Annotated in this window: 48 protein-coding genes, 1 tRNA gene and 5 pseudogenes (1 of these 54 only partly in view); 33 read left to right on the top strand and 21 right to left on the bottom strand. The window is 72.1% G+C overall.

The features are described from left to right. The 3 genes in view from pcaH to ACFXAE_RS18080 are tightly spaced (each overlapping or abutting the next) and all read right to left on the bottom strand, a layout consistent with a single transcriptional unit that may run on beyond the window. A protein-coding gene (gene pcaH / locus ACFXAE_RS18090; RefSeq protein WP_384715260.1) for a protocatechuate 3,4-dioxygenase subunit beta crosses the window boundary here: on the bottom strand, positions 1-122 show its 5' portion. The gene continues 658 nt to the left of window position 1, outside the view; the window shows 122 of its 780 coding nt (coding positions 1-122); the start codon lies at positions 120-122; its stop codon lies off the left edge, out of view. Next, positions 119-763 carry a CoA transferase subunit B gene (locus ACFXAE_RS18085; RefSeq protein WP_384715257.1) on the bottom strand — a complete coding sequence of 215 codons (645 nt, stop codon included), beginning with the start codon at positions 761-763 and terminating at the stop codon, positions 119-121. Before ACFXAE_RS18085 ends, pcaH begins: the two co-directional genes overlap by 4 nt. After that, positions 763-1518, bottom strand: coding sequence for a CoA transferase subunit A (locus ACFXAE_RS18080; protein WP_384715254.1), 756 nt, complete (start codon positions 1516-1518; stop codon positions 763-765). The genes ACFXAE_RS18085 and ACFXAE_RS18080 overlap by 1 nt, the downstream gene beginning before the upstream one ends. Positions 1519-1725: 207 nt before the next feature. Here ACFXAE_RS18080 and ACFXAE_RS18075 point away from each other — a divergent pair, with 207 nt between their 5' ends. Next, a complete protein-coding gene (locus ACFXAE_RS18075) occupies positions 1726-2190 on the top strand; it encodes a MarR family winged helix-turn-helix transcriptional regulator (RefSeq protein ID WP_384715251.1) in 465 nt (154 codons plus the stop codon). Between the two features lie 18 nt (positions 2191-2208). On the opposite strand, the gene ACFXAE_RS18070 is transcribed toward ACFXAE_RS18075, so the two are convergent. Continuing rightward, positions 2209-3210 carry a DUF3048 domain-containing protein gene (locus ACFXAE_RS18070; protein WP_384715248.1) on the bottom strand — a complete coding sequence of 334 codons (1002 nt, stop codon included), beginning with the start codon at positions 3208-3210 and terminating at the stop codon, positions 2209-2211. A gap of 207 nt (positions 3211-3417) precedes the next feature. Here ACFXAE_RS18070 and ACFXAE_RS18065 point away from each other — a divergent pair, with 207 nt between their 5' ends. After that, positions 3418-4608: a zinc-dependent alcohol dehydrogenase gene (locus ACFXAE_RS18065; RefSeq protein ID WP_384715245.1), complete on the top strand. Its 1191-nt coding sequence runs from the start codon at positions 3418-3420 to the stop codon at positions 4606-4608. Between the two features lie 49 nt (positions 4609-4657). Here the strand turns inward: ACFXAE_RS18065 and ACFXAE_RS18060 are convergent, their stop codons facing one another. Further along, positions 4658-6850, bottom strand: a complete 2193-nt coding sequence (locus ACFXAE_RS18060) for an OmpL47-type beta-barrel domain-containing protein (RefSeq protein WP_384715242.1) — start codon at positions 6848-6850, stop codon at positions 4658-4660. A 14-nt stretch (positions 6851-6864) separates the two neighbouring features. Then, positions 6865-9375 (bottom strand): ThuA domain-containing protein, encoded by a 2511-nt coding sequence (locus ACFXAE_RS18055; RefSeq protein ID WP_384715239.1) that lies wholly within the window; start codon positions 9373-9375, stop codon positions 6865-6867. Positions 9376-9576: 201 nt separating this feature from the next. Here ACFXAE_RS18055 and ACFXAE_RS18050 point away from each other — a divergent pair, with 201 nt between their 5' ends. From ACFXAE_RS18050 to ACFXAE_RS18030, 5 genes are all read left to right on the top strand, one after another. After that, complete coding sequence (locus ACFXAE_RS18050; protein ID WP_384715236.1) at positions 9577-10563, top strand: multicopper oxidase domain-containing protein; 987 nt, start codon at positions 9577-9579, stop codon at positions 10561-10563. Between the two features lie 85 nt (positions 10564-10648). Further along, positions 10649-11689: a LacI family DNA-binding transcriptional regulator gene (locus tag ACFXAE_RS18045; RefSeq protein ID WP_384715234.1), complete on the top strand. Its 1041-nt coding sequence runs from the start codon at positions 10649-10651 to the stop codon at positions 11687-11689. A 336-nt stretch (positions 11690-12025) separates the two neighbouring features. Beyond that, a complete protein-coding gene (locus ACFXAE_RS18040; protein ID WP_384715231.1) occupies positions 12026-12820 on the top strand; it encodes a VOC family protein in 795 nt (264 codons plus the stop codon). 130 nt (positions 12821-12950) lie between these two features. Continuing rightward, complete coding sequence (locus tag ACFXAE_RS18035; protein WP_384715228.1) at positions 12951-13196, top strand: WhiB family transcriptional regulator; 246 nt, start codon at positions 12951-12953, stop codon at positions 13194-13196. A gap of 79 nt (positions 13197-13275) precedes the next feature. Continuing rightward, positions 13276-13347, top strand: a tRNA-Gly gene (locus ACFXAE_RS18030). A gap of 262 nt (positions 13348-13609) precedes the next feature. Here ACFXAE_RS18030 and ACFXAE_RS18025 read toward each other — a convergent pair. From ACFXAE_RS18025 to ACFXAE_RS18010, 4 genes and pseudogenes are all read right to left on the bottom strand, one after another. Beyond that, positions 13610-14584, bottom strand: a complete 975-nt coding sequence (locus tag ACFXAE_RS18025; protein ID WP_384715225.1) for an acyl-ACP desaturase — start codon at positions 14582-14584, stop codon at positions 13610-13612. Positions 14585-14783: 199 nt separating this feature from the next. Continuing rightward, positions 14784-15590, bottom strand: a pseudogene (locus ACFXAE_RS18020) (N(G),N(G)-dimethylarginine dimethylaminohydrolase). Positions 15591-15806: 216 nt separating this feature from the next. After that, positions 15807-18071, bottom strand: coding sequence for an ATP-binding cassette domain-containing protein (locus ACFXAE_RS18015; protein ID WP_384715222.1), 2265 nt, complete (start codon positions 18069-18071; stop codon positions 15807-15809). Positions 18072-18081: 10 nt separating this feature from the next. Further along, complete coding sequence (locus tag ACFXAE_RS18010) at positions 18082-19707, bottom strand: ABC-F family ATP-binding cassette domain-containing protein (protein ID WP_384715219.1); 1626 nt, start codon at positions 19705-19707, stop codon at positions 18082-18084. A gap of 243 nt (positions 19708-19950) precedes the next feature. On the opposite strand from ACFXAE_RS18010, the gene ACFXAE_RS18005 reads away from it, so the two are divergent. Further along, the gene (locus ACFXAE_RS18005; protein ID WP_384715216.1) at positions 19951-20658 is read left to right on the top strand and encodes a GPP34 family phosphoprotein; all 708 of its coding nucleotides are present in this window, start codon (positions 19951-19953) and stop codon (positions 20656-20658) included. 339 nt (positions 20659-20997) lie between these two features. Here the strand turns inward: ACFXAE_RS18005 and ACFXAE_RS18000 are convergent, their stop codons facing one another. Next, complete coding sequence (locus ACFXAE_RS18000) at positions 20998-21411, bottom strand: SsgA family sporulation/cell division regulator (RefSeq protein WP_384715213.1); 414 nt, start codon at positions 21409-21411, stop codon at positions 20998-21000. A 465-nt stretch (positions 21412-21876) separates the two neighbouring features. Here ACFXAE_RS18000 and ACFXAE_RS17995 point away from each other — a divergent pair. From ACFXAE_RS17995 to mmpA, 4 genes and pseudogenes are all read left to right on the top strand, one after another. Further along, positions 21877-22062 (top strand): annotated as a pseudogene (locus ACFXAE_RS17995) (oxidoreductase); the annotation flags it as partial. Between the two features lie 71 nt (positions 22063-22133). After that, positions 22134-22457: a plasmid stabilization protein gene (locus tag ACFXAE_RS17990; protein WP_384715210.1), complete on the top strand. Its 324-nt coding sequence runs from the start codon at positions 22134-22136 to the stop codon at positions 22455-22457. A gap of 78 nt (positions 22458-22535) precedes the next feature. Continuing rightward, complete coding sequence (locus ACFXAE_RS17985; RefSeq protein ID WP_384715207.1) at positions 22536-23279, top strand: endonuclease V; 744 nt, start codon at positions 22536-22538, stop codon at positions 23277-23279. Positions 23280-23416: 137 nt separating this feature from the next. After that, a complete protein-coding gene (mmpA, locus tag ACFXAE_RS17980) occupies positions 23417-23563 on the top strand; it encodes a morphogenic membrane protein MmpA (RefSeq protein WP_384715204.1) in 147 nt (48 codons plus the stop codon). A gap of 18 nt (positions 23564-23581) precedes the next feature. Here mmpA and ACFXAE_RS17975 read toward each other — a convergent pair whose 3' ends face one another. After that, entirely contained in the window at positions 23582-24760 is a 1179-nt protein-coding gene (locus ACFXAE_RS17975; protein WP_384715201.1) for a saccharopine dehydrogenase family protein, read from the bottom strand. A 90-nt stretch (positions 24761-24850) separates the two neighbouring features. Here ACFXAE_RS17975 and ACFXAE_RS17970 point away from each other — a divergent pair. From ACFXAE_RS17970 to ACFXAE_RS17955, 4 genes and pseudogenes are all read left to right on the top strand, one after another. Further along, positions 24851-25230, top strand: a pseudogene (locus tag ACFXAE_RS17970) (MmcQ/YjbR family DNA-binding protein). A gap of 139 nt (positions 25231-25369) precedes the next feature. After that, positions 25370-26533 (top strand): CaiB/BaiF CoA transferase family protein, encoded by a 1164-nt coding sequence (locus ACFXAE_RS17965; RefSeq protein ID WP_384715198.1) that lies wholly within the window; start codon positions 25370-25372, stop codon positions 26531-26533. Between the two features lie 11 nt (positions 26534-26544). After that, entirely contained in the window at positions 26545-27759 is a 1215-nt protein-coding gene (locus tag ACFXAE_RS17960; protein ID WP_384715195.1) for an acetyl-CoA C-acetyltransferase, read from the top strand. Positions 27760-27793: 34 nt separating this feature from the next. Then, positions 27794-29974, top strand: a complete 2181-nt coding sequence (locus ACFXAE_RS17955; RefSeq protein ID WP_384715192.1) for a 3-hydroxyacyl-CoA dehydrogenase NAD-binding domain-containing protein — start codon at positions 27794-27796, stop codon at positions 29972-29974. Between the two features lie 31 nt (positions 29975-30005). On the opposite strand, the gene ACFXAE_RS17950 is transcribed toward ACFXAE_RS17955, so the two are convergent. Then, positions 30006-30701, bottom strand: a complete 696-nt coding sequence (locus ACFXAE_RS17950; protein WP_384715189.1) for a MerR family transcriptional regulator — start codon at positions 30699-30701, stop codon at positions 30006-30008. A 125-nt stretch (positions 30702-30826) separates the two neighbouring features. Between ACFXAE_RS17950 and ACFXAE_RS17945 the strand changes: the two genes are divergently transcribed. The 3 genes from ACFXAE_RS17945 (at position 30827) to ACFXAE_RS17935 (ending at position 35255) form a co-directional block, all read left to right on the top strand. After that, positions 30827-31306: a macro domain-containing protein gene (locus ACFXAE_RS17945; RefSeq protein WP_384715186.1), complete on the top strand. Its 480-nt coding sequence runs from the start codon at positions 30827-30829 to the stop codon at positions 31304-31306. A 128-nt stretch (positions 31307-31434) separates the two neighbouring features. After that, positions 31435-33393 carry a Xaa-Pro dipeptidyl-peptidase gene (locus ACFXAE_RS17940; RefSeq protein ID WP_384715184.1) on the top strand — a complete coding sequence of 653 codons (1959 nt, stop codon included), beginning with the start codon at positions 31435-31437 and terminating at the stop codon, positions 33391-33393. Between the two features lie 140 nt (positions 33394-33533). Next, a complete protein-coding gene (locus ACFXAE_RS17935; protein WP_384715181.1) occupies positions 33534-35255 on the top strand; it encodes a BCCT family transporter in 1722 nt (573 codons plus the stop codon). Positions 35256-35488: 233 nt separating this feature from the next. On the opposite strand, the pseudogene ACFXAE_RS17930 reads toward ACFXAE_RS17935, so the two are convergent. After that, positions 35489-35769 (bottom strand): annotated as a pseudogene (locus ACFXAE_RS17930) (FAD-dependent oxidoreductase); the annotation flags it as partial. Positions 35770-35814: 45 nt separating this feature from the next. On the opposite strand from ACFXAE_RS17930, the gene ACFXAE_RS17925 reads away from it, so the two are divergent. Then, positions 35815-36837: an oxidoreductase gene (locus tag ACFXAE_RS17925; protein WP_384715178.1), complete on the top strand. Its 1023-nt coding sequence runs from the start codon at positions 35815-35817 to the stop codon at positions 36835-36837. Positions 36838-36885: 48 nt separating this feature from the next. Then, the gene (locus ACFXAE_RS17920; RefSeq protein ID WP_384715175.1) at positions 36886-38532 is read left to right on the top strand and encodes an ABC-F family ATP-binding cassette domain-containing protein; all 1647 of its coding nucleotides are present in this window, start codon (positions 36886-36888) and stop codon (positions 38530-38532) included. A gap of 100 nt (positions 38533-38632) precedes the next feature. On the opposite strand, the gene ACFXAE_RS17915 is transcribed toward ACFXAE_RS17920, so the two are convergent. Further along, complete coding sequence (locus ACFXAE_RS17915; RefSeq protein WP_384715172.1) at positions 38633-40993, bottom strand: Tex family protein; 2361 nt, start codon at positions 40991-40993, stop codon at positions 38633-38635. 434 nt (positions 40994-41427) lie between these two features. Continuing rightward, on the bottom strand, positions 41428-41886 hold the full coding sequence (locus tag ACFXAE_RS17910) for a winged helix-turn-helix transcriptional regulator (RefSeq protein WP_384715169.1): 459 nt from the start codon (positions 41884-41886) through the stop codon (positions 41428-41430). Positions 41887-41972: 86 nt separating this feature from the next. On the opposite strand from ACFXAE_RS17910, the gene ACFXAE_RS17905 reads away from it, so the two are divergent. Together ACFXAE_RS17905 and ACFXAE_RS17900 are read left to right on the top strand one after the other, a co-directional pair. Then, positions 41973-43232, top strand: coding sequence for an MFS transporter (locus ACFXAE_RS17905; protein WP_384715166.1), 1260 nt, complete (start codon positions 41973-41975; stop codon positions 43230-43232). 104 nt (positions 43233-43336) lie between these two features. After that, entirely contained in the window at positions 43337-43519 is a 183-nt protein-coding gene (locus ACFXAE_RS17900; protein WP_384715163.1) for a hypothetical protein, read from the top strand. A 263-nt stretch (positions 43520-43782) separates the two neighbouring features. On the opposite strand, the gene ACFXAE_RS17895 is transcribed toward ACFXAE_RS17900, so the two are convergent. Beyond that, a complete protein-coding gene (locus tag ACFXAE_RS17895; protein WP_268253499.1) occupies positions 43783-43914 on the bottom strand; it encodes an LPFR motif small protein in 132 nt (43 codons plus the stop codon). 149 nt (positions 43915-44063) lie between these two features. Between ACFXAE_RS17895 and ACFXAE_RS17890 the strand changes: the two genes are divergently transcribed. Both ACFXAE_RS17890 and ACFXAE_RS17885 read left to right on the top strand, forming a co-directional pair. Next, positions 44064-45032, top strand: coding sequence for a GlxA family transcriptional regulator (locus tag ACFXAE_RS17890; RefSeq protein WP_384715160.1), 969 nt, complete (start codon positions 44064-44066; stop codon positions 45030-45032). A 10-nt stretch (positions 45033-45042) separates the two neighbouring features. Next, the gene (locus tag ACFXAE_RS17885) at positions 45043-45678 is read left to right on the top strand and encodes a DJ-1/PfpI family protein (RefSeq protein ID WP_384715157.1); all 636 of its coding nucleotides are present in this window, start codon (positions 45043-45045) and stop codon (positions 45676-45678) included. Here the strand turns inward: ACFXAE_RS17885 and ACFXAE_RS17880 are convergent. Then, entirely contained in the window at positions 45665-46420 is a 756-nt protein-coding gene (locus tag ACFXAE_RS17880; protein WP_384715154.1) for an enoyl-CoA hydratase/isomerase family protein, read from the bottom strand. The genes ACFXAE_RS17885 and ACFXAE_RS17880 overlap by 14 nt on opposite strands. Positions 46421-46536: 116 nt before the next feature. Here ACFXAE_RS17880 and ACFXAE_RS17875 point away from each other — a divergent pair, with 116 nt between their 5' ends. Next, positions 46537-47193, top strand: a complete 657-nt coding sequence (locus ACFXAE_RS17875) for an HdeD family acid-resistance protein (RefSeq protein WP_384715151.1) — start codon at positions 46537-46539, stop codon at positions 47191-47193. Positions 47194-47330: 137 nt separating this feature from the next. Beyond that, entirely contained in the window at positions 47331-47792 is a 462-nt protein-coding gene (locus tag ACFXAE_RS17870; RefSeq protein WP_384715148.1) for an ATP-binding protein, read from the top strand. 1 nt (position 47793) lies between these two features. Here the strand turns inward: ACFXAE_RS17870 and idi are convergent, their stop codons facing one another. The 3 genes from idi to galE all read right to left on the bottom strand — a co-directional run bounded on the left by idi (position 47794) and on the right by galE (position 50592). After that, positions 47794-48387 carry an isopentenyl-diphosphate Delta-isomerase gene (gene idi / locus ACFXAE_RS17865; protein ID WP_384715145.1) on the bottom strand — a complete coding sequence of 198 codons (594 nt, stop codon included), beginning with the start codon at positions 48385-48387 and terminating at the stop codon, positions 47794-47796. Between the two features lie 148 nt (positions 48388-48535). Further along, the gene (locus ACFXAE_RS17860) at positions 48536-49474 is read right to left on the bottom strand and encodes a cation diffusion facilitator family transporter (RefSeq protein ID WP_384715142.1); all 939 of its coding nucleotides are present in this window, start codon (positions 49472-49474) and stop codon (positions 48536-48538) included. 146 nt (positions 49475-49620) lie between these two features. Next, positions 49621-50592 carry a UDP-glucose 4-epimerase GalE gene (gene galE / locus ACFXAE_RS17855; protein ID WP_384715139.1) on the bottom strand — a complete coding sequence of 324 codons (972 nt, stop codon included), beginning with the start codon at positions 50590-50592 and terminating at the stop codon, positions 49621-49623. 286 nt (positions 50593-50878) lie between these two features. Here galE and ACFXAE_RS17850 point away from each other — a divergent pair, with 286 nt between their 5' ends. From ACFXAE_RS17850 to ACFXAE_RS17825, 6 genes and pseudogenes are all read left to right on the top strand, one after another. After that, positions 50879-52699, top strand: a complete 1821-nt coding sequence (locus ACFXAE_RS17850) for a DUF5941 domain-containing protein (RefSeq protein ID WP_384715136.1) — start codon at positions 50879-50881, stop codon at positions 52697-52699. Further along, positions 52696-53448: a sugar phosphate nucleotidyltransferase gene (locus ACFXAE_RS17845; RefSeq protein WP_384715133.1), complete on the top strand. Its 753-nt coding sequence runs from the start codon at positions 52696-52698 to the stop codon at positions 53446-53448. The genes ACFXAE_RS17850 and ACFXAE_RS17845 overlap by 4 nt, the downstream gene beginning before the upstream one ends. Beyond that, positions 53436-54497, top strand: a complete 1062-nt coding sequence (locus ACFXAE_RS17840) for an iron-containing alcohol dehydrogenase family protein (protein ID WP_384715130.1) — start codon at positions 53436-53438, stop codon at positions 54495-54497. The genes ACFXAE_RS17845 and ACFXAE_RS17840 overlap by 13 nt, the downstream gene beginning before the upstream one ends. Continuing rightward, positions 54475-55254: a CDP-alcohol phosphatidyltransferase family protein gene (locus tag ACFXAE_RS17835; RefSeq protein ID WP_384715127.1), complete on the top strand. Its 780-nt coding sequence runs from the start codon at positions 54475-54477 to the stop codon at positions 55252-55254. The genes ACFXAE_RS17840 and ACFXAE_RS17835 overlap by 23 nt, the downstream gene beginning before the upstream one ends. A gap of 8 nt (positions 55255-55262) precedes the next feature. Further along, positions 55263-56135, top strand: coding sequence for a glycosyltransferase family 2 protein (locus ACFXAE_RS17830; protein ID WP_384715356.1), 873 nt, complete (start codon positions 55263-55265; stop codon positions 56133-56135). Positions 56136-56235: 100 nt separating this feature from the next. After that, a pseudogene (locus ACFXAE_RS17825) lies at positions 56236-56469 on the top strand (ABC transporter permease); the annotation flags it as partial.

The following is a 56469-nucleotide window of genomic DNA, read 5'->3' as shown; positions in this document are numbered from 1 at the left end:
GGCGCGTAGTCGCGGCGCGGCTGGTGCTCGACGGGCGCGCCGTCGGCGACCCGCTTCTCGTACGCGGCGTGCTCGGCCGCGATCTCGGCGTCGATGTCGGCTTGAGTGAGTACGTCGGTCACGACAGTCCCTCCCCGAGGGCGAGTTCGGCTCCGGTCTTGGCGGTGATCTCCTCGGTGGTGACACCGGGAGCGGTCTCGACGAGGACGAGCCCGTCGTCGGTGACGTCGAGGACGCCGAGGTCGGTGATGATCCGGTCCACGCACGCCTTGCCGGTCAGCGGCAGCGCGCACTCCGCCACGATCTTCGGCGAGCCGTCCTTCGCGGTGTGGGTCATCACCACGATCACCGTGCGGGCGCCGTGGACCAGGTCCATCGCGCCGCCGATGCCGGTGACGAGTTTGCCGGGTATCGCCCAGTTGGCCAGGTCGCCGCGCCCGGACACCTGCATGGCGCCGAGGACGGCGACGTCGATGTGCCCGCCGCGGATCATCGAGAACGACAGCGCCGAGTCGAAGAAGGAGGCGCCGGGAAGGACGGTGACGGTCTCCTTCCCGGCGTTGATCAGGTCGGGATCGACGGCGTCCTCAGGGGGATAGGGGCCGGTGCCCAGGATGCCGTTCTCGCTCTCCAGCACCACCTCGACACCGGCCGGGAGGTGGTTGGGGATCAGCGTGGGCAGGCCGATGCCGAGATTGACGTACTGGCCGTCGCGCAGTTCCCGGGCCGCCCGCGCGGCCATCTCTTCCCGTGTCCAGGCCATCAGCCGCTCACCGTCCGCCGCTCGATCTTCTTGTCCGCCGCCTGCCCGGGCGTGAGGGCGACCACCCGCTGCACGAAGACGCCCGGCAGGTGCACGGCGTCCGGCTCGATCTCCCCGGGCTCGACCAGCTCCTCCACCTCGGCGACGGTGACCTTGCCCGCCATCGCCGCGAGGGGGTTGAAGTTGCGGGCGGACTTGCTGAACACGAGGTTCCCGTGCCGGTCGCCCTTCGCCGCCCGCACCAGCGCGTAGTCGGTGCGGATGCCGCGCTCCAGCACGTACTGGGTGCCGTCGAACTCCCGGACCTCCTTCGCGGGCGAGGCGAGGGCCACCCCGCCGGAGCCGTCGTAGCGCCAGGGCAGTCCGCCCTCGGCGACCTGCGTGCCCACCCCGGCCGGGGTGTAGAACGCCGGGATGCCGGCGCCCCCGGCGCGCAGCCTTTCGGCGAGCGTGCCCTGCGGGATCAGCTCCACCTCCAGCTCACCGGCCAGGTACTGCCGCGCGAACTCCTTGTTCGCGCCGATGTAGGAACCGGTCACCCGGGCGATCCGGCCCGCCGCCAGCAGCACCGCGAGCCCGCACTCCATCGCCCCGCAGTTGTTCGAGACGACCGACAGACCGTCGACCCCCCGCTCGTACAGCGCCTGGATCAGCACGTTCGGCACACCGCTGAGGCCGAAGCCGCCCACCGCCAGTGACGCGCCGTTCGGCACGTCAGCCACCGCCTCCGCAGCCGAGGCGACCACCTTGTCCATCCGAGGAATCCCGTCCTTTCCGGGCGACCCGACCGAGTTAGTCAGGGCACTGAGTATTTCCGCGAGATCGGCCTCACGCTGCCATCGAGGAGGCCGGGACGTCAATACCCTGCACATTCACGCGTCGAACGGCACATGAGGGCACGGCGAAGACGCGCCTGTGCGGGTATTGTTCAGTGCACCAACGAAAACGACTGGGGAGCGCACATGGCCGCGGTGGACCTCACCACCCATCCCGGGCACCTCGCCCGGCGGCTCCAGCAGGCGCACCACCTGCTGTGGAACACGATGGTCTCCGAGGAGATCACCTCGCCGCAGTTCGCGGTCCTCAACGCGCTCGTCGCCGAGCCGGGCCTGGACCAGCGCACCGTGGGGGAGCGGGTCGGCCTCGACCGGTCCACCATCGCCGAGGTGATCGGCCGGCTCATCCGGCGCGGGCTGCTGGACAAGGTCCGCGATCCGCAGGACGGCCGCCGCTTCCTGCTGCGCCTCACCGACGACGGCGTGCGCACCCACCGCAGACTGACGGTGCGCACCGCGCGGATGAACCAGGTCTTCCTGGCCCCGCTCGACGCCGACGAGCAGGCGCTCTTCATCGGCCTGATCCGGCGGGTGGCGGACGCGGCCGAAGGACTGCGTGACCCGTCCCCCTCCCTGGCCGTCCCGCGCTGACCGGACCGGCGGGGCCGTTCAGGCCGTCTGTACGTAGACCACCCACACCTGGCCGCGCGCGAAGTTCATCCGTCCGCCCTCCTCGGTGGTGAACGCGGTGCCGTCCTGCGCGGCCGGACGGTCCCAGCGTGCTTCGTACACGCGTCCGCCGCGCAGCACGGTGGCCTCCCCGGAGCCCACCGTCTCGGTGTACGGGGTGTTGTTGCCCAGGAAGTCCCGGAACTCGGAGCGGCGCACGGTCACGTACTGCACGACGACCGTCGCGGGCGCCAGCCGTTCGCCGCCCGCGGTGAGCGCCGGGGCGCCGTCCGTCGAGACCAGCCAGCGGTCGCGGTCGCCGGACCAGGTGAAGGTGAAGCGGGCCGCCGGATGACGCACCGTGACCTCGTCCTCGGGCCTGCCGTCCGCGGGCGGCGGGCCGAAGCGGAAGCCGGTGGTCAGGGCGGCCTCGCCGGGCGGGCCGTCCATCAGCCGTTCCGGCCGCAGATACAGGTTGTACGGGGCGGGCCGGTCCGTGCCCCGTACGAAGGCACCGGGCGCCGACTCGGGTGTCACCGCTTCCAGCGGCGCCCGGTCGATCAGCGGCAGCAGCTTGCCCTGCGCCCCGGAGAAGGCCAGGACCGGCCGGTCGAACTGGCGCAGCAGCTCCAGATCGGACTCCCGGGCGCTGCGCACCGGCCCGACGGATTCGGGGAGCCGGGTGGCGTACACCGCCATCAGCCGGCTCAGTCCGCCCTCCACCTGCTCGACGTACACCACGTCGGCGGCGTCCAGGCCCGTCTGCGGCCGGGCGGCGGGAGCGTTGTCGATCTTCACGGCGAGCACCGGAGGGCCCTTCGGCCCTGTCTCCCGCGACTGAGCCGGTGACTGCCGGGGCGATCCGCGCCCGTCGTCGCGCGGCCCGTCCGACACCGTGCAGCCCGCGGCCAGCCCGGCCGCGAGCACCGCGGCCACCAGTGCCCTCGCCCTCGTGCCGCGCCGTCGGCGCGCCCCTCGGCGCGCCCCTCGCTCCGTGCCCACCGTCGCCACCGCGCCCGCCTCGTGTCATCCGTTGTCTTAATTGTGCGCTTTTCTGATTATCGCTGGACATAGCCGATCGGAGGAGCTCCCGCGCGGTGGCTTCCGCCGATCGGCTCAGCGACCGGCGGTTCGGCACACGGCCGCTCGGGTACCCGGACGCCCACCGCACGAGCGACACACCGGCCATCACGGAGGGAGCGGGCGGCGATGAGGGCACTGACCTGGCAGGGAAAGCGGGACGTGAGGGTGGAGAACGTGCCCGATCCCCGGATCGAGGAGCCGACGGACGCGGTCATCCGCATCACCTCCACCGGACTGTGCGGATCCGATCTGCATCTGTACGAGGTCCTCACCCCGTTCATGACCCCGGGCGACATCCTCGGCCACGAGCCGATGGGCATCGTCGAGGAGGTCGGCGCGGCGGTGCCCGACCTCCAGGTCGGCGACCGGGTCGTGGTGCCGTTCCAGATCGCCTGCGGCAACTGCTGGATGTGCCTCACCGGACTGCCCACCCAGTGCGAGACCACCCAGGTCAGCGCCGAGGGCATGGGAGCGGCGCTCTTCGGCTACACCCGGCTGTACGGCGCGGTACCGGGCGCCCAGGCCGAGTACCTGCGGGTCCCGCAGGCCCAGTACGGCCCGATCAAGGTGCCCGAGGGGCCCTCCGACGACCGGTTCGTCTACCTCTCCGACGTGCTGCCCACCGCCTGGCAGGCGGTCGCGTACGCCGGTGTTCCGCAGGGCGGCAGCGTCGCCGTGCTCGGGCTCGGCCCCATCGGCGACATGGCCTGCCGGATCGCCCAGGTCAAGGGCGCCGGGCGGGTGTTCGGCGTGGACCTGGTCCCCGAGCGGCTGAACAGGGCGCGCGAGCGGGGCGTGGAGACCTTCGACCTGCGCTCCTTCGACGACGAGAAGGAACTCGTCGCCGCGATCCGCGACCAGACCGACGGCCGCGGCCCCGACGCCGTGATCGACGCCGTCGGCACCGAGGCGCACGGCAGCGCGGCGGCCCGCATGGTGCAGAACGCCTCGGCGCTGCTGCCCCGCAAACTCAGCGGCCCGATGGCGGAACGCTTCAGCGTCGACCGGCTCGCCGCCCTGCACACCGCGATCGAACTGGTGCGGCGCGGCGGCACCATCTCGATCAGCGGCGTCTACGGCGGCATGGCCGACCCGATGCCCATGCTGACCCTGTTCGACAAGCAGATCCAGATGCGCATGGGCCAGGCCAACGTACGCCGCTGGAGCGACGAGATCATCCCCTACCTCACCGACGAGGACCCGCTCGGCGTCGACGACTTCGCCACCCACCGCGTGCCGCTCGACGAGGCGCCGCGGGCCTACGACATGTTCCAGAAGAAGCAGGACGGTGCGGTCAAGGTGCTGATCAAGCCCTGACTCCGGGCCGGGTCGGGAAGCCGGGCCCCGGCTTCCCGACCCGTGAGGACTACAGCTCCCTGATCCGGACGTCCCGGTAGGAGACGACGTCCGTCGTGCCGTGCACCTGCAGTCCGATGTAGCCGGAGGCGAACCGCCGCCCGTCCGTGCCCGGGTCGTCCGAGCGCGGCGGGGTGAAGTCCTGGCCGCCGGTGTTGTCGAACTCGTTGATCAGCACACCGTTGCGGTAGACCGAGTAGTGCTGGTCCACCACGCGGATCTCGTAGTCGTTCCAGGTGCCCTTCTGCGTCACGCCCGCGCCGGCCAGACCCACCCGGTCGAAACCGTAGACCGAGCCCGTCTTGTACATGTCGCCGGTGGGCGAGTCGAACACCTGCACCTCGTGCCCGTACTTGATGGCGGCCCACTCCGGCCGCGGCTCCTCCGGGTGGTCGTGTATCTGCGGGAACCGCACGAACACACCGGAGTTGGCGTTGCCGGTGCCCGGGGCGTCGTCACGCCACTGGAGCTTCAGCGAGAAGTCGCCGTACGTGCGCTCGGGGAACCACAGCATGCCGAGCCCGCCCCGGGTGGTGCCGGAGGTGATCGACCCGTCCGGGTTCAGCGCGAACGAACCGCCGCCCACCTGCTCCCACTTGGCGAACGACTCCTGAGTGCCGTCCATGATCTTGCGGTAGCCCTCGGTCCGGCCGGGCTCGCCGATGCCGGACTGCCGGGCCGCCTTGTTGATCGCCCGGTACTCCCGCTTGTCGATGACCCCTTCCTTCTGCAGCGCGTCCAGCACGCCCTTCACGTGCTTGAGGAACAGCGCCTGCGAGGTCCACTCCTTCTCGTCCTCGATCAGCTCGCCGATCCGGCACCGGTTGTTGGTGACCCGGTTCGGCACACCCGAGTCGACCGTGCCGACGATCACCGTCAACCGCTCGTCGTACTCCGGGCAGTTGGGCGCTGGCACCCCGCCGTCCGCCACGACCGTGAAGCTCACCGTGAGCGGCTCGGAGGTGTTGCCGGCCTTGTCGCTCGCCCGGTAGGCCACCGTGTGCCGGCCCGCCCGGTCGACCACCACCGGCTGGGTGTACGCCAGGTACGGCCCGCCGTCGAGCGAGTACTCGATGCCGGCGACGCCGGAACCTCCGTGCCCGTCGTCGGCGCCGATGGTCACGGTGGCGTCACCGACGTAGGCGCCGTCGGAGTTCCTGGTGCCCTCCACGGTCACGCCGGTCGCCGGCGGGGTGGTGTCCTGCGGGGGAGCGGCGACGACCGTGAACTCCACGCTCTTCTCCGCCGCCGCGTTGCCGGCCCTGTCGGTGGCGCGGTAGCGCACCGTGTGGGTGCCCACCTGGTGCACCATCACCGGACCGGTGTACGCCTGCCAGGCGCCGTCGGCGCCGATCGCGTACTCGATGGTGTTGACGCCGGTGCCGGTGTCCGACGCGGTGACGGTGACCGTCGCCATGTCGATGTAGTGACCGTCGTCGTTCTTCTCGCCGGCCACCGTCGCCGAGGTCTCCGGCGGGGTGGTGTCGTCCGACTGCGGGGCGACGACGGTGAACTCGACGTTCTTCTCCGCCGAGACGTTGCCCGCCTTGTCCAGGGCGCGGTAGCGCACCGTGTGCGTGCCGACCTGGTCGACCACGACCGGGGCGGTGTACGGCTGCCAGGCGCCGTCGGCCCCGATCGCGTACTCGATCCGCTCCACGCCCGAGTCCTCGTCGGTGGCCTCGACCGTGACGCTCGCCGAACCGACGTAGTCGTCCTCGGCGTTCTGCGAGCCGGTCACCTTCGCCGTGGCCTCGGGCGCGGTGGTGTCCTCGCCGCTGCCCTCGGTCACCGTGAGGATGCCCTGCATCTCGCCGTGGCCGGGGATGGTGCAGTGGTAGAAGTAGCGGCCCGGGGTGAGCGTCACCTCGGCGGTGTGCTTCCCGCCCTGGGCGTCGGCCGGATTGGCCAGGATGTTGAGCTGGACGTCGTTGTTGAACTCCGGGTCGGAGGTCACGAACGTCAGCGTGTGCGGCATCCCGGTGGTGTTGCCGGTCGCCGCGCTGTTCTCGAACACGATGGTCGCCGGACCGGCCACCGCGGTCGTCGGCGCGGACGTGTACTCGGTGATGCTGTCACCGGCGGTCCAGGTGAGCACCTGCTCCGCCGCCGCCGTGCCGGCGGAACCGGTCCCGTCGGCCGCGGAGGTCGTCGCCTGCAGGCCGAGCATCATGAGGAGGGCGGCCAGCAGGGCGGCCCACATTCTTCGTTGCCGTATCACTCGGTTCCCCTCGCCAGCTGACCGGCGGCCGGGGTCGGCCCGCCGCCCGTGTAGGTGACCCGCCACAGCGCGGACTTGGCGTCGGAGGTGAAGAAGCCGCGCCCGTAGTCGAGGACGTACAGCGAGCCGTCCGGACCGAACTTCCAGCCCATCAGGTTCTTGATGCCGTCGTTGCCGACCGGCACGATCTTCTTCAGGGACTCCGAGTGCACCGGAAGGCCGCCGTCGCCCTGCGTCTTCGGGTCCATCAGCACCGCGTTGCGCGGCTGGTCGGCGTCGTAGAAGTCACCGACGAACCACTTGCCGTCCCAGTACGCCGGCCACTTGACCTCACTGGCGCTGTCGGCGTCGTAGCGGTAGACCGGGCCGTTCATCGCGGCCTGGCCGCCGCCCTTGAGCCAGGGCAGCCGGTACGTGGCCTCGTCCTGCTCGTACGACGGGATGCCGCTGCCGTCGCGCGGGTAGTCCGGGCCGCCGCCCTGCGGCGAGTACCAGATGTTGTTGCCGGTCACCGGCGGCAGGTTGACCAGGCCGTCGTTGTTCGGCGACTCGTTCTTCGGGGCGTCGCAGTCGTACCAGCCCAGCGGCTTCGACGGGTCCGGCAGGTTCCGGTCCCGATAGGGCTGCTTGTTGCCCATGCAGTACGGCCAGCCCCGGTTGGACGCCTCGGTGATCACGGCGAACGTGTCGTACTTCGCCGGACCCCAGGTCGTCGACGGGGCGCCGGCGTCCGGGCCGACCCAGCCCGCGTACAGGATGTCGGTCGCCTTGTCGACGGAGATGCGCGCCGGGTTGCGCACACCCATCACGTAGATCTCGCCGCGCGTCTTGCCACCGCCCTCGGCGGTCTCCTTCCCGGTGAACAGGTTGCCCTCGGGCAGCGTGTACGTGCCGTCCGGCTCCGGGTGGATGCGCAGGATCTTGCCGTTGAGGTTGTTGGTGTTGCCGGCGGTGCGGCGCGCGTCCGCGAAGGACACGCCCTTGAAGTTGGGCTCCGGGTTGTTGCCCGAGTAACCACCGCTGAAGCCACTGGAGTTGTTGTCACCGGTGGCGATGTACAGGTTGCCCTTGGAGTCCCAGGCCATCCCGCCGCCCGCGTGGCAGCAGCTGTGGATCTGCACCGGCCACTCCAGCAGCACCTTCTCACTGCTCAGGTCCAGCTTGTTCGTGGCCCGGTCGAGCGTGAAGCGGGAGACCCGCCGGTCCGCCATACGCGTGTCCCGGTTGATCTCGGAGTGCGGTGTGTAGTGCAGGTACACCCAGCCGTTCTGCTCGAACCCCGGGTCGAGTTCGATGCCGAGCAGGCCCTCCTCGACCTTCCTCAGCTCGTCGCCGCCGCCCTTGTTGCCGAAGACGGTGAGCGCACCGGCGAGGGTGACCTTCTTGGTCTTCGGGTCGTAGACGTGGACCTCGCCCTTGCCCTTGCCGATGTCCGGGTCGTTCCAGTCGGTGACGACGGGCTGAGAGGAGTCGGCGCCGCCCCGGCCGATGTAGAAGACACGGCCGTCGGGGGCGGTGACCAGGCCGTGCGGTTCGCCGATCTGGTCGTTCCGGCCCGGCTGGTTGGGCTGGGTGAGCCGCTCCGCCTTGTAGTTGCCGGTGATGGTCGCCTTGCAGTCGGCCCGCACCAGGCGGGTGGTCCACAGCAGGGCGCCGCGCAGGTGGTCGCGGAAGTCGGTCTCGTCGTACGACGACACCGTGCCGCCCATACCGGTGTAGAAGGACCGGCCGCCGTCGTAGTCGCGGCACCAACTGACCGGGTGGTCCCAGCCGTTGGCGCTCGCCCCGGGCGCGTACGTCGACTCGCGCACCCTGGCGACCGTGTGCACGTCGCCGGAGGGGTTCTCCACCCAGTTCAGCCACTTGTCGGGCCGCTTCCACTGCTGCGGCAGGTTCTTGGTCGCCGGGTGCGCCCGGTCGCCGACCTCGACGGTCGCCCGCTGCACCGTGTCCGGACCGGACGCGGCCGGACGGGCGCCGATCAGACCGGTGAACCAGTCCGAGTAGGGCTCCGCGCGGGCCGCGTCGTGCAGACCGACGAAACCGCCGCCGGCCTCCATGTACGCCTCGAGGCCCGCCTCCTGGTCCGGGTCGAGGACGTCCCCGCCGCCGGTCAGGAACACGACGGCGTTGAACCGGCCCAGCTTCTTGTCGTCGGTGAAGACCGAGGCGTCGTCCGTGGCGGTGACCTTGAACCGCTGGTCCGCCGGACCGGACAGCCCGATCTTCTCGATCGCCGCGATCCCGGCGTTCACGAGCGGCGACTCGTCACCGCCGGCCGCGGAGCCGTGGAACAGCAGCACGCGTACGTTCGCGCCGCCCGGGGGCGACTTGATGGACATCGTTGTCAGGGACGGATCCGGGGCCGGGCGCGCGCTGGCGGCGGGACCCGACAGCAGCCCGGCGGCGACGACCCCGGCGGTCACGGTGGCCGCCCAGACGCGTCGTCTCGTTCTCGTCCTTCGTGTGCTTGTGGCGCTTGACGTGCTCAACCCTCTTAAGCGCATGGGTTCTTGATGCGATGTGGACCGCACGTGGCCACCCACCCCTCCTCGGTCGCAGCAACAGCGTCAAGGAAGCTAGACCTCTTTGCGCCACACGCCAATACCTATCGCAGTAATGAAACGAACTTTGTCCTGAGTGTGGATAAACCGGAGGGTGCCCGCTACGGTTTCACAGGTTCATGACAGCCACGTGGGGAGTTCGGCATGGACAGACGCGGTTTCAACCGGCGCGTACTGCTGGGCGGCGCTGCCGTCGCGACATCGTTGTCCATCGCGCCCGAGGCCGTGAGCGCGGCCACACCGGCGAAGACCGCGCCCGCCGGGGGCGAGGTGCGGCGCGTCAAGATGTACGCCGAGCGGCTGGACGGCGGACAGATGGGCTACGGCTTCGAGAAGGGCAAGGCCTCCGTCCCCGGACCGCTCATCGAGCTCAACGAGGGCGACACGCTGCACGTCGAGTTCGAGAACACCATGGACGTACCCGTGAGCCTGCACGTCCACGGCCTGGACTACGAGATCTCCAGCGACGGCACCAAGCAGAACAAGAGCGACGTCGAGCCCGGCGGAACCCGCACCTACACCTGGCGCACCCACAAGCCCGGCCGGCGCTCCGACGGCACCTGGCGGGCGGGCAGCGCCGGCTACTGGCACTATCACGATCACGTCGTCGGCACGGTGCACGGCACCGGCGGCATCCGCAACGGGCTCTACGGCCCGGTGATCGTCCGCCGCAAGGGCGACGTCCTGCCCGACGCGACCCACACCATCGTCTTCAACGACATGTCGATCAACAACAAGCCCGCCCACACCGGCCCGGACTTCGAGGCCACCGTGGGCGACCGCGTCGAGATCGTCATGATCACGCACGGCGAGTACTACCACACCTTCCACATGCACGGTCACCGCTGGGCCGACAACCGCACCGGCATGCTCACCGGCCCCGACGACCCGAGCCAGGTCATCGACAACAAGATCTGCGGCCCGGCCGACTCCTTCGGCTTCCAGATCATCGCGGGGGAGGGCGTCGGAGCGGGCGCCTGGATGTACCACTGCCACGTCCAGAGCCACTCCGACATGGGCATGGTCGGCCTGTTCCTGGTGAAGAAGCCGGACGGCACCATCCCGGGCTACGACCCGCACGAGCACGTCCACGGGGCGGCCGCGGAGGAGGGTCACGAGCACGGGCACTGACGCACCGGACATGATCCGAGAGCGCTCTCGCCCGTGTCCGGGCCGGGGCTATCCTTGCCCGCAGCCGCAGGTGAGGAGCCCCGAAGTGACCGACACAGTGCCGCGTCCCACGCTGGAGGCCGTGGCCGCGCGGGCCGGGGTCTCCCGGGCCACGGTCTCCCGCGTGGTCAACGGCTCCGACGGGGTGCGGGAGCGCCTGGCCGAGCGGGTGAGGCGGGCGGTGGAGGAACTCGGGTACGTGCCGAACCAGGCCGCCCGCAGCCTGGTGACGAAGCGGCACGACGCCATCGCCGTCATCGTGGCCGAACCGGAGACCCGGGTCTTCGCCGACCCCTTCTTCGCCCGGCAGCTGCGCGGCATCAGCAAGGAGCTGACGGCCCACGACAACCAGCTCGTCCTGCTGCTCACCGAGGACCGCGACGACCACGCCCGCGTCGGCCGTTACCTCGCCGGCGGCCATGTCGACGGCGCCCTGGTGTTCTCCCTGCACATAGACGACCCGCTGCCCGAACTGATCCAGCGGGCCGGCCTGCCGACGGTGTACGGCGGCCGGCCCGACTGGAACGGCGGACAAGGCGGCGTCTCCTACGTCGACAGCGACAACCGGGGCGGCGCCCGCGACGCCGTACGGCATCTGCTCGGCCTCGGCCGCGGCCGCATCGCCCACATCACCGGTGCCCTCGACCAGACCGCGGCGGTGGACCGGCTCGACGGCTTCCGGGACGTCATGACCGACGCCGATCCCCGGCTGGTCGTGGAGGGCGACTTCACCCCCGCGAGCGGCGAGCGGGCGATGCGGCGGCTCCTCGACCGCTGCCCCGGCCTGGACGCGGTGTTCGCCGGCAACGACCTCATGGCGGCGGGCGCCCTGCGCGTGCTGCGCGAGCACGGGCGGCGGGTGCCGGAGGACGTGGCGGTCGTCGGCTTCGACGACATGCTGCCGATCGCCGAACAGACCGACCCGCCGCTCACCACGGTCCGCCAGGACATCGAGGAGATGGGCCGGCTGATGGCCCGCCTCCTCCTGCGCGACCTGGACGGCACCGCCGCGTCCGACGAGAACGCCGGCGACAGCCCGGCCGGCGTGATCTTCCCGACGACCCTGATCCGGCGGGCGTCCGCCTAGGATCCCTGTCCAACCCCGGACAGTCGTGCCACCGCCACCGCCACCGCCACCGCCACCGTCACCGCGGGCAGTCGTGCCGCTGGGGCGGCACGGGTGGGCGCGACGGCACCCCGCAAGCGCCGGGCAGCGCGACCCACCTCCTGGCTCACACCAACGCCGGGCACCCCGCAAGCGCCGGGCAGCGCGAACACCCCGGGCCCACCCCGACGCGGCGCACCCCGCAAGCACCGGTCCGCAGACCCGTGACACACCCGTCCGGGCGCTCCATCGGCGACAGCCGGCAGGGTGGTGGAAGACTCGGCGGAGCAGGCGACGGGACCTCTCGAAGGAGGCACCATGCTCACCACCCGCTTCGTCGACGGCGCCCCGAACTGGATCGACGTCGGCACGTCCGACATCGAGGGCGCCGCGTCCTTCTACGGCGGCCTGTTCGGCTGGGAGTTCGCCCCGGCGGGACCCGACGCCGGCGGCTACGGCTTCTTCCGGCTGGCCGGCCGGATCGTCGCGGGCGGTATGCGGACCACACCGGAGCAGGGCCCGCCCGCGTGGACGGTCTACTTCCGGAGCCCCGACGCGGACGCCGCGGCGAAGGCCGTCCAGCAGGCCCGGGGCAGTGTGCCCATGGCGCCCATGGAGGTGATGGGGAGGGGCAGGACGGCGATCCTCGCCGACCAGGCGGGCGTTCCCTTCGGCATCCGGGAGCCGGCCACCCCCAAGGGCATCGAGGCGGCAGGCGAGGTCGGCACGCTGTGCTGGGCCGAGCTCTACACCCCGGACATCGCCCGGACCGCCGCGTTCTACCACTCCGTCCTCGGCTGGGAGACCTCGGCGGTGACCTTCCCCGACGGTGTCTACACCTCCGTCAACCCCGCCGGGACGGGCGAGGAGGGCATGTTCGGCGGGCTGGTTCCGCTGGCCGACGACCCCACCGAGGCGGAGACCGGCCGGCCCCACTGGCTGCCCTACTTCGGGACGGACGACACGGACGCCGTCGTCGCCAGGGCCGTAGCGCTGGGCGGCAGGGTGCGGCTGCCCGCCACCTCCCTCGCCGGCGTCGGCCGGCTGGCCCGCCTGGAGGATCCGTACGGCGCACGGTTCGCGGTCCTCAGAGGTGATCCGCGCGAGACGTGAGACACCCGGCGCGCCGCCGTGCGCGCCGGGTGTTCCGGCGTCATCATCATGCGGTCACGGAGGATCCCCGGGTCCTGTCGTTGATCCCGCGTTGATCGAACGTTTTTCGCCGCACGGCACGCTTCCGGTCATGCACACCGAAACGATCCCGTCGCCCGACCTCGCCTGGCAGGAGGAGGCGTTGTGCGCGCAGACGGGGGGAGACTTCTTCTTCCCCGAACCGGGCAGTTCGGTCCGCGAGGCCAAGCGGATCTGCGGCCTCTGCCCGATCCGCGCCGCCTGCCTGGAGTACGCCCTGACCCACGACATGCGCTTCGGCGTCTGGGGCGGCATGTCGGAGAAGGAGCGCCTGGAACTGCGCCGCGTCGCACGGTAGTTCCCGCCGGTCACCGGCCTTCGGCCCGTGGAGAACCGGTACGGCGGACGCCGCCCCCGTGGCTGGGACCAATGCGCGGCCGGACATGGCGCAGAGGCAGACGCACCGCTTTGCCCAGGCGGACACGCCGGTTCGGACCCGGCCGCCCGGGCGTCTTCCACATCGGAGCGCTCGACCCCGCCGAAGTCCTCGGGACCCAGCTCGTCAACGCCCTCGCGCCGGCGCTGCCGTGCGACCGGCTGCGCACCGGGCGCCCGGCGGAGCGCCGGCCGGACTTCCCGGCCGGCACCGCCCCGCCCGACGGCCGGCTCGTCCCGTGCAGGCAGGCAGGCGGCCGGTGCCCGGGGCGCCGTCCCGGTGGCCGACGCCCTCGCCTTTGGCCGTCCCGCCCCCTCATGTCCCGCGGCCGGTCCTCAGCGGCCGGCGCGGGCCGCCATCCGGGCCTTGCGGGCCGCCAGCTTCTCGTCGAACTTCGCGGCCTCCGCGTCCAGGCCGCCCATGAACAGTCCCAGTTCCTCCTGGGCCTTGACGCCCTCGGGGCCCAGCCCGTCGATCTCCATGACCTTCAGGAAGCGCAGCACCGGCTGGAGCACGTCGTCGTGGTGGATGCGCATGTTGTACACCTCGCCGATGGCCATCTGCGCGGCCGCCCGCTCGAACCCGGGGATCCCGTGTCCGGGCATCCGGAAGTTCACCACGACATCGCGCACCGCCTGCATCGTGAGGTCCGGGGCGAGTTCGAACGCCGCCTTCAGCAGGTTGCGGTAGAAGACCATGTGCAGGTTCTCGTCGGTCGCGATGCGGGCCAGCATGCGGTCGCAGACCGGGTCACCCGACTGGTGGCCGGTGTTGCGGTGCGAGATCCGGGTGGCCAGTTCCTGGAAGGCGACGTACGCGATCGAGTGGAGCATCGAGTGCCGGTTGTCCGACTCGAAGCCCTCGCTCATGTGCGACATGCGGAACTGCTCCAGCTTGTCCGGGTCCACTGCCCGCGAGGCGAGCAGGTAGTCCCGCATCACGATGCCGTGCCGGCCCTCCTCGGCCGTCCAGCGGTGCACCCAGGTGCCCCAGGCGCCCTCGCGGCCGAACAGGGTGGCGATCTCGTGGTGGTAGCTGGGGAGGTTGTCCTCGGTCAGCAGGTTCACCACCAGGGCGATCTTGCCGACCTCGGTGACCTTCGACTGCTCCTTGTCCCAGGCCTCGCCGTCCTCGAAGAAGCCCGGGAAGTTGCGGCCGTCGCTCCACGGCACGTACTCGTGCGGCATCCAGTCCTTGGTGACCGTCAGATGCCGGTTGAGCTCCTTCTCGACCACTTCCTCCAGTGCGTACAACAGCCGGGCGTCGGTCCAGACCGAAGGGCTGCCGAGGTGGGGAGAAGTGAGCGACACGGGTACTCCAGGGGACGGTGACAGCGGAAGTGCCGGCGAGCGGGCCGGGAACCTACGGAATCGTAGGCTACGAAGCCGTAGGTTACGTAGCCGTAGGCTAAGGGTGTCGTAAAGAGCCCTGATCAGCGGGGCCCGGACGGAGTACCGTCCCGGCGTCGAGCCGCAGGTCGCTGCGCCGTACGGGTGACACGGCCACCGGTCAGACGTACAGCTCCCGCAGGCGCACCGAGAGGCACGTCACACAGCCCCCGAGCTTCTCGAACTCGCCGATGTCCACCGGGACCGGCTCGTAGCCGAGGTCCGCGAACAGCTCCGCGGTCTTCGGCGCGCTCGACGCCATCAACAGCCTGTCCCCGCCGAGCAGCACCACATGCGCCCCGGCCGCCTCCGGCACCGGAAGGAAGCGCGGGAACAGCGACGGCGCGTCCATGTCCGGGATGTGTCCGGCGACCGTCTTGTCCGGCAGTGCCGTGACCGCCGACCTCAGATGCGGCACCTTGGCGACCGGCACGACGGCCACCCGTGTCCCCAGCGGTTCGAACGCGGCCCGCACCTGTCGCACCCCGGCCGCGTCGGTACTCACCCACTGCCTTGAAGGCATGGGAGGTCCCCCCGGCCGCGGCCCGCGTACCCATGTCGCCGACCTTCAGCACATCGCCGCCATCCAGGTTGCCCCGCTCCCGGACCCAGTTCACCGAACAGCCCGGGGACGCCACGGCCTCCTCGACGCCGGCGGTCTCCGCGCGGCGGGACCCGGCACCGGACCGGACGATCAGCGCCACGTTCCGGAACATCACCGCCGTGTCCTCGACGAACACGGAGTGCGGGCAGTCGTGGGCCGGGTCGGCCTCGATCCTCTCCCGGCCGTGGCGCGCGACGCCTCCGGATACGCCTCCCGCTGCTCCACCGCGCGGTCGACGTCGACGCCCTCCCGCTCGATGTGCGTCACCGGCCCCTCGGCCGGACGGGGAGCGGGACGGCGGACGAGGGCCTTCTCGCCGGGCACGAGTGGCACTCCGCATCGGACGGGGCGTGTGGTGGCCGTGCCGGGGCGGTCCGCGGAGCGGCCGGTCTCCCTCGGGCACCGGTCCAGCCGTCGTGCGGGGCCTCGGGTACCGGCCCAGCCGTCGTGCGGGGCCTCGGGTACCGGCCCAGCCGGCGTGCGGGGTGGGTCCGGACAGGGCCGTCCCGGCGACGACGGGATGTACCACCGGTGACGGTCTCAGTGCCCGGCCCGCCGCAGATGCTCCCCGGTGAAGGACCCTTCGGCGACGAGCAACTCGGCCGGTGTGCCCTCGAACACCACCCGGCCGCCGTCCCTCCCGCCGTCCGGGCCGAGGTCGATCACCCAGTCGGCGCGGGCGACGACGTCCAGGTTGTGCTCGACGACGATGACGGTGTTGCCCGCGTCCACCAGCCGGTCCAGCAGGCCGACGAGACCGTCCACGTCCGCCATGTGCAGCCCGGTCGTCGGCTCGTCGAGCACGTACACCACCCCCTTGCGGTGCAGTCGGGTGGCCAGCTTGATCCGCTGCCGCTCACCACCCGAAAGGGTGGACAGGGGCTGCCCCAGCGCGAGGTAGGTGAGGCCGACATCCCGCAGGGCGCGCAGCCGGCGCCGTACGCCCGGGTCGTGGAAGAAGTCCAGCGCCTCCTCGGCCGTCATCCCGAGCACGTCGGCGACGGACCGGCCGCCGACGGTCAGCCGCAGCACCTCGTCCTTGAACCGCCGCCCCTCGCAGGTGGGGCAGGTCGTCGTCACCGGGTCCATGAAGGCCAGATCGGTGTACATGATCCCGCGGCCCCCGCAGGTCCCGCAGGCGCCGTCGGAGTTGAAGCTGAACAGCCCGGGTTCGGCGCCCGTCTCCCGCGCGAAGATCTTCCGGACCGTGTCCATGATCCCGAGATACGTCGCCGGGGTGGACCGTGCCGAGATGCCGATCGAGGACTGGTCGACCACCACGGCGTCACCGTGCACGGCGGTGAACTCGGCGACCAGCGTGCTCTTGCCCGAACCCGCCACCCCCGTCACCGCGGTGAGCACACCGGCCGGGAAGCGCACGGTGATCTCGCGCAGATTGTGCCGGCCGGCCCCCTTCACCCACAGCTCGCCCGCCGCCACCCGCACCTCGCTCTTGACCGCCGTGCGCCGTCCCAGGCACCGCCCCGTGAGGGTGCCCGAGGCGGCCAGCTCCCGGGGCGTCCCCTCGAACACCACCCTGCCGCCCTCGGCGCCCGCCCCCGGGCCCATGTCGACGACATGGTCGGCCAGCGCGATGACGTCCGGATCGTGCTCCACGACCAGCACCGTGTTGCCCTTGTCGCGCAGCCGCAGCAGCAGCTCACCGAGCCGGTGGACGTCGCGCGGATGCAGTCCGACGCTGGGCTCGTCGAAGATGTACGTCATCCCGGTCAGGCTGGACCCCAGATGCCGCACGGTCTTCAGCCGCTGCCCCTCGCCGCCGGAGAGCGTGGACGTCTCCCGGTCGAGGCTGAGGTAGCCGAGACCGATCGTCTCGATCCGCTCCAGTGCGGCGACGGCGGCCCGGGCGACGGGACCGGCCACCGGGTCGTCGATCTCCCGCAGCACGGCGACGAGGTCGGTGACCTGCATCCCGGCGCAGTCGGCGATGGACCGCCCGCCGATCCGGGAGGCCAGCGCCGCCTCGTTCAGCCTGGCTCCCCGGCAGGTGGGGCACACGCCCTCGGCCAGGAACTCCCGCACCATGTCCCGGGTCTTCTGGCTCATCCCCGCCAGATCCCGCTTCAGGTACAGCCGTTCGAAGCGGTCGGCGAGTCCCTCGTACTCCGTGGTCCAGGTGCCGCCCGTGCCGTTCACGGTGACCTTGCTGCCGGGGCGCCCCCGCATCAGGAACTCCCGCTCGGCCGCGGTGAACTCCCGCACCGGCTTGTGCGGGTCCAGCTCGTCGCTGTTGGTGTACGCCTGCCCCTGCCAGGTCCCCGCCGCGAACGGCGGGAAGCGGACCGCCCCGTCGGCGAGGGAACGGTCCGCGTCGAGGACACGGTCCCAGTCCGGCCGCACGGTCCGGCCCAGACCGTCGCACACCCGGCACATGCCCGACGGGTCGTTGAACGAGTACGCCGTCGCCGGACCGGCGCTCGGTGTGCCGTGCCGGGAGAACAGCACCCGCAGCACCGAGTAGACGTCCGTCATCGTCCCCACCGTCGACCGGGAGTGGCCGCCGACGGGCCGCTGGTCGACGACGATCGCGGGCGTCAGGTCCTCCAGGGCCTCCGCGTGCGGCCGCTCGTACTTGGGCAGCCGGTTGCGGACGAACCAGGTGAACGTCTCGTTGAGCTGCCGCTGCGACTCGACCGCGATCGTGTCGAAGACGACCGACGACTTCCCCGACCCCGAAACGCCGGTGAACACGGTCAGCCGGCCCTTCGGGATGCGGAGCGTGACGTCCTTGAGGTTGTTCTCCCCGGCTCCGGTGATGGTGATGTACTCGCTGGACTGGCTCATACCGCCGACGTTAGGCGGGATACCCGACAGCTTCTGTCGTGATTTCCCTCAGCCCTCCCTCCTCCATCAGCAGCCACCGGGTGATGCCGATCGATTCCAGGAACGGCAGATCGTGACTGGCCACGATCAGGGCTCCCTCGTACGACTCCAGCGCGGTGGTGAGCTGCCGGACGCTCGCCATGTCGAGGTTGTTGGTCGGCTCGTCCAGCATCAGCAGCTGCGGCGCGGGCTCCGCCAGCATCAGTGCGGCCAGCGCCGCCCGGAACCGCTCGCCGCCGGAGAGCGTCGCCGCCTTCTGGTCGGCGCGGGCGCCCCGGAACAGGAAGCGGGCGAGCCGGGCCCGGACCCGGTTGTTGGTGGCGGCCGGAGCGAACCGGGCCACGTTCTCGGCGACGGTCAGCTCCGGGTCGAGGACGTCGAGCCGCTGCGGCAGGAACCGCAGGGGCACATGGGCCCGCGCCTCGCCGGAGACCGGCTCCAGCTCCCCGGCGATCGTGCGCAGCAGCGTCGTCTTGCCCGCGCCGTTGCGCCCGATCAGCGCCACCCGCTCCGGCCCGCGCAGATCGAAGCCGCCGCCCACCCGGGCGCCGTACGCCAGTTCCAGGTCCATGAGGGTGAGGACGTCACGGCCCGGCGGTACGGCCGTGTACGGCAGGTCGACACGGATCTCGTCGTCGTCCCGCACGGCGTCCACCGCGTCGTCGAGGCGTTCCCTGGCCTCGGCGAGCTTCTCCTCGTGCATGATGCGGTGCTTGCCCGCGGACTCCTGCGCCGCGCGCTTGCGCGCCCCCATGACGATCTTCGGCTCGCGCTTCTGGTCCCACATCTTCTGCCCGTACCGCTTGCGGCGGGCCAACTTGACCTGCGCGTCGACCAGTTCGCGCTTCTGCTTGCGGAAGTCCGCCTCGGCGGCGCGCACCGTGCGCTCGGCGGCCTCCTGTTCGACGGCCAGGGCCTCCTCGTACGCCGAGAAGTTGCCGCCGTACCAGGCGACCTCTCCGGAGCGCAGGTCCGCGATCTGGTCGACCAGTTCCAGCAGTTCGCGGTCGTGGCTGACCACGACCATGACGCCCGGCCAGCCCGCGACGGCCGCGTACAGCCGCCTGCGGGCGTACAGGTCGAGGTTGTTGGTGGGCTCGTCGAGCAGCAGCACGTCCGGGCGTCGCAGCAGCAGTGCCGCCAGCCGCAGCAGCACCGACTCGCCGCCCGACACCTCGCCGACGGTGCGGTCGAGGCCGATGTGCCCGAGGCCGAGCTCGCCGAGCGTGGCCAGGGCGCGTTCCTCGACGTCCCAGTCGTCGCCGACGGTCTCGAAGTGCTCCTCGGTCACGTCGCCCGCCTCGATGGCGTGCAGCGCGGCCCGCCGGCCGGCGATGCCGAGGGCCTCGTCGACCCTCAACGCGGTGTCGAGCGTCACGTTCTGCGGCAGATACCCCACCTCGCCGGCGACCCGGACGGCGCCGTCGGCCGGGGTGAGCTCACCGGCGATCAGCTTCAACAGGGTCGACTTGCCCGACCCGTTGACGCCGACGAGGCCGGTGCGGCCGGGGCCGAAGGCGACGTCGAGGCCCTCGAAGACGGCGGTGCCGTCGGGCCAGGTGAAGGTGAGGGACGTACAGGTGAGGGAAGGTGACATGCGGGCCTCCGCGGTTGCTCGGGGCGATCAGGGGCAAACGCGTATCGAGACACCGCGGGACGAGGACCGGCAGCCGGGAGGGAAGACCTGGGCATGAGAAAAGCCCTGTTCCGCAAGGACGGCTCGAACGCCGAGGTCGCACGCGACGTACACACCTGAGCGGTGTGACGCGGTGTCTCAGAACCTCAGACGAGCAACGTCCTTCTCCATTCGACGGCAACAGGACCGCTGTACACCGTAGGAGTGCCCGGAACGGCTGTCAACGGCTTTTCGGAGCACGACGTCACCGCCCCCGAGGAGGCCCCCGTGCCCGACGGCCCGCTCTCGCTGCCGGCCCGCCTGTGTCTGCTGGCCTGGGACACCGACCCGTCCCGGCAGGCCCCCGCGGCGCGGGCCGGAGCCCTCGCCGAGCTGGCCCGGCGGGGCCTGCTGACCGACGACGACGGCATCGCCACACCCCGTGACCTCGACTCCCGGACCGGTGACCCGGTGCTGGACGGTCTTCTGGAGCTGGTCAGCGAGTCCTGCCCGCACCGCTGGCGCGTCTGGGTGACGCTGCGCGCGGGGTACACCCTGGACGCGGTCCGGGAGCAACTGGTGGCCGAGGGAGTGCTGCGCGCCGAGAAGCACCGGGTCCTCGGGGTGTTCCCGTCGGTGGAGCACGTCCTGGCCGACACCGCCCGCGCGGACGCCCTGCGCCGGGAGGCCCACCGGATCCTGGCCGGATCCACACCGGTGGAGGACGTCCCCGGGCCGACCGCGACCGTACTCGCCCTCGCGGCCGCCGCGGGCCTGCCGCCGGCCCCGGACGGCTGCTCCTGGGACGGGCGCGCGGAGACCCTGACCCGCCGCGCCGGAGCGGCGACGCCCGCGTTCGAGGCCGTCCTGCGCGAGCTGTGCGCGGGGCTGCGGGACGAGGCGCCGATGGCCTCGCTCACGAGGGGGCGATGAGCCCTCGCCCGGCGAGGGCCCGCCCCTGCGGGGACGCCACATGTGGGTGCGTCATATGTGGGTGTGTACATGTGGGTGCGCCATATGTGCACACGTCATGTGCTCTCGCCCGGCGCTGTCGACCAGCGCCACACTCCGGTGCACACGGGCGGTACCCCGTGCGGATGCGTTGCCCGGAGCCCGGGGCCGTCGACCCGGAACGGCAGGAATCCCGCCGACGCGATCCACGCGCCCGCTGCCTGTGACGCCCGGTCCCGGACCGCCCCGGTCTCCCGTGCCGCGCGGGAACCGCACGGCACGCTCGACGCGCCGGTGAGCAGCGGGTGCCGGCCGTACGCGTCAGACGTCGCGCATCAGCTCCGCGAGATCGTGGTCCAGGTCGAGCCGGAGGTGCTCCAGACCGGTCGGCACCAGCTCGCCGGTGGCCTCCAGGAACCGGCGCAGCTCGCCCGAGCGGACATGCACGACGGCGGTCCCCTCGGGGGCGTGGAACTCCAGCACGGTGCGGTCGTAGCCGTACGGCCGGACCCGTACGTCGCCGTCGCCCTCGGGCTCCTGCATCCCCGCGGCGAGCAGGTCACGGGCGAAGGTCCAGCAGACCTCGACGCCCTCCAGGGTGGCGGGCGCGGGGAAGGTCATGCGGACGGCGAACGGGTCGTCGCGGTCGTAGTGCAGGGTGGCGGGAATGCTCGGCATCCGCGGCGCGGCGGCGACGAGACGGGCCTCGACGGTCTGCTCGATGACGGTGGACAACGCCTTGCTCCCTCATGACGGCTGGACAGGCTTCCGGGGCGGATCGGGTCGGCTACTGGATGAGACGACGGAATCGGCCAATCCGTGCGCACGAAAGGCGAGTGACCTCTGTCACCGCCTTCATGCACCCGAGTGACACGGCTCTCCTCGGGTGGTCTCCGAGGCACTGGTACCGTCCGACGCACCTCCTGTCCGCCCGGGCGGCCCTCCGGACGGTGCCCGGGCGGCGGGCTGGCTTCGCCCGCCATGAGGCGTCTGGGGAGCACGCGACCGACAGGACGGACGAGACGGACGCGCCGCCGGGTGACCGCGGCAGCCGTGTGCGCGGCGGTCCTGGCCGCCCTGACGGCCGTACCGGCCCAGGCACACGGACCGGACCGCGGGGCGTCGCCGCACTGGGCCCTCAAGGACACCGGAACCCCGGACGTGCGGTTCCGCGGACTGTCCGCCGCCGGCCGCGACACCGCCTGGCTCCCGCACAGCCGCACCGCCGCCCTCGCGGTCGGCCCCGCCGGCACCGACCTGACCACCGACGGCGGACGCACCTGGCGGACCGTCGACACCGGCTCGTACGACACGGTCGACTGCGCGTCCGGCCACGGCTGCCGGGCGGCGGGGGAGAAGGGAGGGGCTGCCCGCCTGGAGCACTGACGCGTGCGGTGGGTCCTGATCGCTGCCACCGTGGGTACCCGTTCGCTGTACGCGAGAGGAAGTGAGCGGACATGCCAAGCGGTTCCAGCCCCAAGCGGGAGCGTCAGTACGAGCACATCAAGGACAGTGCGGAGGACCGGGGCGAGAGCACCGGACGCGCCAAGGAGATCGCCGCCCGGACGGTGAACAAGGAGCGCGCCCGGTCGGGCGAGTCGAAGACGGCCGGCCGCACCTCGACGCAGGACATGTCCTCCGGCAGGCGCGGCGGCCAGAGGTCCGGCAAGGGTTCCCGGGGCCCCACGCGCGACCAGCTGTACGAGGAGGCCAAGAAGCGCGGCGTCGAGGGCCGTTCGAACATGAACAAGGACCAGCTCCAGCGGGCGCTCGGCAAGTGAGCCGCCTTCGCGCGAAGGGGCGGGGCCGGGAGGCGCCCTCCGCGCGGAGCACGCGTGCCCCGTAGGCTCAGGGGCACCATGACGACCGTACGCACACCGGCCGGTTGGCCCGTGACCGAGGAAGAGGCCCGCGCGGTCCAGGACGGCCTGCGCGCGCGGGTGGTGCTCGACGAACCGGGCCCGCCGCCCGGGACGGGCCGTGTCACCGGAGTCGACGTGGCGTACGACGACGAGCGGGACGTCGTCGCCGCCGCGGCCGTCGTCCTCGACGCGGCGACCCTCGACGTGGTCGCCGAGTCCACGGCCGTCGGCCGGATCTCTTTCCCGTACGTTCCCGGACTGCTCGCCTTCCGCGAGATCCCCACCGTGCTGGCCGCCCTCGATGCCCTGCCGTGCCCGCCCGGCCTGGTGGTCTGCGACGGCTACGGCCTCGCCCACCCCCGCCGCTTCGGCCTGGCCAGCCACCTCGGTGTCCTCACCGGCCTGCCGACGATCGGCGTCGCCAAGAACCCCTTCACCTTCACCCACGACGAACCGGGCACTTCGCGCGGGAGCGCGTCCCCGCTGCTCGCCGGCCGCGAGGAGGTCGGCCGCGCCCTGCGCACCAGGGACGCCGTCAAGCCGGTCTTCGTCTCGGTCGGCCACCGCGTGAGCCTGGACAACGCCTGCGCCCACACCCTCGCCCTGACCCCCGCCTACCGCCTCCCGGAGACCACCCGCAGGGCCGACGCCCTGTGCCGCCGCGCACTCGCCGGGGCCGCCCCCGTTCAGGAGGTGTCCTCGGCACTGCACCGCCCCGCCTCGCGGTGCTCCGAGTCGTAGATCACCGACCCGCCCCCGGGCTCCCTCGCGCAGTGCCGCGGGCCGATCCGGCGTGGACCGCGCCCGTGCGGTCTGAGTACCGCTCCTGAGTACCTGTACGGATGCCGGCCCCCGCCCGCCCCGGCAGGCTGACGCGCATGACAACGCACCGTGCGCCCAAGCCTGTTGCCGCCGACGGACGGCCCGTCGAGCGGGCCGTGACCGTCGCCCTCGCCCTCGCCGTACCGGCCGGGCTGGGCTGGATCGTCGGGATGATCTACACGCTGGCCGAGTGGCCGCTGTAGCCTCCGCCCGGCCGGACGTCACCGGATCGCGGCGACGCGGAAGCGGAGTCCCGCCGCGCGGAGGCGGTCGATCAGCGCGTCGCCCATCGCCACCGCCGTCGTGACCTGGCCGGCCGTCGGCGGGAGGTCGTCGAAGGCCAGGCAGAGGGCCCCCTCGGCCAGCATCTTCGCCGTCTCGTCGTAACCGGGGTCACCGCCCGCGACCTCCGTGTACACCCGGCGCCCGCCGCCCCCGCCGACGAAACGGACGGAGAACCAGCTCCGGGCGCGCTTCTCGGGGCCCGGCCCGCCGCCGGGCCCGAGCCGGTCGGAGAGCCGGCGGCGCAGCGGCGGGAGCTGGGCCGCCGTCACCAGCGCGCCCATGGCCGCCACCCCGCCCACCGCCACCGGGAGCCGCCGCACGGCCGCGTAGTGCCGGTAGCGGAAGTCGGGGCCGTACCGGTCGAGTGCCCTGGCCGAACGGCGCACGATCTGCGCGTCGATCGTCGGCAGGGGCAGGGCCCAGGCGCCGGCCTCCGGCGCGTAGCGCGGCGCGCCGGCCGAGGCGGACACCCGGCGGCCCACCAGCCGCGGTTCATGGCGCCGGCGGTCCAGGGCCGCCGCGCGGAGCCCGCGGTGCCGGGCGAACTGGTTCAGCGCCGAGGCGAAGGTCCCGCCCGAGAAGGCCGCGTCGACGGTCACGAAGCCGTCCACGGTCAGCGGCACCCCTTCCGGGAGCTGCCGCACGGTGAAGTACGCGCCCAGGTCGTGCGGCACCGAGTCGAAGCCGCAGGCGTGCACCAGACGCGCCCCGGTCTCCCGCGCGCGTGCGTCGTGCCGGACGTACACCAGGTCCACGAACTCCGGCTCACCCGTGAGGTCGACATAGTCCGCGCCGGTGTCCGCGCAGGCGGCGACGAGTTCCTCGCCGTACTCCACGTAGGGACCCACCGTCGTGGCGAGCACGCGCGCGTGCTCGGCGAGAGCGCGCAGCGAGGCCGGGTCGGACACGTCCGCCCGCAGCAGCCCGACCTCCGCGCCGCCGGGCAGCCGCTCCCGCAGCCGCTCCAGCTTGTCCGCGCTGCGGCCGGCGATCGCCCAGCGCAGCCCGGCGGGGGCCCGGGTGGCGAGGTACTCGGCGGTGAGCGTTCCGACGAAGCCGGTCGCTCCGAAGAGCACGATGTCGTACGGACGGTCCGTCCTGTCCAGCCTGCTCATGACACCCCTTGGTCGTGCAGCCGCGCCGCTGTCGGTGGCCGAGGCTAGCGTGAGGGGTGCGGAGCCCGACGACGAGCCCGGAGGAAACCGATGGCCGTGCCCCCGAACGCCCCGAAGAAGTGGGAAAAGTGCGCGACCGTGCCCCGGGGCTGCCGGGAGCCGCCGAGGAGCACCCCTGGGACGAGACGGTCGCCAAGGCCGACGGGAAGGTGTTCGTCTTCCTCGGTGTCGCCGACGGCGGTCACCCCCTGGGGTGATGGTGAAGCTCAAGGGCGAGACGGCGCACGCCCACGCGCCGACCTGCCCCCGGTGCCGAGCCCGCCGGGTACGGCCGGGGGAAGGCCGACTGGGTGAGGGTCCCGCTGGAGACCGAGGGTGCCCCGGCCGCCGAGCTGCTGTGCGACCGGGTGGAGGAGAGCTGCGGAGCCATCGCTCCGCAGCGGCTCGCGGCAAAGCTCGACGCACGGTGAGCGAGCGCGCGGACCGGCGAGGGAACAGCACCGCGCCGTAGAGTGGCCAAGCGCTTGCTCGCCCGGTCTTGTGCCGGGTGGAACGCGTTCCTAACATTCCAGGTGTTACACCGGAAGTGTCACAGCCGATGGGGGCTCGATGACGGAGGCGAAGGCGCCCGGACACGGACCGCTCGGCGGCGTGCGCGTGGTCGAGCTGGCAGGGATCGGTCCCGGCCCGTTCGCCGCCATGCTCCTCGCCGACCTGGGCGCCGATGTCGTACGCGTGGACCGTCCCGGCGGCCCCGCACTCGGGATCGACCCCGCCCTCGACGTCACCAACCGCAACAAGCGCTCCGTGATCGTCGACCTGAAGGACCCCGGCGGCCCGGCCCGCGTCCTCGACCTGGCCGAACGCGCCGACATCCTCATCGAGGGCTACCGCCCCCAAGTCGCCGAGCGGCTCGGCGTCGGCCCCGGGGACTGCCGCGCCCGCAACCCGCGCCTGGTCTACGGCCGGATGACCGGCTGGGGCCAGCGGGGCCCCCTCGCCGACCGTGCGGGCCACGACGTCGCCTACATCGCCCTCACCGGCACCCTCGGCATGATCGGCGACCCGGACAGGCCCCCGGCCGTCCCGGCCAACCTGCTCGGCGACTACGCCGGCGGCTCCCTCTACCTCGTCGTCGGTGTCCTCGCCGCGCTGCACCACGCACGCGCGACCGGCACCGGGCAGGTCGTCGACGCCGCCATCGTGGACGGCACCGCCCACCTCTCCACGATGATCCACGGCATGCTCGCCGCCGGTGCCTGGCAGGACGGGCGCGGCGCCAACCTCCTCGACGGCGGCTGCCCCTACTACGGCACCTACGAGACCGCCGACGGCAGACACATGGCGGTGGGTGCGCTGGAGCCGCGGTTCTACGCCGAGTTCCTGCGCCTGCTCGGCCTGGACGGCCAGGCCGGGGCCCACACCGACGTCACCCGCTGGCCGGAGCTGCGCGCACAGGTCACCGCCCGCTTCAAGACCCGCACCCGCGACGAGTGGACGGCCCGTTTCGACGGCTCCGACGCGTGCGTGGCGCCCGTGCTGTCGCTGCGCGAGGCCCCGCACCACCCGCACCTCGCCGCCCGCTCCACCTTCACCGACCACGCCGGCATCACCCAGCCCGCACCGGCCCCGCGGTTCTCCGCGACCCCCACCACCGTCCGTACCGGACCCGCCCGGCCGGGCGCCGACACCGACGACGTGGCCCGCGACTGGGACGTACCACGCCTGCTGTCCTCGACTTCGAAGCCCCCGAAGCCCTCGAATCCTCAGTGAAAGGCCCTCCCGTGAGCACCGAAGCGTATGTGTACGACGCGATCCGCACCCCGCGCGGTCGCGGCAAGGCCAAGGGTGCCCTGCACGGCACCAAGCCCGTCGACCTGGTCGTCGGCCTGATCCACGAGATCCGCGACCGCTTCCCCGGCCTCGACCCGGCGGCGATCGACGACATCGTGCTCGGTGTGGTCAGCCCGGTCGGCGACCAGGGCTCCGACATCGCCCGCATCGCCGCCATCGCGGCCGGACTGCCGGACACGGTGGCGGGCGTGCAGGAGAACCGCTTCTGCGCGTCCGGCCTTGAGGCCGTCAACATGGCGGCGGCGAAGGTCCGTTCCGGCTGGGAGGACCTGGTCCTCGCGGGCGGCGTCGAGTCGATGTCCCGGGTGCCGATGGCCTCGGACGGCGGCGCCTGGTTCAACGACCCGATGACCAGCCTCGCCACCGGCTTCGTCCCGCAGGGCATCGGCGCCGACCTCATCGCCACCATCGAGGGCTTCTCCCGGCGGGACGTCGACGAGTACGCGGCCCTGTCGCAGGAGCGCGCGGCCACGGCCTGGAAGGAGAACCGCTTCGAGCGGTCCGTCGTCCCGGTGCGGGACCGCGGCGGTCTCACCGTCCTCGACCATGACGAGCACCTGCGTCCCGGCACCACCGCCGACTCGCTGGCCGGGCTGAAGCCGTCCTTCGCCGACATCGGCGAGCTGGGCGGCTTCGACGCCGTGGCCCTGCAGAAGTACCACTGGGTGGAGAGGATCGACCACGTCCACCACGCGGGCAACTCCTCCGGCATCGTCGACGGCGCCGCCCTCGTCGCCATCGGCTCCAAGGAGGCCGGCGAACGCCACGGGCTCACCCCCCGCGCGCGGATCGTCTCCGCCGCCGTCTCCGGGTCCGAGCCCACCATCATGCTGACCGGCCCCGCCCCCGCCACCCGCAAGGCCCTCGCCAAGGCCGGCCTGACCGTCGACGACATCGACCTGGTCGAGATCAACGAGGCGTTCGCCGCGGTCGTCCTGCGCTTCGCGCGGGAGCTGGGCCTGTCCCTGGACAAGGTCAACGTCAACGGCGGCGCCATCGCGCTGGGCCACCCGCTGGGCGCCACCGGCGCGATGATCCTCGGCACCCTCGTCGACGAACTCGAACGCCAGGACAAGCGCTACGGCCTCGCCACGCTCTGCGTGGGCGGCGGCATGGGCATCGCCACCGTCGTCGAACGTGTCTGACCCCCTTCCGACGGATCATCTGGAGCACACCCTCATGAGCACCGAGCCGACCACCATCCGCTGGGAGCAGGACGACACCGGCGTCGTCACCCTCGTCCTCGACGACCCCCACCAGTCCGCGAACACCATGAACGCCGCGTTCCGCGACTCCCTCGCCGTGATCACCGACCGCCTGGAGGCGGAGAAGGACTCCCTCCGCGGCGTCATCATCACCTCCGCCAAGAAGACCTTCTTCGCCGGCGGCGACCTGCGCGACCTGATCCGGGTCACCCCCGAGACGGCGCAGGACCTCTTCGACGGCGGCATGGCCCTCAAGCGGCACCTGCGCCGCATCGAGACCCTCGGCAAGCCCGTCGTCGCGGCGATCAACGGCGCCGCCCTCGGCGGCGGCTACGAACTCGCCCTCGCCTGCCACCACCGGATCGCCCTCGACGCCCCCGGCTCCAAGATCGGCTGCCCCGAGGTCACCCTCGGCCTGCTCCCCGGAGGCGGCGGCGTCGTCCGCACCGTCCGCATGCTCGGCATCACCGACGCGCTGCTGAAGGTGCTCCTCCAGGGCACCCAGTACAGCCCGCGCCGCGCACTGGACAACGGCCTGGTCGACGAGGTCGCCGACACGCGCGAGGACATGCTCGCCAGGGCCCGCGCCTTCATCGACGCCAACCCCGAGTCCGCCCAGCCCTGGGACAGGCCCGGCCACCGCATCCCCGGCGGCACCCCCGCCCACCCGAAGTTCGCCGCCAACCTGCCCGCCTTCCCGGCCAACCTGCGCAAGCAGACGGGCGGCGCCCCCTACCCGGCCCCGCGCAACATCATGGCCGCCGCCGTCGAGGGATCCCAGGTCGACTTCGAGACCGCCCAGGTCATCGAGGCCCGCTACTTCGTCGAGCTGGCCGCCGGACAGACCTCGAAGAACATGATCCAGGCGTTCTTCTTCGACCTCCAGGCCGTCAACTCCGGCGCCAACCGCCCGAAGGGCGTCGAGCCGCGCAAGGTCACCAGGGTCGCCGTCCTCGGCGCCGGGATGATGGGCGCCGGGATCGCCTACTCGTGTGCCCGCGCGGGGATCGACGTGGTCCTCAAGGACGTCTCCCTGGAAGCCGCCGTCGAGGGCAGGGGCTACTCCGAGGAGCTGTGCGCCAAGGCCGTCGCCAAGGGCCGTACCAGCCAGGAGAAGGCCGACGCGCTGCTCGCCCGGATCACGCCCACCGCCGAGGCCGCCGACCTCGCCGGCTGCGACGCGGTCATCGAGGCCGTCTTCGAGGACACCGCCCTCAAGCACAAGGTGTTCCAGGAGATCCAGGACGTCGTCGCCCCCGACGCGCTGCTGTGCTCCAACACCTCCACCCTGCCCATCACCGCCCTCGCCGAAGGCGTCGAGCGCCAGGGCGACTTCATCGGGCTGCACTTCTTCTCGCCCGTCGACAGGATGCCGCTGGTCGAGATCATCAAGGGTGAACGCACCGGCGACGAGGCGCTGGCCCGCGCCTTCGACCTGGTCCGGCAGATCAACAAGACCCCGATCGTCGTCAACGACTCGCGCGGCTTCTTCACCTCGCGCGTCATCGGGCACTTCATCAACGAGGGCGTCGCCATGGTCGGCGAGGGCATCGAGCCCGCGTCGGTCGAGCAGGCCGCCGCCCAGGCGGGTTACCCGGCCAAGGTGCTCTCCCTGGTGGACGAGCTGACGCTCACCCTCCCGCGCAAGATCCGGAACGAGGCCAGGCGGGCCGTGGAGGAGGCGGGCGGCACCTGGACCGCGCACCCCGCCGAGGCCGTCGTCGACCGCATGGTCGACGAGTTCGGCCGCCCCGGCCGCAGCAGCGGCGGCGGCTTCTACGAGTACGGCGAGGACGGCAGGCGCGCGAGGCTGTGGCCGGGACTGCGCGAGCACTTCACCAAGGCGGGGTACGAGATCCCGTTCGCGGACATGCAGGAACGGATGCTGTTCTCCGAGGCGCTGGACACCGTCCGGCTGCTGGAGGAGGGCGTGCTGACCTCCGTCGCCGACGCCAACATCGGCTCGATCCTCGGCATCGGCTTCCCCGGCTGGACCGGCGGGGTCCTGCAGTACATCAACGGCTACGACGGCGGCCTGCCCGGATTCGTGGCCCGCGCGCGGGAACTCGCCGAGCGCTACGGCGAGCGCTTCACCCCGCCGGCGCTGCTGGTGGCGAAGGCGGAACGGGGAGAGGCCTTCACGGACGCCCGCTGACCCGCCGCGAGGGGTGACGGGGCGAGCCCCGTCACCCCTCCTCGTCGAGCCACTGGGCCAGCTCCTCCCGCAGCGACCGCTGGAAGGTGGTCAGCAGCGCCTGCACCACCAGCGGATGCATCCGGGCGGACAGGGACCGCACGTCCCGCGCGTCCCGCTCCGCGACAGCGTCGCGCAGCAGCCGCGACAGTTCGCGGGCGGCCGCGCGGGAGTGCTCGATGAGGGCGGTACGCGCGGCGAGGACCGTCTCATGGGACAGCGGTACGTCCAGCAGCTCCGCCCCGAGCCGCAGCAGCCCGGGGTCGACCCGGAACACCTCGCCGTCCCGCTCGACGACGCCCATCGCCGCCAGCCGCTCCAGATGCTCCTCGCCCAGGGCCCGCCCCGCCCGGCGCTCCAGCTCCCCGCGCGGCACCGTCTCCACCGCCTCGGGCGCCCAGGAGGCCACCACCGCCCGCTGGACCGCCAGGTCCCGGGCGCTCAGATCCGGCGGCAGCTGCCCCAGGTACCGCTCGATCGCCGCCAGCGTCATGCCCCGGTGCTGCAACTCCTCGATGAGCTCCAGCCGGGCCAGATGCTCCCGCCCGTAGTGACCGACCCGCCGGGGACCGATCACCGGCGGCGGCAGCAGCCCCTTGGTGCCGTAGAAACGGACCGTGCGCACGGTGACACCGGCCCGGGCCGCCAGTTCGTCGATCGTGAGCGGCTGCTCGGTCTCGGTCGTCATGTGCAGCAGTATCGCTGTGCCACCAGTGCTGTGCCACCAGTGCTGTGCCACCAGTGCTGTGGCACCTGGGCCGCCCTCCCGGAAACGGCGGAGCCGTTGTCCGTGGCAGCACCTATGGTGACGTCATGTCGGGGATCACATACATCCGGGGTGACGCCACCGTGCCGTCGGTGAAGGGCGTCAAGGTCATCGCCCATGTCTGCAATGACATCGGGGGCTGGGGGAAGGGCTTCGTCCTGGCGGTGTCGCGCCGCTGGCCCGAGCCGGAGAGGGCGTACCGGGCCTGGCACCGGGATCGCGCGGCCAACGACTTCGCGCTGGGCGCGGTCCAACTGGTCCAGGTCGAGCGGTACGTCTGGGTGGCCAACATGATCGGCCAGCGCGGCATACGGACCGGGAGCAAGGGCGTCCCCGTCCGCTACGAGGCGATCGACACCGCCCTCGACCGCCTCGCCGGCCACGCGAGAGCCCTCGGCGCCTCGGTCCACCTGCCCCGCATCGGCTGCGGCCTGGCCGGCGGCACGTGGTCCCGCGTCGAGCCGCTGATCACCGAGCGGCTGGTGCGGCACGGCATACCGGTGACGGTGTACGACCACGGTGACTGAGCGGACCCGTCACCGGTCCCGCGCGTGAACCGGCGCGTCCCACCAGACGTGGTTTCAGCCGCCGGTGGCTTCATGAGGCGTCAACCGCCCTCTTATGCACCCGAGTTCACCCATGTACCGTCCCGCGCATGCCGAAACGCACGCGCTTCACGACCTGGAGACCGCTCGCGACGGCGGCCACCGCCGTCCTGACGGCCACGCTCCTCACCCCCACGGCCGCACACGCCGCGCCACCGCGCGAGAGCCTGCCCGTCCACTCCTACGACGACGCCGTCCGCGAGGCCGTCTGGGTGGACACCGGACTCGACGAGGACCGGGACGGACGCACCGACCGGGTCGCCGTCGACATCGTCCGGCCCCGCGAACCCGCACAGCGGGGCCGGAAGGTTCCCGTCATCATGGACGCCAGCCCGTACTACTCCTGCTGCGGGCGCGGCAACGAGAGCCAGAAGAAGACCTACGACGCGAACGGCGACGTCGTGCGGATGCCGCTGTTCTACGACAACTACTTCGTGCCGCGCGGCTACGCCGTCGTCGGCGTCGACCTGGCCGGAACCAACCGGTCCGACGGCTGTGTGGACGTCGGAGGCCGCTCCGACATCCAGTCCGCGAAGGCCGTCGTCGACTGGCTGAACGGCCGCGGCACGGCGTACACCACCCGCACCGGCACCGAACGGGCCGGGGCAGACTGGACCAACGGCCGCACCGGCATGATCGGCAAGAGCTGGGACGGCACCATCGCCAACGGCGTCGCCGCCACCGGCGTCGAGGGCCTGGAGACCATCGTTCCGATCGCCGCCATCTCCTCCTGGTACGACTACTACTTCACCCGGGGCGCCCCGCTCTACGACTCCGGCCCCGACTGGCTGTCCCAGTACGTCGAGACACCCGAGGCCCGCGACCGGTGCGACGAGGTCCAGCGCGAACTCGTCGAGGGCGCCCCGCGCACCGGCGACCGGACGCCCCTGTGGACCGAACGCGACTACGTGCGCGCCGCGAAGAAGGTGAAGGCCAGCGTCTTCCTGGTGCACGGCATGCAGGACCTCAACGTACGGATGCAGCACGTCGGCCCGTGGTGGGACGCCCTCGCGAAGAACGGCGTCGAGCGCAAGATCTGGCTCTCCCGGACCGGCCACGTCGACCCCTTCGACTTCCGCCGCGCCGAGTGGGTCGACACCCTGCACCGCTGGTTCGACCACGAACTCCTCGGCTACGACAACGGCGTCGACCGCGAGCCCATGGCCGACATCGAACGCGGGCCCGACCAGTGGGTCACCTCGAAGAGCTGGCCGCCGCGCGGCACGCACACCACGACCCTGCGTCCCGCCCCGGGCGCCGAGGCCGGCGTCGGCACCCTCGGCCTGCGCAGGAGCGGGGGAACCGAGGCCTTCACCGACGACCCGCGGCTGAGCGAGACCGACTGGGCCGCCCGCGTCGACACCCCGACCCCGGACAAGGCAGGCTTCGTCACCGGTTCGCTCACCCGCGACCTGCGCCTGTCCGGCGCCTCCCGGGTCACCGTCACCGCCACCCCCAGCACGCCCACGGCCCACCTCTCCGCCGTACTCGTGGACCTCGGTCCCGACACCATCCGCGACTACGCCGCCGACGGAGAAGGCATCACCACCCTCCCCGAGCGCACCTGCTGGGGCGCGAGCACCGCGGGCGACAGCTCCTGCTTCCAGGAGACCCGCGCCACGACCACCGACGTCGAGCACACGATCGTCAGCCGTGGCTGGGCCGACCTCGGCAACCACGCCGACGACGGAAAGGGCGAGCCGCTCACCCCCGGCAAGCGGTACACCATCACCCTCGACCTGGCGGCCACCGACCACGTCGTCCCCGAGGGCCACCGCCTGGCACTGATCGTCGCCGGCACCGACCGGGGCCTGATCGATCCCCCGGCCGACACCCCGACGCTCACCCTCGACCTGGCCCGTACCTCCGTGCGGGTGCCGTTCGTCGGCGGAACGGCCGCGTTCGCCCGCGCCACGGCGGGCTCGCACACCGCGGCCCCGGACTCCGTCCTGGACGGCGTGGACCGGCCGGACGTCACCGCCCACCGCGTCCCCGGGGAGGCCCGATGAAACGCGCCCCCGCCGGGTACCACCTGGTGGAGGGGAAGGCCGGGACTTTCTGCCGCTGAGGTGAGTTTTGCGCCAAAGGTGGTAGGGGCGTAACGGGAGGAGCGCTCTCCGCCCCACGGCTCTGAGGAAAGGTGCCGCCTGTGACGCATGACCAGCACAGCGACAAGGACGACACGGCGGGCCCGCTGCCTGGCTCCGAAGCGGGCCTGCCGGGCCGGGGGCACCCGCGGACCGACCGGGTGGTGTTCGGCGTCACCGCCGTACTCACCCTCGCGTTCGTGCTGTGGGGCGCCATCGGGACGGACTCGCTCGAGGACGCCTCCACCACCATGCTCGGCGGGCTGATGCACAACGGCGGCTGGGCGTTCATGCTGGCCGCCTCCGGCTTCGTCGTCTTCGCCCTCTGGCTCGCGGCCGGCCGCTACGGCCGGATCCACCTCGGCGCCGAGGGCGAGGAACCGGAGTTCCGCACGGTGTCGTGGATCGCCATGATGTTCAGCGCCGGCATGGGCATCGGCCTGATGTTCTGGGGTGTGAGCGAACCGCTGGCGCACTACACGACGCCCCCGCCGGGCACCAGCCCGGCCGACTCGGGCGATCGCATGGAGACGGCCATGGCGACCACCCTCTTCCACTGGACGCTCCACCCGTGGGCGATCTACGCGGTGGTCGGCCTCGCCATCGCCTACAGCACCTTCCGCAGGCGCCGCCGTCAGACCATCAGCGCCGTGTTCACCCCGCTCATCGGGGAGAAGCACGCGGGCGGCGTCGGCGGCCGGGTCATCGACGTGCTCGCCATCATCGCGACGGTCTTCGGCTCCGCGGCCTCGCTCGGCCTCGGCGCGCTGCAGATCGGCTCCGGTGTGGAGAAGCTCGACTGGATGGACAAGGTCAGCACCGGGCTGCTGGTCGGCATCATCGCGGTGCTGACCGTGGCGTTCGTGGCCTCCGCGGTCTCCGGTGTGGAGAAGGGCATCCAGTGGCTGTCCAACACCAACATGGTGCTGGCCCTGATCCTGGCCGTGTTCGTGTTCGTCGCGGGCCCGACCATCCTCATCCTGGACCTGCTGCCGACCTCGGTCTTCGCCTACCTCGGCGACCTGCCCGAGCTGGCCGGCCGCACCGAGATCAGCGGTGGCGAGGGCGTCGCCGACTGGCTGGGCAGCTGGACCGTCTTCTACTGGGCCTGGTGGATCTCCTGGACGCCCTTCGTCGGCATGTTCATCGCCCGTATCAGCCGGGGCCGGACCATCCGCCAGTTCATCGGCGGAGTCATTCTCGTGCCCAGCACGGTCAGCCTGGTCTGGTTCGCGATCTTCGGCGGCTCGGCGATGAGGCTCCAGGAGCAGAACCGGCTCGGCGGCGAGACGACCCCCGAGGGCCGGCTCTTCGCCGTGCTGCAGGAGTACCCCGTCGCCACCGTCACCAGCCTGCTGGTGATGATCCTCGTCGGCATCTTCTTCGTCTCGGGCGCCGACGCGGCCTCCGTCGTGATGGGCACCCTCTCGCAGCGGGGCGCGCTCGAACCCAGCCGCTGGGTGGTGGTGTTCTGGGGCGTGGTCACCGGCGCGGTGGCGGCGATCATGCTGCTGGTCGGCAGCGGGCAGGGTGACGCGCTGACCGGCCTGCAGAACCTCACGATCCTCGCGGCGGCCCCGTTCGTCATCGTGATGATCCTCATGTGCGTGGCACTCATGCGCGACCTGCGCCGCGACCCGCTCGTCGTGCGGGGCGAGATGGCCTCCGAGGCGGTGGAACTCGCCGTCATCGAGGGCCACAAGAAATACGACGGCGAATTCGAACTCCGGGTGGGTCCGGGCCGCGGCCCGGACGTGGAGGGCGACCCCATCGGCAAACACTGACCCCCGTGGCGGCCCGAGCCCACCCGTGCCTCAGAGCGGCACGGGTGGGCTCGGGCACCCCCTCGGGGAGGCACCTTGCCGACGCCGGTCGGCCGGGCGCGGCCCCGGCCGGTTCGGCGGGCGGCGAGTACTGCCGCCTCCTCCGCACAACCCCGTGCCACCGTGGCCCCCGCATCGCTGTGACCGTAGTCGTGCGCCAGGGCCCGCCCGCCGGGCAGGGGCACGCGCTCCGGACGCACCGTGTCCCGAGCCGGCCGCGCCGCCGGCTCCCTGTACGCCTCCAGCGAGCGCAGCGCCCACGCGCGCGCCGACACCACCGGATCGATCCGGTAGGTCCACCACAGCGCGCCGGCGACCGCCGAGGTGGTCCGCTCGACCGGATCGCGCGTCCACAGCCGTACCCGCACGCCGCGCTCGGCGAGCACCACGGCCGTCGTCAGCCCGACGACCCGCCGCCGATCACCAGGACATCGCGGTCCAGTCCGGTTCCCGTCGGGGGACCGTAGCGGAATATGTCGTGCCGTGCTCAGGTCCGTCCCGCGGTGGGAATACTCACAGCATGTCTGCCGAGTACGCGACCTTCGGCCTGGCGCCGGCGATGAGAGCCGGTGGGCTCCTCGCAGGCGGTGCCTACCAAGTCCACCGGGACTTCGTCGACTTCGTCGTCGACGGACGCCCGCTGCTCTTCCGCCTCTCCGACCTGGACGCCGTCTCCCCGCTCGCCTCCGACGTCCCGCCCTCCCTCTTCACCGCCCAGGTCCACAGCCTGCTGCTGGAGACCGAGGCGCCGCTGCCCGCCGGCCGGTACATCGTCTACGGCTGCCCCGAGTGCGAGGACCTCGCCTGCGGCGCGGTGACCGCGGTCATCGAACGGGACGGCGAGGACGTCGTCTGGCGCGACTTCGCCTGGCAGACCGGCGAGCACGCCGATCTGGACCTCAACGGCTACCACGGCATAGGCCCGTTCCGCTTCCACGGTGCCGAGTACCGCACCGCCCTCGCCTCCCTGCTCGACGGCGACGCCCCCGGCATCCGCCGCCGCGTCCTGCTGATCGGCGCCCGGGTAGCCCTGCTCGCCCGGCTCGCCGCGGCCCTGCGCACCATCGGCATCGGCGCGGACATCGCCCACGACGCCGACGGCGTCCCCGCCGACGAACTGCGCGGCTACGGCGCCGTGGTCTTCGGCCGGTCGGTGAGCGACGGCGAACGCGACGCCGTCCGCCGCGTCTTCGCCGCCGCCGGCGTCGACGTGCCCTGCGTCGACGGCTTCGCCCCCGTCGTCCCGCTCCTCGTCGCCCAGACCGAACAGGCACTGGAGCGCGGCCCGCGGGACCGGCGCCGCCTCACGGAACTCACCGCCGCCGGCGACGCGGCGGAGCTGGAGGTCACCTCGTCCTGCCGGGTCCGGCTCACCGCGTACCGGATCGACCGCCTCTCCCGCACCCACACCCAGGACCTCTTCGACGGCGTACTCGAACCCGGCCGTCACCGGGTCCTGCTGGACGGCAGGGCGGTGAAGGGCGAGGCGTACCTCGTCGCGCGCACCGGCGGGACGGTACGGGTGACAGAGGTGGGGCGGTGAGAACCGGGGCGCGACCGGCCGCGCGCGGCCATTAGGATCGGCGGTCTGATGACTGCCACCCTCGTCGCCAAGAACCTCGCCGCCGGGCACGGTGACCGCTCCCTGTTCACCGGTCTCGACCTCGTCGTCGCGCCCGGCGACGTGATCGGCCTGGTCGGTGCCAACGGCGCGGGCAAGTCCACGCTGCTGCGCCTGCTCGCCGGCCTCACCGCACCGGAACAGGGCGAGCTGCGCCTCTCGCCGCCCACCGCGACCGTCGGGCACCTCCCGCAGGAGCCGGAGCGCCGGCCCGGCGAGAGCGTACGGGCGTTCCTGGCCCGCCGTACCGGTGTCGCCGAGGCCCAGCGGGCGATGGACGAGGCGACCCAGGCCCTGGTCGACGGCGCGCCGGGCGCGGACGACGCGTACGCCACGAGCCTGGAGCGCTGGCTGTCCCTGGGCGGCGCCGACCTCGACGAGCGCGCCGAGGAGGTCGCCGACTCCCTCGGCCTGGCCGTCGGCCTCGACCAGCCGATGACCTCACTGTCCGGTGGCCAGGCGGCCCGCGCCGGGCTCGCCTCCCTCCTCCTCTCCCGCTACGACGTCTTCCTCCTCGACGAGCCGACCAACGACCTCGACCTGGACGGCCTGGAACGCCTCGAACGCTTCGTGACCGGTCTGCGTGCCGGCACGGTCGTCGTCAGCCACGACCGCGAGTTCCTCACCCGCACGGTCACCAAGGTCCTCGAACTCGACCTCGTCCAGCGGCGGATCAACCTCTACGGCGGTGGCTACGAGGCCTATCTGGAGGAGCGGGACGTGTCCCGCCGGCACGCCCGCGACGAGTACGAGGAGTACGCCGACAAGAAGACCGCGCTCCAGGACCGGGCGCAGACGCAGCGTGCCTGGATGGACAAGGGCGTGAAGAACGCGCGCCGCAAGGCGGGCAACGACAACGACAAGATCGGCCGCAAGTTCCGCAGCGAGGCCAGCGAGAAACAGGCCGCGAAGGCGCGCCAGACCCAGCGCATGATCGAACGACTCGACGTGGTCGAGGAGCCGCGCAAGGAGTGGGAGCTGCGCATGGAGATCGCGTCGGCGCCCCGCTCCGGCGCGGTGGTGGCGACGTTGCGGGACGCCGAGGTACGGCGCGGCGACTTCACCCTCGGCCCGGTGTCCCTGCAGATCGACTGGGCGGACCGGGTGGCCGTCACGGGCGCCAACGGCGCGGGCAAGTCCACGCTCCTCGGCGCCCTGCTGGGCCGCGTCCCGCTCGACGCCGGACACGCCGCCCTGGGCTCGGGCGTCCTCGTCGGCGAGGTCGACCAGGCCCGCGCGCTGTTCCACGGGCCTCAGGCCCTGCTCGACGCGTTCCGCCCGGCGGTACCGGACCTGGAACCGGCCGACATCCGCACGCTCCTGGCCAAGTTCGGCCTCAAGGCGGACCACGTCATGCGCCCCGCGGCCACCCTCTCCCCGGGCGAGCGCACGAGGGCCGCCCTGGCCCTCCTCCAGGGCAGGGGCGTCAACCTCCTGATCCTCGACGAGCCGACCAACCACCTGGACCTGCCGGCCATCGAACAACTCGAATCAGCCCTGAACACCTACCGGGGCACCCTCCTGCTGATCACCCACGACCGCCGCATGCTCGACGCGGTGAAGGTGACCAGGCGCCTGGAGGTAAGGAACGGCAAGGTGACGGAGAGCGGTACGTAACTGCGGGCAATCGTGCCGCAGGGCGGCACGGGTGGGCGCGGCGGCATCCGGCAAGCACCGGCCCGCGCACCCACCCCCGCCCAGCCCCGACGCCGGCCGCCTACGCCAGCCCGGCCCGCCGCAACGCGTCGGCCATCGCCCCGTTCGCCGGAGCGGGCGCGGCCGCAGGCCGCCCCTTCCCCCCGGAACCGGCCCCGGACCGCCCCTGCTGCTGCCGCTGCTTCGGCGGCCGGCCTCCCTGCCGCTCCCCGCGCTGCTCCCGCTGTTCCCCCTGAGGCGCGGCCTCGTCGTCCAGCCGCAGCGTCAGCGAGATCCGCTTGCGCGGGATGTCGACGTCCAGCACCTTGACCTTGACGATGTCACCCGGCTTCACCACGTCCCGCGGGTCCTTGACGAACGTCTTCGACATCGCCGAGACGTGCACCAGACCGTCCTGGTGGACACCGACGTCGACGAACGCGCCGAACGCGGCCACGTTGGTCACCACACCCTCGAGGACCATCCCGGAGGACAGGTCGGAGATCTTCTCCACCCCCTCCTTGAAGACGGCGGTCTTGAACGCGGGACGCGGGTCCCGCCCCGGCTTCTCCAGCTCCCTCAGGATGTCGCTCACGGTCGGCAGCCCGAATTTCTCGTCCACGAAGTCCTCCGGCCGCAGCGACCGCAGCACCGCCGTGTTCCCGACCAGCGCGGCGACCTCCGCACCGGAGGACTTCACCATCCGCCGCACCACCGGGTACGCCTCCGGGTGCACGCTCGACGAGTCCAGCGGATCGTCACCACCGCGGATCCGCAGGAAGCCCGCACACTGCTCGTACGCCTTCGGGCCGAGCCGCGCCACCTTCTTCAGCTCGCCGCGCGACCGGAACGGACCGTTGGAATCCCGGTGCGCCACGATGTTCTCGGCGAGCCCGGACGTGATGCCGGAGACCCGCGCGAGCAGCGGCGCCGACGCGGTGTTGACGTCCACGCCCACGCCGTTCACACAGTCCTCCACCACCGCGTCCAGCGAACGCGACAGCTTCACCTCGGACAGGTCGTGCTGGTACTGGCCGACCCCGATCGACTTCGGGTCGATCTTCACCAGCTCGGCCAGCGGGTCCTGGAGCCGGCGCGCGATCGACACCGCGCCGCGCAGCGACACGTCCATGTCGGGCAGTTCCTGGGAGGCGAAGGCGGAGGCCGAGTACACGGAGGCGCCCGCCTCGGACACCATCACCTTGGTCAGCTTCAACTCGGGGTGCCTGGTGATGAGTTCACCGGCGAGCTTGTCGGTCTCACGGGACGCCGTGCCGTTGCCGATCGCGACCAGCTCGACCGCGTGCTCCTTCGCCAGCCGCGCCAGCTTCGCGATCGCCTCGTCCCACCGGTTGGCCGGGACATGGGGATGGATCACGTCCGTGGCCACGACCTTGCCGGTCGCGTCCACCACGGCGACCTTCACGCCCGTACGGAAACCGGGGTCGAGACCGAGCGTCGCGCGCGTACCGGCCGGGGCGGCGAGCAGCAGGTCGCGCAGGTTCGCCGCGAAGACCCGCACCGCCTCGTCCTCGGCCGCCGTACGCAGCCGCAGCCGCAGGTCGAGGCCGAGGTGCACCAGGATGCGCGTACGCCAGGCCCAGCGGACCGTGTCACCCAGCCACTTGTCGGCCGGACGCCCCCGGTCGGCGATCCCGAACCGGCGCGCGACGATCCCCTCGTACGACGACGGGCCGTCCACCGGCTCCTCGGGCTCCAGGACGAGGTCGAGGACCTCCTCCTTCTCGCCGCGCAACATCGCCAGGATCCGGTGCGAGGGCAGCTCGGTGAACGGTTCGGCGAAGTCGAAGTAGTCGGAGAACTTCGCGCCCGCCTCCTCCTTGCCGTCGCGCACCTTCGCGGCCAGCCGCCCGCGCACCCACATCCGCTCGCGCAGCTCGCCGATCAGGTCGGCGTCCTCCGAGAACCGCTCGGTGAGGATCGCCCGCGCACCGTCCAGGGCGGCCTGCGGATCGGCGACCCCCTTGCCGGCGTCCACGAACGCGGCGGCCGCGGCGAGGGGATCGACGCCCGGATCACCGAGCAGCCCCTCCGCCAGCGGCTCGAGTCCCGCCTCGCGCGCGATCTGCGCCTTGGTGCGCCGCTTGGGCTTGTACGGCAGGTAGACGTCCTCCAGGCGCGCCTTGGTCTCCGCGCCGCGGATCCGCGCCTCGAGCTCGTCCGTCAGCTTGCCCTGCTCGCGCACCGACTCCAGGACCGCCGTCCGGCGCTCCTCCAGCTCCCGCAGATAGCGCAGCCGCTCCTCGAGCGTGCGCAACTGCGCGTCGTCGAGCATCTCGGTCGCTTCCTTGCGGTAGCGGGCGATGAAGGGCACCGTCGAACCGCCGTCGAGCAGTTCGACGGCAGCCCTGACCTGCCGCTCCCGTACGCCGAGCTCTTCGGCGATCCTGCCTTCGATGGACCCTGCGAGGGGTGTCGTCACGTTCCCGTACCGCCTTCTCCACTGAGGTTGCGCGGCAATTGTGGCAGGTGACGCCGACAATCGGGGATCAGGGCGGCGACTCGCCCGGGGACCTGTGACGGGGCGGGACAGTGGTCACCTGGGCGCGACGCCTGTCCCTGAGCATCCGGGAGCCCGGTACCGGTGGCGACGACGCCTGTCCTGTCGTACTGAAGCTGTCGGATTCCCGCTGTGTCGCATGCGGCGCGTGTCGGTTCTCGTCCCATCGGGGCAGGGGAGCCGCTGAGCGGCAGGGGCCGGGTGGCCGGTTTCGATATGGCCCGGTCCAGGACGGTGCCGAGGTACGTGGATTGCCGGCGGCCGTGACGGATGCGGCCTTCGAGGAGGCCGCCCCGGTGCGGAGTTCCCTTCGTGCCGGAGGCATGCGAGGTCCGAAGACGCCGAGGGTCTCCTCCCTACCGGTTCTTCCGCACCCGGGTGGTGTCGGCGTCCAGGAGGGTGCCGTCGGAGTCGGCCACCACGATTTCCGGCACAGGGGTGCCGTGCTGGTCGACAAGGGTGGAGTGAGTCTCGCCGGGGGCGAAGGCATGCCGTTCTCCCCACTGCCGCAGGGTGAGGACGACGGGGAAGAGAGCGCGGCCGGCGTGGGTGAGCACGTATTCCTGGCGGCGGCCCGATGGCATGGTGCGCTGGGCGAGGAGCCCGTGCGCGGTGAGCCTGCGGAGGCGGTCGGTGAGGATGTTGCGGGCGATGCCGGTGCGTCGCTGGAACTCGGTGAACGATCGTGCCCCGTCCATCGCGTCGCGGATGACGAGAAGGCTCCACCTGTCGCCGACGAGGTCGAGCGTGCGGGCGACGGGGCAGTCGGGATCGGTCCAGCCGGGGTCCGGGGCGCGCATGGTGATGCGTGACATGACACCTCCCAATGAGTTGCGGATTGAAACCATCATGCCCTACGGTCAAATCAGTTGCGATCTGCTACTGATTTGACGGGAGTGCCATGGACGTACGGCGGCGGTTACTGCTCGCGGTGGTGTGCGGTGTCGCTGTGGCGGGCATCTATGCCGCGCAGCCGGTTCTGGAGCCGATGGGGCGCGATCTCGGTGTGCCGGCGGAACTCACGGGGTGGATCGTCGCGACCGGCCAGGTCGGCTATCTGGCAGGGCTGGTGCTGCTGGTGCCGCTCGGTGACGTGCTCGACAGGCGCCGACTCATCGCCGTGCATCTGGCGATCACCGCGGCGGGCATGAGCCTGGCGGCCTCGGCGTCAGCCGCATGGGTGGCGTTCGTGGGGCTCGCGGCGGCCGGGGCGTTCGCGGTCGTGGTGCAGACCACGGTGGCCTACGCCGCCTCGGTCTCGCCGCCCGCCGAACGCGGGCGGAACATCGGTGTCGTGACCTCGGGCGTCGTGGTCGGCATCCTGGGCGCGCGGGTCGTCACCGGCACGCTCGCCGCGGTGTGGGGCTGGCGGAGCGCCTATGGCGTACTCGCGGTGCTGTCACTCGGACTCGCGGTCCTCGTCCTCGTGGTACTGCCGTCGGACGAGCGCCCCCACCCGCCTGCGGGGTACAGGCAGGTCGTCGTCTCACTCGGCGGACTGTTCGGACAGCGCCTCTTCCTGACGCGCGGGCTCATCGCGTTCTTCTTGTTCGCATCGTTCGGAACGCTGTGGAGCGGACTGTCCCTGCCGCTGGCGGATCCGCCGTGGCAGCTGAGCGAGAGCCGGATCGGGCTGTTCGGCATCGCCGGACTCGCCGGCGCACTCGGTGCGGCACGCGCGGGACGGTGGGCGGACGCGGGGCGGGCGGTCCCGGTCACCGGTCTCGCGCTCACCCTCCTCATCCTCTCGTGGGCGGCGATCGCGCAGCTGCCACGATCCCTGTGGCTCCTCCTCGTCGGAATCGTGGTTCTCGACTTCGCGGTCCAGGCCGTCCATGTGACCAACCAGCACCTGCTCACCGCCGCGCATCCGGACCGCGTCAGCAGCGTCATCGGCAGCTACATGATCTTCTACTCACTCGGCTCCGCCCTCGGCGCAACCGCGACCACCGCCGTCTTCACCGCCTACGGCTGGGCCGGTTCCGGTCTTCTCGGGGCCGGATTCGCGGCTTGCGCGCTGGCCGTCTGGGCGACCGGCAGCCGGCGACCCCGCGACAGCGCGAACCTCCGATCCGAGGAAGCAGGCACGCACCGGGCACGGGAGGAAAAGCAAGGCACCGACCGAGCCGGACGGGTGAGGGACAACCCCGAAGTTCTTTGAGTGCCCCTGGTCTCTGCAGCCCCAGGGCACTCCGCGAGCCTCAGCTCGAACCGAAGCGGCTCACAAACGGCGGCCCGGGACGGTGACCGTCTTCTCGTCGTCACGTGAACACGCGTATCGGAGCGGACCGACACGACCCGCACCGGAGCGACTCCTCGACCGGCCGCGTCAGCTCTTCGCTGGTGGTTCGCCGCGTCACCGACCACCGCGACTCCCACCCCGGGGCCCGACCGGGCCCGGCCCCGGCCGCCGGCGGCATCGACCGGGGCGAGCAGGTCGGCCCATGAACACCGGTGCGACCACAGCGCGTCAACAGGAGGCGGCAACCTCACCGTCGTACCCGAACGACCCGCTTCCCGTGTCCACATCACCGGGCAACCGCGCCGTCGACGTACGCCGACCCTGACGATCGCAGTCGGTGACAACTGGAGTGGGACACTTCAGGTGGTGACAACCGGAATGCCCGGACGGTGACAGGCGCCGCGCTCAGCTCGCCGACTCACCTTGGCGTCACCTGACGTCGCCCCGTCACAGGAACGCACGGGCGACGTCAGGCGCGACGGCCCCGGGCGGTGGACGAGGCCCCGCCGAACAGCCGGGCGAGCGCCCGGAACGGCAGCGTCACGACGGTGGCGATGGCCCCGCCGATCTGGCGCAGGACGTCTGCGATGGCACGGAACACGTGTTTCCCCTTTCGTCGTTCCGGCCTCCCTGGCCGGAAGTACTGCGTATACCTCGTCAACGCTCCACCATGCATGCCGTCCGGTCATGGCAGAAAAGGTGGGGAGCTCGTCGTTGCGGCCATCACGGGTCCCGCCGAGAATCGACGGCATGGCGCAGCGAACCGTTCTCGTCGTCCTCTTCGACGACGTGCAGAGCCTCGATGTCACCGGCCCTGTGGAGGTCTTCGCGGGCGCCGAGAGGCACACTCCGGGGACGTACCGGCTGTGCACCGCCTCCCTGGACGGCGCTCCCGTACGCACGACCAGCGGGCTGACCGTCGTACCGGACCGGACGCTGGCCGACGCTCCGGAACCGCACACGCTGCTCGTGCCCGGCGGACAGGGCACCCGCCGGCCCGACCCGCGGCTGACCGACTGGCTGCGGCGGCACGGGCCGCGCGCCGAGCGGCTGGTCTCCGTCTGCACGGGAGCGGCCCTGCTCGCCGGGGCCGGGCTCCTGGACGGCCGTCGCGCCACCACGCACTGGGCCTACTGCGACACGCTGGCCCGCGACCACCCGGCCGTCGAGGTCGACCCGGACCCCATCTACGTCCGGGACGGCCGTGTCGCCACCTCCGCCGGGGTCACCTCGGGCATCGACCTCGCGCTCGCCCTGGTCGAGGACGACCTCGGCCGGGAGGTCGCGCTCACGGTGGCCCGGCATCTGGTGGTGTTCCTGCGCCGGCCCGGCAACCAGGCCCAGTTCAGTGCCCAGCTCGCCGCCCAGACCGCGCGGCGCGAACCGCTGCGCGAGGTCCAGCAGTGGGTCACCGAGCACCCCGACGCCGATCTGACCGTCGAGGCGCTCGCCGCCCGCGCGGCCCTCTCACCGCGCCACTTCGCCCGCGCCTTCCACACCGAGACCGGCACGACACCGGGCCGCTACGTCGACCGGGTACGGCTCGAACACGCCCGGCGCCTGCTGGAGGACACCGGTGACGGCGTCGAGGAGATCTCCCGCGCCAGCGGCTACGGCACCCCCGAGGCGATGCGCCGCGCCTTCGTCCGGACCCTCGGGACGTCACCGGCGGAGTACCGCCGCCGCTTCCGGCCCGCCCCCGCACCCGACCGCACCTGAAAGGCCGCCGATGCAGATCGCCATCGTCCTCTTCGACCGCTTCACCGCCCTCGACGCGGTGGGCCCCTACGAGACCCTCGGCCGGCTCCCGGACGCGGAGACCGTCTTCGTCGCCGAACGGACCGGGCCCGTGCGCACCGACACCGGCGTCCTCGCGATCACCGCCGACAAGACCCTGGAAGAGGTACCGCGCCCGGACATCGTCGTCGTCCCCGGCGGCCCCGGTCAGACGCCCCAGATGGAGAACGGCACCCTGCTGGACTGGCTGCGCACCGCCGACGCGTCCAGCACCTGGACGACGTCCGTGTGCACCGGGTCCCTGCTGCTGGCCGCCGCCGGACTCCTGCGGGGGCGCCGGGCCACCTCCCACTGGCTCGCGCTCGACCACCTGAAGCGGTACGGCGCCGAGCCGACCGGGGAGCGGGTGGTGACCGACGGCAAGTACGTCACCGCGGCCGGTGTCTCCTCCGGCATCGACATGGGGCTCACCCTGCTCGGTCGGATCGCCGGCGACGAACACGCCCAGGCGGTCCAGCTGCTCACCGAGTACGACCCGCAGCCGCCCTACGACGCCGGCTCCCCGCAGAAGGCGCCCGCGCACCTCGTCGAGGAGTTCCGGTCGAAGAGCCGCTTCATCCTGACGTAGACACGCTCCAGGTGAAGCGCGGCGGCCGGCGCTCCAGGAACGCGGCGACGCCCTCCGCGGTGTCGCCGCTCTCCTCGGCCCGCTCGCCCCAGTAGGCGTCCCGGTCGGTGCGGCCGTTCGCGAACTCCTTCGCCGCGGCCTGCGTCAGCTGCGACCGGGACGCCAGGATCCGGGTGAACCCGGCCACCCGCTCCTCCAGTTCCCCCTCGGGCAGCACCTCGTCCACCAGACCGGTGCGCAACGCCCGCCCGGCCTCGATCAACTCGCCCGAGAAGAGCAGGTACTTGGCGGTCGCCGGACCCACCAGCGACACCAGCCGCCGGGTCGCGGAGGCCGGGTAGACGATGCCGAGCCTGGCCGGGGTCACCCCGAACCACGCTCCCTCCTCGGCGAACCGCAGATCGCAGGCGGCCGCCAGCTGTGCACCGCCGCCCACACAGTGCCCGCGGACCGCCGCCAGGGTCGGCTTGGGGAAGGCGGCGAGCGCCTCCTCCGCCGCCACGGCCAGCCGCTGCGCCTCGAGCGGCGACCCCCGGAGCGTGGAGATGTCGGCGCCGGCGCAGAACGTCCCGCCCTCACCGGTGAGCACCAGCATCCGTACGTCCGGGTCGGCCGCCAGCGTTTCCAGCAGCGGCGGCAGGGAACCCCACATCGCGGCCGTCATGGCGTTGCGCTTCGCCGGATTGCGGATGACGACCGTGGCGACGTGCTCGGTGACGCCGTGCAGCAACTGGGGCTCCATGCGCCGGATGCTATCCGCCCCGGTCGGCTGGGACTCCGCCGGGCGGGGACTCCACCCGGCGGGGGACGGGCGGACGGCGGGGACTGGAAGAGGGAAACGGGAGCGAGGAGGCAGCCATGGCCAAGTCCGCCAAGCCCCAGGGCGAGACCGCGAAACTGAGCCGCGGCTTCAGCTGGCTCGCCGTGCTCGGCGTGGTCCTGGTCGTCGCGGGCCTGGTCGGCCTGATCTACACCGGTCTCGCCACCCTGACCTCGATGGTGCTGTTCGGCTGGCTGCTGCTGATCGGCGGCCTGGTCGGACTGCTGCACGCCGTCCAGGCCCGGCACACCAACTTCTTCTGGCTCGGCGTGGTCGTCGCGGCCCTGAACATCGCGGCCGGCGTGGTCGTCCTGAAGACACCGGAGGCGGCGGCCGAGGCGCTCACCATGTTCGCCGCGCTGCTGTTCCTCACCGGCGGGGTGTTCCGACTCGTCGGCAGCCTGGTGGTGCGCGGGCCGCAGTTCGGCTGGACGCTGGTGCAGGGCGCCTTCGGACTGCTCCTCGGCATCCTGGTGCTGGCCACCTGGCCCAGCAGCAGCCAGTACGTCATCGGTACGTTCTTCTCCCTCTCCCTGCTCTTCGACGGGCTCGGCCTGATCGCCACCGGCTACGGCGGACGCCGGATCGTCGGCATGGTCTCCGACCGGCTGGCCGCCGAGGAGACCGCGCGGGCCTCGGAGGAGGGGCCGTACGGCGGCGATCACCGGGCCGCCAAACCCGTACAACCCGAATAGTTCGCCGATCCGGCACAGGGTGGACCGAAACGATCCTGCAAGCGACCGGGTCATGCGCAGGCGGTCGGAAACGTTCGATATCCGCTGACTTCTGTTCAGGGCCGAGGTGTGGAGCCGATCGGACCAACACTCGACGTGTGGTGACAATCGAGCGTGAGAACGGCGATCCGCTGCCGTACGAAGGTGTCTGGCGGTTCACCGCCCCGGCCGTCGACGCCTCGGTCCCGCAGGCCCGCCACGCCGTGCGGGACCTGCTGCTGCGCCAGGGGGTACCGGTCGCGGACGACGTCGTTCAGGGACTGCTGCTGATCGTCTCCGAGCTGGTCACCAATGCCGTACGGCACGCGGCGCTGCTGTCCCCGACGCTCGCCGTCGAGGTCGCCGTCGGCGCCGAGTGGGTCCGGGTGTCCGTGGAGGACAACCACCCCTACCGGCCCACCGCCCTGGAGACCGACCACGGCCGCACCGGCGGCCGCGGACTGCTCCTGGTGCGGGAGATCACCCGCGAGGCGGGCGGGGCGTGCGACGTCGAGCACACCGCCACCGGCGGCAAGGTGATCTGGGCCGCCCTGCCGCTCAAGCCCTCGCGGATCGTCTAGGTCACCAGCCCGCCGGCGGCCCGGTCAGTTCGCGGACCGCCGGGCGGGCCGCGTCCAGGACGGTCGGGAACCAGGCCGAGAAGGTGTCCTTCGCGTGCCGCTCCGCCAGCTCCGCCGGGGTCACGAACGCCGTGGACGCCACCTCCTGCGGATCCGGCCGCGGCGGCGACTGCACCATGCCGACGAAGAGGTGGTTGTACTCCTGCTCCACCAGGCCCGAGGCGGGGTCCGGGTGGTTGTAGCGGACCGTGCCGGCCTCGGCGAGCAGCGACGGGGACACGCCCAACTCCTCGAAGGTCCGCCGGGCCGCCGCCGCGAACGGCGCCTCACCGGGGTAGGGGTGACCGCAGCAGGTGTTGGACCACACACCGGGGGAGTGGTACTTGCCCAGCGCCCGCTGCTGCAGCAGCAGCCGTCCCCGCTCGTCGAACAGGAACACCGAGAACGCCCGGTGCAGCCGCCCCGGCGGCTGATGGGCGGCGAGCTTCTCCGCCGTGCCGGTCGTCACGCCGTCCTCGTCGACCAGTTCCAGCAAAATCGGCTCGGCGGCGCCGTTCGACGGGCTGTTCGTCGCGGTGGCAGGTGTGATCGGCATACCCATCCTTCACTCGGTCTTCGCGCCCCAAGTCTGCCGCACGAATCCGGCACTCCCGGCACTCCCTGACGCACCCGCATGTCCCGGGACGCCCCCACGGGGGCGGCGGGCCGTGTTCCCCGGCGCGTCGGCGTGCGGCGGCCCCGTCCTAGTGGCAGAGGCGCGCCTCGTGCTCCGCGTGCCCGCCGGGCTCCAGCTGGAAGGTGCAGTGCTCCACGTCGAAGTGGGCGCCCAGACAGTTCTGCAGCTCGTGCAGCATCTTCTCGTGCCCGATGGCGCTCAGGACGTCGGAGCTGACGACCACGTGCGCGGAGAGCACCGGCATCCCCGAGGTGATCGTCCAGGCGTGCAGGTCGTGCACGTCCTCCACGCCGTCGGTGGCCAGGATGTGCGCCCGTACCTGCCGCATGTCGACGCCCTTGGGTGCGGCCTCCAGCAGCACGTCCAGGGTCTCGCGCAGCAGCTTCCACGTCCGGGGCACGATCATCACCGCGATCACCAGGGAGGCGACCGGGTCGGCGGCCGTCCAGCCGGTGGTCAGGATCACCAGCGCGGCGAGGATCACCGCGAGTGAGCCGAGCGCGTCCGCCGCCACCTCCAGGAAGGCGCCGCGCACGTTCAGGCTCTCCTTCTGCCCGCGCATCAGCAGGGCCAGCGACACCAGGTTGGCGGCCAGGCCGATCACACCGAACAACATCGCCAGGCCGCCGTCGGTGCCGGCCGGGGTGACGAACCGCTCGACCGCCTCGTACAGCACGTAGCCGCCGACGCCGAGCAGCAGCAGACAGTTGGCCAGCGCGGCCAGGATCTCCGCGCGGGCGTAGCCGAAGGTGCGGTGCTCGTTCGCCGGGCGGTTCGCGAAATGGATCGCGAGCAGCGCCATGCCCAGGCCCACGGCGTCCGTCGCCATGTGGGCCGCGTCCGCGACCAGGGCGAGCGAGTCCGCCAGCAGGCCGCCGACGATCTGGATCACCATGACCCCGAGCGTGATCGCCAGCGCCACCCGCAGCCTGCCGCGGTACGCCGCGCTCGCGGTACCGCCGGCGGGCGCGCCGTGCGCATGCCCGTGATCGTGCCCAGCCCCCATCGAAAGGCCCCTTCCCGTGTCCCCGTCCGGATCACAGTGAACTACGGGGAGGGGGTATCCGCAACGCGGCACTGAACACCGTTGTCATCTGCCCTGACCTGCGTAAACGATTCGCAGGTCAGGTGATGGCCGACGTCGTTCGCCGCTCAGCCGCCGTGGTGCAGCCGCCATCCCCGCCATGCCGAGTCGATCATCTCGGGCACCGAGTGCCGGGCGGTCCAGCCGAGCCGCTCGGCCGCGCGGGCGGCCGACGCCACCGCGCGGGGCGCGTCGCCGGGGCGGCGGCCCTCGACGAGCGGGGCCCGCCTGTCGCCGGTGACCTCGCCGATGACCGTGATCAGCTCGCGCACCGAGACGCCCTCGCCGCGGCCGATGTTCACCGTCAGGTCTCCGGTGAGGTTCCCCTCGGACAGCACCCGGGCCGCCGCCAGGTGCGCCTCCGCCAGATCGGCCACGTGGATGTAGTCACGGACGCACGTGCCGTCCGGCGTCGGATAGTCGTCGCCGAAGACGCGCGGGGCCTCGTCGCGGGTGAGCCGGTCGAAGACCATCGGCACGATGTTGAAGACACCGGTGTCGGCCAGCTCCGGCGCCGCCGCCCCCGCCACGTTGAAATAGCGCAGGCACACCGTGTCGATGCCGTGCGCCCGGCCCGCCGCCCGGACCAGCCACTCACCGGCGAGCTTGGTCTCGCCGTAGGGGTTCACCGGGGCGCAGGGCGCGTCCTCCGTGATGAGATCCACACCGGGGTCGCCGTACACGGCCGCGGACGAGGAGAAGACGAAGCGCTCGATCCCGGCGCCGGCGACGGCGTCCAGGAGCGTCGCGAGGCCGCCCACGTTCTCCCGGTAGTACCGGGTCGGCCGCGCCACGGACTCGCCGGCCTGCTTGCGCGCGGCGAGGTGCACCACCCCCGTCACCCCGTGCTCAGCGCACACCCGCTTCAGCAGCTCGCCGTCCAGCGACGAGCCCCTGACCAGCGGGACGTCGGCGGGCAGTCGCGCCGGCACCCCGGCCGAGAGGTCGTCCAGCGCCACGACCCGCTCCCCGGCACCGGTCATGGCCCGCGCCACATGTGCCCCGATGTAACCGGCCCCGCCGGTGATCAGCCATGTCATGGTCGCCCACCCTATGCCGAGCGGACTCGACGGCCCCAGATATGTGGACTCGGACCAAATGCCCGTTCTGGTGCGGCGGTTTGTGGGCCGGGCCCCGCATCACCGATGATGATCGCGGCAGGGGCGCGCGGGCGAACCGTGCCGATCCAATCGCCGAACGGGCGGTGAACGCGGGCTTCCGGACATCCGATAACCTCTGCCGACATGCCGCCCGGGGATCCGAACGGGCGCCTCATCGTGTACATGACCGGCGTCGACGCGTCGGTATCCAGGGAGTGAGATTCGGTTGTCGACCGCCATCCTCACCGGTCAGCCGGTCCCCGGTTCGTCACTCGAGGGCGATCTGCGCTCCCTCGGCTTCGACGTACGGATCGCGTCCGGCACCGCCGAGGCCGAGACCCTGCTCGCCGGGGTGCCCGCCGGGCAGCGGGTCGCCGTGGTCGACGCCCGCTTCGTGGGCCATGTGCACGCACTGCGCCTCGGCCTCACCGACCCCCGCTTCCCGCTCGCCGCCGTCCCCGGCGCCGTCACCGCCCAGCCGGCCGGCCGCCAGGCCCTGAACCGCGCGCTGGCCCGCGAGAACTCCGCGGCCACCGCCGAGCCGGCCGGCGGCACCACCTCGGCCGACAGCCTCGCCGATCGCGTCGTCGCGGCCCTCGGCACCGACGGTGCCGACGTGCACCGCCCCGAGCTCGGCAGCCTCGTCGCCACCGTCCCCGGCGACCCCCAGGCCCGCAACGAGGCCCGGCAGGCCGTCGCCGCCGTCGACGACGAGGCCGTACGCCTGAAGTCGGCCGTCAAGGCCCGCGACGGCTTCTTCACCACCTACTTCATCAGCCCGTACTCGCGCTACATCGCCCGCTGGTGCGCCCGCCGCGGACTGACCCCCAACCAGGTCACCACCGCCTCCCTGCTCACCGCGCTCATAGCCGCCGGCTGCGCCGCCACCGGCACCCGCGGCGGCTTCGTCGCCGCCGGCGTGCTGCTCATCGCCTCCTTCGTGCTGGACTGCACCGACGGCCAGCTCGCCCGCTACTCCCTGCAGTACTCCACCCTCGGCGCCTGGCTCGACGCCACCTTCGACCGCGCCAAGGAGTACGCCTACTACGCGGGCCTCGCCCTCGGAGCCGCCCGCGGCGGTGACGACGTATGGGCCCTCGCGCTCGGCGCGATGGTCCTGCAGACCTGCCGGCACGTGGTCGACTTCTCCTTCAACGAGGCCAACCACGACGCCACCGCCAACACGAGCCCCACCGCCGCCCTCTCCGACAAGCTCGACAGCGTCGGCTGGACGGTCTGGCTGCGCCGCATGATCGTCCTGCCCATCGGTGAACGCTGGGCGATGATCGCCGTTCTCACGGCCGTCACCACCCCCCGGATCACCTTCTACGCCCTGCTCATCGGCTGCGCCTTCGCCGCGACGTACACCACGGCGGGCCGGGTCCTGCGCTCGCTGACCCGCAAGGCCCGCCGGACCGACCGGGCGGCGCAGGCGCTGGCGGACCTCGCCGACTCCGGCCCGCTCGCCCAGGCGCTCACCGGCCCGCTGAAGAACCCCGCGCGGCGCCTGCCCGGCTTCACCGCCCCCGCCGTCGCCCTGCTCGGCGGTCTCGCGGTCGTCGCCACGGCCGTGCTCACCGGCTTCGGCGGGCCCTGGACGACCGTCGCCGCCTGCGGCTACGTCCTGACCTCCGCCCTCGCCGTCGCCCGCCCCCTCAAGGGCGCCCTCGACTGGCTGGTCCCGCCGTTCCTCCGCGCCGCCGAGTACGGCACCGTCCTGGCACTGGCGGCCGACGCGGACGTGAACGGGGCCCTTCCGGCGGCCTACGGGCTGGTGGCCGCGGTCGCCTACCATCACTACGACACGGTCTACCGCATCCGCGGCAACGCGGGCGCGTCCCCGCGCTGGCTGGTGCGGGCGATCGGGGGGCACGAGGGCCGCACGCTCGCGGTCGCCGTCCTGGCGGCGCTGCTCACGGCCTCGCAGTTCACCGTCGCGCTCACGGTCCTCGCCGTGGCCGTGGCCCTGCTGGTGCTCGTCGAGAGCATCCGCTTCTGGGTGTCCGCAGGGGCGCCCGCCGTACACGATGAAGGAGAACCCGCATGATCGGCCTCGTGCTGGCGGCCGGCGCCGGACGGCGTCTGCGCCCCTACACCGACAGCCTTCCCAAGGCGCTGGTGCCGGTGGGGCCCGCGGGCATAGAGGGCGAACCGACGGTTCTGGACCTCACCCTCGCCAACTTCGCCGAGATCGGTCTGACCGAGGTCGGGATCATCGTCGGCTACCGCAAGGAAGCCGTGTACGAGCGCAAGGCGGCCCTGGAGGCGAAGTACGGCCTCGAGCTCACCCTCATCGACAACGACAAGGCCGAGGAGTGGAACAACGCCTACTCCCTGTGGTGCGGCCGTGACGCCCTCCGGGACGGCGTGATCCTCGCCAACGGCGACACCGTGCACCCGGTCTCCGTCGAGAAGACCCTGCTCGCCGCCCGCGGCGAGGGCAGGCGGATCATCCTCGCCCTCGACACGGTCAAGCAGCTCGCCGACGAGGAGATGAAGGTCGTCGTCGACCCCGCCAAGGGCATGACGAAGATCACCAAGCTGATGGATCCCGCTGAGGCCACCGGCGAGTACATCGGCGTCACCCTCATCGAGGGCGACGCCGCCGCCGAACTCGCCGACGCGCTGAAGACCGTCTGGGAGACCGACCCGCAGCAGTTCTACGAGCACGGCTACCAGGAACTGGTGAACCGCGGCTTCCGGATCGACGTGGCGCCGATCGGCGACGTCAAGTGGGTGGAGATCGACAACCACGACGATCTCGCCCGCGGACGGGAGATCGCGTGCCAGTACTGACTCGGCTCATCCCCTCGCCGGTCGTCGTGGACATCCGCCCGGGTGCCCTCGACGACCTGGCCTGCGTCCTCGCCGACGAGCGCATCTCGCAGTCGGGCCGGCTGGCCATCGCCGTCAGCGGCGGCTCGGGCGCCCGGCTGCGCGAGCGGATCGCCCCCTCGCTGCCCGGCGCCAGCTGGTACGAGGTCGGCGGCGGCACCATCGACGACGCGATCCGGCTGGCGGGCGACATAAAGGCCGGCCACTACGACGCGGTCGTCGGCCTCGGCGGCGGGAAGATCATCGACTGCGCCAAGTTCGCGGCGGCGCGCGTCGGCCTGCCCCTGGTCGCCGTCGCCACCAACCTGGCGCACGACGGTCTCTGCTCGCCGGTCGCGACCCTCGACAACGACGCGGGCCGCGGCTCGTACGGCGTACCGAACCCGATCGCGGTCGTCATCGACCTCAACGTCATCCGCGAGGCCCCGGTCCGTTTCGTGCGGTCCGGCATCGGCGACGCCATCTCCAACATCTCCGCGGTCGCCGACTGGGAACTGGCCCACCGCGTCAACGGGGAGAAGATCGACGGCCTGGCCGCCGCCATGGCCCGGCAGGCCGGCGAGGCGGTGCTGCGGCACCCGGGCGGGGTCGGCGACGACGGCTTCCTCCAGGTGCTGGCCGAGGCGCTGGTCCTCACCGGCATCGCCATGTCCGTGTCGGGCGACTCCCGCCCCTCCTCCGGCGCCTGCCACGAGATCAACCACGCCTTCGACCTGCTCTACCCCAAGCGGGCCGCCGCCCACGGCGAGCAGTGCGGACTGGGCGCCGCCTTCGCGATGTACCTGCGCGGCGCCCACGAGGAATCGGCCCACATGGCCGAGGTGCTGCGCCGGCACGGGCTCCCGGTGCTGCCGGAGGAGATCGGGTTCACGCCGGACGAATTCGTCCGGGTCGTCGAGTTCGCCCCGGAGACCCGCCCCGGACGCTTCACCATCCTCGAACATCTCGACCTGAAGACCGAACAGATCAAGGACGTCTACGCCGACTATGTCAAGGCCATCAGTAGCTGAACTCCGTCCGGTCGTGCACCCCGCTGGGGTCAAGGACCGGCGCAGCGGTGAGCACTGGATGGGACGCCTCTACATGCGCGAGGTGTCCCTGCGGGTGGACCGCTACCTGGTGAACACCAGGGTCACCCCCAACCAGCTCACGTACCTGATGACCGTCTTCGGAGTCCTCGCGGCCCCGGCGCTGCTGGTGCCGGGGATCACGGGGGCCGTCCTCGGCGTGGTCATGGTCCAGATGTACCTCCTGCTGGACTGTGTCGACGGCGAGATCGCCCGCTGGAAGAAGCAGTACTCGCTCGGCGGGGTCTACCTCGACCGGGTCGGCGCCTACCTCACCGACGCGGCCGTCCTGGTCGGCCTCGGCCTGCGCGCCGCCGACCCGTGGGGCCCCGGCCGGATCGACTGGCTCTGGGCCTTCCTCGGCACCCTGGCCGCCCTCGGCGCGATCCTGGTCAAGGCCGAGACCGACCTCGTCGGCGTCGCCCGCCACCAGAACGGGCTGCCGCCGGTGAAGGAGGCCGCCTCCGAGATGCGCTCCTCCGGCATGGCGCTGGCCCGCCGGGCCGCCGCCGCGTTCAAGTTCCACCGCCTCATCCTCGGCATCGAGGCGTCCCTGCTGATCCTGGTCCTCGCGATCGCGGACGCGGTCCAGGGCGACCTGTTCTTCACCCGCCTGGGCACCGCCGTCCTCGCCGGTATCGCCCTGCTGCAGACCCTGCTGCACCTGGTGTCCGTCCTCGCCTCCAGCAGGCTGAAGTGAGCGCCGGCATGAAGGTCGGCGCGGTGATCATCACCATGGGCAACCGCCCCGACGAGCTGCGCGCCCTGCTGGACTCGGTCGCGAAGCAGGACGGCGACCCGGTCCAGGTCGTCGTCGTCGGCAACGGCTCGCCCGTCCCGGAGGTCCCCGAGGGCGTACGCACCGTCGAACTGCCGGAGAACCTCGGCATCCCCGGCGGCCGCAACGTCGGCATCGAGGCCTTCGGCCCCGGCGGTACCGACGTCGACATCCTGCTGTTCCTCGACGACGACGGCCTGCTCGCCGGCCACGACACCGCCGAACTCTGCCGCGAGGCCTTCGGGGCCGACCCGGCGCTCGGCATCATCAGCTTCCGCATCGCCGACCCCGAGACCGGGGTCACCCAGCGCCGCCACGTGCCCCGGCTGCGCGCCTCCGACCCGATGCGCTCCTCCCGCGTGACCACCTTCCTCGGCGGCGCCAACGCCGTACGCACCAAGGTCCTCGCCGAGGTCGGCGGGCTGCCGGACGCGTTCTTCTACGCCCACGAGGAGACCGATCTGGCCTGGCGGGCCCTCGACGCCGGCTGGATGATCGACTACCGGTCCGACATGGTGCTGTACCACCCGACCACCGCCCCGTCGCGGCACGCGGTCTACCACCGCATGGTCGCCCGTAACCGGGTCTGGCTGGCCCGCCGCAACCTTCCCGCGTTCCTGGTCCCGGTCTACCTGGGCGTCTGGATGCTCCTCACCCTCCTGCGCCGGCCCTCGCGCCCCGCGCTGAAGGCGTGGTTCGGCGGATTCCGGGAGGGCTGGACCACCCCCTGCGGCCCCCGCCGGCCCATGAAGTGGCGTACGGTGTGGCGGCTGACCCGACTGGGCCGGCCTCCCGTCATCTGACAAGCTCGTATCCGGGAACATCGGGGCCGTACCCAGGCTCCCCGGCTCATGCCAGGCCCTTTGCGGGCCGCGCATCTCGAGGACGAAAGTTTTTCCACCAGTGAGTGAGACCACGCACGACGGCACGGCCGCGGCCACCGCGACCGTGCCGCCCGACGAGGGCCTGACGGCGGACCGGCTCGCCGCCAAGTACGGGCTGTCCGTCAGCGGCGCCCGGCCGTCCCTCAGGGAGTACGTCTGTCAGCTCTGGGACCGGCGGCACTTCATCCTCGCCTTCTCCCGGGCGAAGCTGACCGCGCAGTACAGCCAGGCCAAGCTCGGCCAGCTGTGGCAG

The organism is Streptomyces sp. NPDC059454 (genome assembly GCF_042749965.1).
Taxonomy (GTDB): Bacteria; Actinomycetota; Actinomycetes; order Streptomycetales; family Streptomycetaceae; genus Streptomyces.
Note: the sequence above shows the minus strand (reverse complement) of the source record. Positions and strands in the feature narration are given on the sequence as shown.

Coding starts and splice junctions, on each gene's coding strand:
- ACFXAE_RS18085 (WP_384715257.1), bottom strand. CDS start 763: ATGGCCTGGACACGGGAAGAGATGGCCGCGCGGGCGGCCCGGGAACTG.
- ACFXAE_RS18080 (WP_384715254.1), bottom strand. CDS start 1,518: ATGGACAAGGTGGTCGCCTCGGCTGCGGAGGCGGTGGCTGACGTGCCG.
- ACFXAE_RS18075 (WP_384715251.1), top strand. CDS start 1,726: ATGGCCGCGGTGGACCTCACCACCCATCCCGGGCACCTCGCCCGGCGG.
- ACFXAE_RS18065 (WP_384715245.1), top strand. CDS start 3,418: ATGAGGGCACTGACCTGGCAGGGAAAGCGGGACGTGAGGGTGGAGAAC.
- ACFXAE_RS18060 (WP_384715242.1), bottom strand. CDS start 6,850: ATGTGGGCCGCCCTGCTGGCCGCCCTCCTCATGATGCTCGGCCTGCAG.
- ACFXAE_RS18055 (WP_384715239.1), bottom strand. CDS start 9,375: ATGCGCTTAAGAGGGTTGAGCACGTCAAGCGCCACAAGCACACGAAGG.
- ACFXAE_RS18050 (WP_384715236.1), top strand. CDS start 9,577: ATGGACAGACGCGGTTTCAACCGGCGCGTACTGCTGGGCGGCGCTGCC.
- ACFXAE_RS18040 (WP_384715231.1), top strand. CDS start 12,026: ATGCTCACCACCCGCTTCGTCGACGGCGCCCCGAACTGGATCGACGTC.
- ACFXAE_RS18035 (WP_384715228.1), top strand. CDS start 12,951: ATGCACACCGAAACGATCCCGTCGCCCGACCTCGCCTGGCAGGAGGAG.
- ACFXAE_RS18015 (WP_384715222.1), bottom strand. CDS start 18,071: ATGAGCCAGTCCAGCGAGTACATCACCATCACCGGAGCCGGGGAGAAC.
- ACFXAE_RS18010 (WP_384715219.1), bottom strand. CDS start 19,707: ATGTCACCTTCCCTCACCTGTACGTCCCTCACCTTCACCTGGCCCGAC.
- ACFXAE_RS17990 (WP_384715210.1), top strand. CDS start 22,134: ATGCCAAGCGGTTCCAGCCCCAAGCGGGAGCGTCAGTACGAGCACATC.
- ACFXAE_RS17985 (WP_384715207.1), top strand. CDS start 22,536: ATGACGACCGTACGCACACCGGCCGGTTGGCCCGTGACCGAGGAAGAG.
- mmpA (WP_384715204.1), top strand. CDS start 23,417: ATGACAACGCACCGTGCGCCCAAGCCTGTTGCCGCCGACGGACGGCCC.
- ACFXAE_RS17975 (WP_384715201.1), bottom strand. CDS start 24,760: ATGAGCAGGCTGGACAGGACGGACCGTCCGTACGACATCGTGCTCTTC.
- ACFXAE_RS17965 (WP_384715198.1), top strand. CDS start 25,370: ATGACGGAGGCGAAGGCGCCCGGACACGGACCGCTCGGCGGCGTGCGC.
- ACFXAE_RS17955 (WP_384715192.1), top strand. CDS start 27,794: ATGAGCACCGAGCCGACCACCATCCGCTGGGAGCAGGACGACACCGGC.
- ACFXAE_RS17950 (WP_384715189.1), bottom strand. CDS start 30,701: ATGACGACCGAGACCGAGCAGCCGCTCACGATCGACGAACTGGCGGCC.
- ACFXAE_RS17945 (WP_384715186.1), top strand. CDS start 30,827: ATGTCGGGGATCACATACATCCGGGGTGACGCCACCGTGCCGTCGGTG.
- ACFXAE_RS17940 (WP_384715184.1), top strand. CDS start 31,435: ATGCCGAAACGCACGCGCTTCACGACCTGGAGACCGCTCGCGACGGCG.
- ACFXAE_RS17925 (WP_384715178.1), top strand. CDS start 35,815: ATGTCTGCCGAGTACGCGACCTTCGGCCTGGCGCCGGCGATGAGAGCC.
- ACFXAE_RS17920 (WP_384715175.1), top strand. CDS start 36,886: ATGACTGCCACCCTCGTCGCCAAGAACCTCGCCGCCGGGCACGGTGAC.
- ACFXAE_RS17910 (WP_384715169.1), bottom strand. CDS start 41,886: ATGTCACGCATCACCATGCGCGCCCCGGACCCCGGCTGGACCGATCCC.
- ACFXAE_RS17905 (WP_384715166.1), top strand. CDS start 41,973: ATGGACGTACGGCGGCGGTTACTGCTCGCGGTGGTGTGCGGTGTCGCT.
- ACFXAE_RS17890 (WP_384715160.1), top strand. CDS start 44,064: ATGGCGCAGCGAACCGTTCTCGTCGTCCTCTTCGACGACGTGCAGAGC.
- ACFXAE_RS17885 (WP_384715157.1), top strand. CDS start 45,043: ATGCAGATCGCCATCGTCCTCTTCGACCGCTTCACCGCCCTCGACGCG.
- ACFXAE_RS17880 (WP_384715154.1), bottom strand. CDS start 46,420: ATGGAGCCCCAGTTGCTGCACGGCGTCACCGAGCACGTCGCCACGGTC.
- ACFXAE_RS17875 (WP_384715151.1), top strand. CDS start 46,537: ATGGCCAAGTCCGCCAAGCCCCAGGGCGAGACCGCGAAACTGAGCCGC.
- idi (WP_384715145.1), bottom strand. CDS start 48,387: ATGCCGATCACACCTGCCACCGCGACGAACAGCCCGTCGAACGGCGCC.
- ACFXAE_RS17860 (WP_384715142.1), bottom strand. CDS start 49,474: ATGGGGGCTGGGCACGATCACGGGCATGCGCACGGCGCGCCCGCCGGC.
- galE (WP_384715139.1), bottom strand. CDS start 50,592: ATGACATGGCTGATCACCGGCGGGGCCGGTTACATCGGGGCACATGTG.
- ACFXAE_RS17845 (WP_384715133.1), top strand. CDS start 52,696: ATGATCGGCCTCGTGCTGGCGGCCGGCGCCGGACGGCGTCTGCGCCCC.
- ACFXAE_RS17835 (WP_384715127.1), top strand. CDS start 54,475: ATGTCAAGGCCATCAGTAGCTGAACTCCGTCCGGTCGTGCACCCCGCT.
- ACFXAE_RS17830 (WP_384715356.1), top strand. CDS start 55,263: ATGAAGGTCGGCGCGGTGATCATCACCATGGGCAACCGCCCCGACGAG.